Here is a 54,152-nt window from a genome sequence, read left to right as displayed (position 1 = left end):
TACGACGTCAGGTCACGTCTTCTGGCCGGCCAGTTCTTCCGAGAGCTTTCCGACGATCTCTTGGGCTTCCCGGTCGGCGGGGTAGATGTCGAGATAGCGTTCCCAGGCCTGCATCGCCGCCTGCTTGCTGCCACGTTCGGTGAGGATGCCGGCAAGGCCTGCGAGCGCGCCGAAATGGCGGGGCTCCAGCTTCAGCACGCGCTCGATGTCGGACACCGACTTCTTGTAATTGCCCATGGTGAAATGCAGCGTGGCGCGCTGGTTCCAGGCGCCGACAAAATCGGGCTTGAGGGTGATGGCCTGGTCGATGAAGTCGAGGGCGGCGGCGTTGCGTTTCTCGGCTGCCGCCTTGGCGGACCACTGCATCAGGAGATCGACGGTCGGGCTGTTGGATTCGCTCCAGGCGGCCATGGCAGAGTTGGCGATGACACGGGCCGCCTGCGGGTCACGCTCGCGCTTCAGGCGGTGCAGCATCTCATCAATGCTTTGCGCCTCGGGCGCTGCGAGCGGGACGCGTTCGATCGCAGCCGATTCGGGTGGAGCGGGCGGGGGTGCCGGTGTCGGCTCCGTCTGTGCCTCGCCCGGAAGGGGCGGCATCGGTTGGACGGGCGTCTGCGCCACTGCGCTGCCAGTGATCAGCAGGGCGGAGAGGACAAGGCTGTGGGCGAGTCGCAAAGAAAAACGGCGCATGGAGGGTAAGGTAATCCCTCAGCGCCGTCTTTCATATTCAATTCTTAGATATCAACACGCCAAATAACGGCGAGGTTACCTGCCTGCCGACCGGATCCCTGAAGATCCGGAAAGCCTCAGCCCTGACGGGCCTTGAAGCGCGGGTTGGCCTTGTTGATGATGTAGACGCGACCCTTGCGGCGAACCAGACGGTTGTCGCGATGACGGGCCTTAAGCGCTTTCAGCGAGTTCTTGATCTTCATTTTTCTGGTCCACAACGATTGTCGGGGAATGTGTCATTCACCCACTGTCTGAAACAATCAAAAGCGCGCCGCCGGGCGCGCCCTTGAAGAGTTGGGGGCAATTAGCCCGAGGGAGGCCCGCCTGTCAACCGGTCCGGCGGCATTTGCCCAGCCGAAAAGGCTAAAAAACCCGGGTTCTCAGTCCCGGAACGGCAGGATTTCGGTCACATGTCCCATCTTTCGACCGGGACGCGCTTCCGTCTTGCCATAGAGATGGACGAGCACATTCGGCTTGGCGAGCCAGGCCGGAAGAGAATCGATGTCGTCGCCGATCAGATTCGTCATCACGCAATCGGAGTGGCGCACCGGGTCACCCAGCGGCAGGCCGGCGATCGCGCGAATATGCTGTTCGAACTGCGAAATGATGCAGGCGGCTTCCGTCCAGTGGCCGGAATTGTGCACCCGGGGGGCGATCTCGTTGGCGATCAGTTGGCCGTCTTCGAGGACGAAGAACTCCATGCCGACGACGCCGACGTAAGCCAAACCGTCGAGCAGCTTGGTCGCGGCTGCCCGGGCGGCTGTGGCCGTTTCCGGTGTGATCGCGGCAGGCTGGGTCGAGGTGTGCAGGATCCCGTTCCGATGGACGTTTTCGGTCGGGTCGTAGCAACGCACCTGGCCATCAAGGCCACGGGCCGCGATGATCGAAACTTCGCGGACGAAAGGCACGAAGCTTTCGAGAATGAGCGGCACCGAGCCGAGTGCCGCGTAGGCGCCGGCAGCCGGATCGCCCTTGCGGAAGACCTTCTGGCCCTTGCCGTCGTAACCAAGCCTGCATGTCTTCAACACGCCTTCGCCGCCGAAATCGGCAAGGGCGCGCTCGAGGTCGGCCTGGCTGTCGACGGCATGGAAGCGGGCGGTCTCGATGCCGGAGGCATTGAGGAAGCGCTTTTCCGTCAGGCGGTCCTGGGCGACTTCCAACGCTTTCGGCGGCGGGTAGACCGGGACGCTTTTCGCCAGATGTTCGGCGGCCGTGACGGGTACGTTTTCGAATTCATAGGTGACGACGTCGCAGAGGCCTGCCAGTTCGGCAAGCGCTGCCGGATCGTCGTAAGCGGCGGTGATCTGCCGGTTGGCGACCTGCGCTGCCGGGCTGTCGGCCTGCGGTTCGAGGATCACGGTGCGAAAGTTCAGCCGGGCGGCCGCCATGGCCAGCATGCGGCCTAGCTGGCCGCCGCCGATGATGCCGATCGTGCGCACCGTCATGGGGTTTCGTCCATCGGGTATTCGGCAACCGATGCTGCCTGGCGGGCGATCCAGTCGTCGAGCCGGTCGGCCAGTTCTTCGTCATGCAAAGCGAGAACGCGGGCAGCCATCAGCGCGGCGTTGACGGCACCGGCGCGGCCGATTGCGAGCGTGCCGACGGGAATGCCGGCCGGCATCTGGACAATCGAATAGAGGCTGTCGAGCCCGGACATGGATTTCGACTGGACCGGCACACCGAAGACGGGCAGGGGCGAGAGCGAGGCCACCATGCCGGGCAGATGGGCCGCGCCGCCGGCACCGGCAATGATCACCTGGAAGCCTTCGTCACGGGCGCCCTTGGCAAAGGCGTACATGCGGTCTGGGGTGCGATGTGCCGAAACGATGCGTGCTTCATAGGAGACGCCGAGCGCATCGAGCGTGTCGGCGGCGTTCTTCATGGTCTCCCAGTCGGACTGGCTTCCCATGATGATGGCGACGGGCGGGCAGTCAGCGGTCATGCTCACGTCCTTCAAGGTTCAGGCGATGATGTCGGGAATGATCTGGTCCTCAAGCGCGGTGATGCGGTCCTTGATGGCCAGCTTCTTCTTCTTCATCCGCTGGATTCTCAGGGCTTCACAGCCGGTCGAGATCATCGCATTGATTGCCGCGTCGTAGTCCTCGTGCTCCTGGCGAAGACGCGCCAGCGAGAGCCGGATGTCAGCCTGTTCCTGATCGGCCATCTTGTTCCCCATCTTAGCCCTGTGGCCAATCCTTAAAGGATGCCCGGTGGATTCGCGCAAGCTCCTATCATCAAATACCGGTAACGGGAAGTTATCCTTGTCCCTGATTTTCCGGGGTCGAATTCACGAAATCGCCTTCGACAAACCGCATTTCTCATGTCACATTACTTTCGTAAAGCCTGAAACTCCAGCGGATGAGGGCTGGAGGTAGGCGACAAGGAAGGACGTATCAAATGACCATACAGGCTCATCTTGACTCGCTGCAGAAGAAGCATGGGGCGCTCGAAGAGCAGCTTCATGACGCGCTGGCATCCCCCTCCGTCGACGACCGTCAGATCGCCGAACTGAAGCGACTGAAACTGCGCCTCAAGGATGAAATGGAACGCCTGAAGGCTTCCACACGCCACTAACCTTCCCATGCCGGCTGCGCCGGGATCCAATTGCCGCAACGGCCCCCGAGATCCCGATGTATTCATGAAGCAGCCCGATACATTCCCCCGCCCCGGAGTTCCCAAGGACTTCGGGGCTTTTCTTTGTCTGGATTATTCCGGAGAATTAAAGGGTCAGGACCAGAACTGGTCGAGCCAGATATTCATGCGGTCGAAGCCTGGCTTTCTTACGCTGTAGAAGCGGCGCGTGCCTTCGGCTGTGACCTCGACGAGGCCGGCATCGAGAAGCGCTTTCAGGTGCTGGGAGACGGCGGGGCGGCTGATCGGCAGGCGGCTTGCCAGATCGTTGACGGTCTTTGTTCCCCGGCGCAGATCCTCGAGGATGTGCCGCCGGTTCGGGTCTGCGATCGCCATGAAAGGGTCCGCGTTCGTCATGGTCGAAAGGTTATGTCAAAGGTCGGCGTCCGGCAAGCGTTGATGTGCGGTGCAGCAAGGATCTGCGGATCAAAGGCCGAGCAGGCCCGTGCTGCCATCATAGAAGAGCTTCGTACCGGCGATCAGAACCATGCCATACATCAGCGGATAGAAGATCGCTGGCTTCATGTAGTGGACCACCTTCGCGCCGATGAGCGTCGAGACGAGGGCCACGGGCAGGAGCATGGCGGACAGGGTAAGATTGGTGCTGTCGAGTTCGCCCAGTGCAAAATAGGGAATGACCTTGATCGCGTTGAGGATGGCGAAGAAGCGGGTCGACATGCCGGTATAGGTCTTCGGATCGAGCTTCAGCGGCAGGGTATAGACCTGGAAGGGCGGGCCGCCGGCATGGGCGACGAAGCTGGAATAGCCGGCAAGGGCACCCCAGAAAGAGCCTGCAATGGGACGTTCCGGTGCGGCCGGTTTGACCGCTCCGTCGCGGGCTGCATAACTTTCGGCGAAATAGCGGATGGCGAAGATCAGCGAAATGCTGCCGAGGACCAGCCGCATGGCATTGGGCGAGACCAGTGTCGACGTCGCCCAGCCGAGGATGATGCCGATGATGGCGCCCGGAAGCATGACATACAGCGTTGCCCGGTTGTTGTGCCGGCGCCAAGCCCAGAGCGCCACGGCATCCATCACCAAGAGGATCGGTAGAAAGATCGCGGCTGCCTGCATCGGCGGCACGGCGATCGCCAACAGGGGCACGCCGATCAGGGCAAAGGCGCCTCCAAGCCCTCCTTTAGACAGGCCGACCAGGGCGACAGCGGGGATGGCGACGGCGTAGAAGTTCAGGTCTGTCAGCATTGATCGGTTGATCCTTTCGGAAGAGCGGTCTATCGGATTTGACGAGATAAAACGAGGACGAATTCCGCTGTCGTGGAAATGTCCCGCAAACGGATATCACCGCATGACCGAAGACCGCTGCCGCCTCGTCCTCATCGTTCCCGACATTGCCGATCCGGCGGTGCGCGCCGAGACGGTGGCCAATGCATTGCGTGGCGGCGATGTCGCCTCCGTCATCATCCCGCTATACGGGCTGGATGACAGCGAGTTCCAGAAGCATGCCGAACTGCTTGTGCCCGTTATCCAGGAGGCGGGGGCTGCGGCGCTCATCGTCGACAACAGCCGGGTCGCAGGTCGGGTGAAAGCCGACGGACTGCATATCAGCGGCAATGCCGAGGCCTTGGCCGAAGCCGTCGAGAAACATGCACCGAAGCTCATAGTCGGCGGCGGCAATGCCATGGACCGGCACCATGCGCTGGAAATGGGCGAAGCTCAGCCGGACTACATCTTCTTCGGCAAGCTCGAGGGTGACATCAAGCCGGAGGCGCATTCGAAGAATGTCGCACTCGGCGAATGGTGGTCGGCGATGATCGAGATCCCGGCGATTGTCATGGGCGGTACCGATCCGTCGTCCGTAGTGGTCGTGGCCGAAGCCGGCGTTGAATTCGTGGCCCTCGGCAAGGCGGTCTTCGAAGACCCGGCCAATGCTGCGACGATCGTTGCACGGGTGAATGCCGAGCTTGACGAAAAAGCGCCACGGTTTGCGGATTGAACCGCGGGATGCGCCATTCATCTCCATCCCTTCGCCTGATTCTCGCCATGCTGACCGGAGCCTGCCTTGCGGGCATGCCTGTCATGGCCCAGGAAAGCGAAGACGGCGTGGAGATCGGCGATGCACCGGCAATCCTGCCGGCCAATCCTTCCGATGCCGGCGATATCGATCGCGGCAAACGCGACGACAGCGCGAATGGTGATGCGACGACGCTAGACCGTGGCGGCAGCAAGTCGACGCCGCCGCCCATCAAGGGCGGCAAGGTGACCTCCGGCGGCAAGACCGAAGAGCTACAGGGTATCAATATCTATATCCGAATGGGCGCGCCGCTCCCGGCATTGCCGGCGGAAAAGCCCTATAAGGGCGAGCCGGACGAGGCTTATGGCGCCTTCCAGCGCGGGCTATTCCTGACCGCCGTCGACAAGGCACTGCCGCGTGCACAGCTCGGAGATCCCGCCGCGCAGACGCTGTTGGCCGAGATCATGTCACGCGGCCTCGGCGTGAAGCGGGATCCGAAGGGGGCCGCCTTCTGGTATGCGCAGGCTGCCCAGGGTGGTGATACCTCGGCCATGTTCAAATATGCCCTTCTCCTGATGGAGGGGCGTGAGGTCGAACGCGACAAGGCCAAGGCCGACGATTACATGAAGAAAGCTGCCGATGGCGGCAATGGGTCGGCCCAGTTCAACTGGGCGCAGATCCTCGTTTCGGAAAATCCCGGCGTACGCGGTCTGCAATTGGCCATGCCCTATTATGAAAAGGCGGCCGAACAGGGTATTGCGGATGCGCAATATGCGCTCGCGCAAGTCTATTCGGCGCTGAAGGATGTGCCTGAGGACAAGAAGAAGCGCACGCGCGAATGGATGCTGCGCGCCGCCAGGGCCGGTTTTGACACGGCGCAGCTCGATATGGGCCTGTGGCTGGTCAACGGCGTCAATGGCCCGCGTGATTACGAAGGTGGCTTCCGCTGGCTGTCGATCGCTGCCAAGCGCGGCAATGTCGTGGCGCAAAACCGTCTGTCGCATGTCTATATCAATGCGCTCGGAACACCTCCCGATCCGGTCGAGGCGGCCAAATGGTATGTGCTGTCCCGTCGCGCAGGTCTCAAAGACCCGACGTTGGAGGATTTCTACCTCGGCCTGAATGAAGAGCAGCAGAAGCAGGCGATCGATCGCGCCAACCGGTTTCGCCGGGGCTGACACAGCGATTCTACGGCGTCCCGGTGTCTTGAGGCGTGCTGAAGCTCGGTCTCGCTCTTCGTTGCAAGCGGGGCTGGCGTGAGCCGGCGCAGGACGTTCAGCGGCTTTGCCCCTTGAATTCCGGCGTTATTTGTGGTCTTGAACCCGCCAATCGCCGCGCTGTCGCGTGCTGCATCCTCGCCGCTCTCCGGCGACCATCCAATCTTGAGGATTACCATCTATGGCCCGCTCCGCCCTTCTTAACGTCATGGTCCAGGCCGCGCTCAAGGCCGGCAAGTCGCTGGCGCGCGATTTCGGCGAAGTTCAGAACCTGCAGGTTTCGGTGAAGGGCCCCGGCGACTTCGTATCTCAGGCGGATTTTCGCGCCGAAAAGATCGTCCGTGAAGAGCTGTTGAAGGCTCGCCCGACCTATGGCTTCCTCGGCGAGGAAAGCGAAGAGATCAAGGGCACCGATGGCGCGCATCGCTGGATCGTCGATCCGCTCGACGGCACGACCAACTTCCTGCACGGCATTCCGCAGTTCGCGGTCTCGATCGCGCTTGAGCGCAACGGTGAAATCGTCGCCGGCGTCATCTTCAACCCGGCGACCGATGAGCTTTACACCTCCGAGAAGGGTGGCGGCGCCTTCCTCAACGATCGCCGCATCCGCGTCGGCGCCCGCAAGGTGCTGTCGGACTGCGTCATCGGCTGTGGTGTGCCGCATCTCGGCCGCGGCCAGCACGGCAAGTTCCTCGTCGAACTGCGCCATGTGATGAACGAAGTGTCGGGCGTGCGCCGCATGGGCGCTGCGGCTCTTGATCTCGCTTATGTCGCTGCCGGTCGTCTGGACGGCTTCTGGGAAGCGCAGCTGAACGCATGGGATATCGCGGCCGGCGTTCTCCTGATCAAGGAAGCCGGCGGTTTCGTGTCCGACATGAAGGGCGCCCAGGAGATGTTCGAGAATGGCACCGTGCTTGCCGGCAACGAATATATCCGCAAGGCGCTGGAAGAGGTCGTGAACCGTCCGGTTCCGCAGGCCTGACCGGGGCATATCTGCGTCGCTGAGCGTCAAGGTGGTAAAATTCCCCTGACGCTTCGGCTTCAATTCGTCTCAATTTTCCACTAGCCTCCGACCGTAAGATTCTGGAGGGCTGGCATATTATGGCGAAAGTGAAGTTGGAGGACCTGGAAGTTGGGGTGACCCGTCCGGGAGACTACGGTCAGAAACTCTCCAGCCCGATGCCCTTCTTCACAACGATGGTCATCTTCCTGATCATCGTGTGTTTCATCGCAGCGATCCTCTATCGACAGGCGCATGCCGCCTTCGTCACCAATCCCGGCCTAAACAGCCTGATCCTCGGCGTTCTCGGTGTCGGGATCATCCTGGTGTTCAACCATGTCTGGGCGCTTCGGCCGGAAGTCCGGTGGTTCAACAGCTTCCGCGCGGCAGGCGACAATGCGGAGCGGGTGGGGCGTGACCCGCGCCTTCTGGCACCGATGCGAGCTTTGATCGGCGGACGCCGGTCGATGGCGATCTCGACTGCCGCGCTGCGTTCCATCCTCGATTCGATCGGCACCCGCCTCGACGAATCGCGCGATACCACCCGCTACCTCATTGGCCTTCTGGTCTTTCTCGGCCTGCTCGGCACCTTCTGGGGCCTGCTCGGCACCATCGGTTCGATCAATGACGTCATCCAGTCGCTCGACCCGGCATCTGGCGACAGCAATGATGTGCTGCAGGCGCTGAAATCGGGTCTGACGGCGCCGCTTGCGGGCATGGGCACGGCGTTCTCGTCCTCGCTGCTGGGCTTGTCCGGCTCGCTGATCCTCGGCTTCCTCGATCTGCAGGCCGGGCGCGCGCAGAACCGGTTCTATACCGAGCTGGAAAACTGGCTGTCCTCCGTCACCGATCTCGATTCCGAGCGGCCAGTTGCAATTGATGCCGACAGCACGGTTGCTGCGGAAGACATCCGGGCTCTGGTCGCGGAAATCCAGAAGCTCGCTGCCCGCGAAGGCGGCGCAGGCGGCGACCGCTCGGTCGCGGCCATCGCAGGCCTCGCCGAAGGGATTCAGGGGCTGGTCAAGAACATGCGCAACGAACAGCAGATGCTGCGTGACTGGATCGAGGCGCAGCAGGAAGACGCGCGCGCCATGCGCAAGACGCTCGACCGGCTGAACGACAAGATCGGCGGGGCGAAGTAAATGGCGCTCGGGCGCAACCGGCGCAGGGAGCGCAGCATCGATTATTGGCCGGGTTTCGTCGACGCCCTGTCGACCTTGTTGCTGGCCATCATGTTCCTGCTCACTGTCTTCGTGCTGGCGCAGTTCATCCTCAGCCGCGAGATCTCCGGCAAGGACGAGGTGCTGAACCGGCTGAACAGCCAGATTGCCGAACTGACGAACCTGCTGGCGCTGGAAAAGAGCGGCAAGCAGGATCTGGAGGACATGCTCGCTTCGCTGCAAAGCTCGCTTGCCGGTTCGGAAAGCGAGCGCACGCGCCTGCAGCAATTGCTCGACAGCGGTGCCGGCTCCGCGGATGCGGCGAACGAAAAGGTCGGCCGCCTCAACGAGGAACTGGTCGCGGAGAAGCAGGTCAGCGCCCGCGCCATGAGCCAGATCGAATTGCTCAACCAGCAGATCGCGGCCTTGCGCGCGCAGATCGCAGCGGTGGAACAGGCGCTGCAGGCTTCCGAAGCGAAGGACCAGTCGTCCCAGGCAAAGATTGCCGATCTCGGTCGCCGCCTCAACGTGGCGCTTGCGCAGCGGGTGCAGGAGCTCAACCGCTATCGCTCCGACTTCTTCGGCCGACTTCGGGAAATCCTGTCCGATCGCGAAAACATCCGCATCGTCGGTGACCGTTTCGTCTTCCAGTCGGAAGTTCTCTTCCCTGTCGGCGGTGCCGACCTGGATGCCGCCGGTCAGGCCGAAATGGACAAGCTCGCGGCCGCCCTTCTCGAACTGGCGCAAGAGATCCCCTCCGAGATCAGCTGGGTGCTCAGAGTAGACGGCCACACCGATGCCTCGCCGCTGACCGGCACCGGTCGCTACCGGGACAACTGGGAGCTTTCCTCGGCGCGTGCGACTTCGGTGGTCAAATATTTGATCTCGAAGGGTGTCCCGGCCAACCGGCTGGTCGCTGCTGGCTTCGGCGAATACCAGCCGATTGCTGAGGGTGATACGCCCGACGTGCTCTCCCAGAACCGCCGCATCGAGCTCAAGCTCACCGAACGCTGATTCCTTCCGCAATCCGTTGGTTTGTGCCGCCTACAACTTGCACGTCGAATTACGTGCGCGTAAAGGTAAGGCATGGCGCTTCGGGAGGGTGGCATGCTGGAATTCGATGTCGTCGTGATCGGTGGCGGGCTTGCCGGTTTGGTGGCCGCAACGGAGGCCGTGGACCGGGGCATCAAAGTCGGCCTGATCGATCAGGAGGGGGAGCAGAATCTCGGCGGGCAGGCCTTCTGGTCGCTCGGTGGGCTGTTCCTGATCGACAGCCCTGAGCAGCGCCGCATGGGCATTCGCGACAGCCTGGATCTCGCGCGGCAGGACTGGTTCGGTTCGGCCGGCTTCGATCGCACGGAGGATTTCTGGCCGCGTCAATGGGCGGAGGCCTATCTGCAATTTTCCGCAGGTGAAAAGCGCTCGTGGCTCAAGTCGCGGAGCGTCAGCTGGTTCCCCGTGGTCGGCTGGGCCGAACGCGGCGGCGCACTTGCCGATGGCCACGGCAATTCGGTGCCGCGCTTCCATGTCACCTGGGGCACGGGTCCCGGTGTGCTGGCTCCATTCGTGCGTCGGGCCAAGGCTGCCGCGGAGGCGGGCAAGCTTAGTTTCCTTTTCCGACATCAGGTTGACATGCTCACCGTCGTAAACGGCGCCGTGACCGGTTGCTCCGGCGTGGTGCTGGCTGGCGACGCCACGGTGCGCGGCGGGCGCAGTTCGCGCAATGTCGTCGGCGATTTCGAGGTGCGGGCAGGTTCCGTCATCGTCGCCTCCGGCGGGATCGGCGGCAATCATGATCTGGTGCGCAAGAGCTGGCCGGTGGAGCGGCTCGGGCCTCCACCGCAGTCGATGGTCGCGGGGGTTCCGCATCATGTCGACGGCCGCATGCTGGCAATCACGCAAACCGCCGGCGGCGAGGTCATCAATGGCGACCGTATGTGGCACTATACCGAGGGCTTGAAGAACTGGGACCCGATCTGGCCCAATCACGGCATCCGCATCCTGCCCGGTCCGTCCTCCTTCTGGTGCGATGCGGAGGGTAATCGTTTCGCGCCACCTGCCATGCCGGGCTTCGATACGCTTTCGACATTGAAGGCGATCCGGGCGCGGGGGCATGACTATTCCTGGTTCATCCTCAACAAGGCGATCATCAAGAAGGAGTTTGCGCTCTCCGGCTCCGAGCAGAATCCTGACCTGACGGACAAAAACATCCCGCTGCTGCTCAAACGACTGGGCAAGAATCCGCCCGGTCCGGTGCAGGCTTTCATGGACAAGGGCGAGGATTTCGTCGTGCGCGACACGCTCGAAGACTTGGTGGTGGGCATGAACGAGCTATCGGGTGAACACCGGTTGAGCGTGCATCATCTGCGGACCCAGATCGAGGCGCGTGACCGCGAGATCGGCAACCGCTTTTCCAAGGATGCCCAAGTGACGGCGATCCGGGGCGCGCGCGCCTATCTCGGCGACAAGCTGATGCGCACCGCAAAGCCCCACCGGCTGCTCGATCCCGCCGCCGGCCCGCTCATCGGGGTCCGGCTGCATATCCTGACCCGCAAGACGCTGGGGGGCTTGCATACCGATCTTGAGGCCCGTGTGCTCAACCGGGAGAACAAGCCGGTGCCCGGTCTCTATGCGGCCGGCGAAGTCTCCGGCTTCGGCGGCGGCGGCATGCATGGCTATAATGCGCTTGAGGGTACGTTCCTCGGCGGCTGCCTGTTCTCCGGCCGGGTGGCGGGGCGCAATGCGGGGCGGTGAGCCCAGCAATGATTGTCCACTCTTTTCGGCTTATTGCGCCGCTGCGGTGAAATCGCGGCCGCCCGTCTCGAATTGCAGACGGGCGAGCTTCGCGTAGAGACCGCCATGCTGGATCAGGCTCTGGTGGGTGCCTTCCTCGACGATACGGCCGTCATCGAGCACGAGGATGCGGTCGGCCTTCAGCACGGTTGCCAGGCGGTGGGCAATCACGATCGTGGTGCGGTCGCGCATCAGGCCGTCGAGGGCCTTCTGGACCAGCGTCTCGCTTTCGGCGTCGAGTGCGGAGGTTGCCTCGTCGAGCAGCAGCAGCGGGGCGTTGCGCAGCAGCGCGCGGGCAATCGCGATGCGCTGGCGCTGTCCTCCTGACAGCGTGATGCCGCGTTCGCCGACCAGCGTGTCGAAGCCGTTGACCTGGCGGCCGATGAATTCGCTTGCCTGAGCGGCGTCTGCGGCCGCTTCGACCATGGCTCTTGTTGCGCCCGGTGTGCCGAAGGCGATGTTGTCGTGGATCGAAGAGGCAAAGATCGTCGTATCCTGCGGGACGATCGCGATGCGCTCGCGAATGGCCTGCGGGTCTGCCTTGCGGATATCAACGCCATCGAGGCGGATGGTGCCGGTCGCTGGATCGTAAAACCGCAGGATGAGCGAGAAGATCGTGCTCTTGCCCGCGCCCGACGGGCCGACGATTGCGACCGTCTCGCCATGGGCGACGGAGAAGGAGAGACCCTTCAGCGCGGACTTCGTCTTGGCCGAGGGATAGGAGAACTGCACAGCCTCGAAATCCACGCTGCCGCGTGCGGGTATCGGCAGGGCCACCGGATTGGTGGGTGCGGCGATCTCGGGATGTTCGGCCAGCAGTTCATGCAGGCGCTCCGCGGCACCTGCGGCTTGCGACATTTCGCCGAAGACCTCGGACAGCGTGCCGAGCGAGCCGGCAGCGATCAGCGAATAGAGCAGGAACTGGCCGAGCGTACCGGCGGTCATGGTGCCTGCGAGCACGCTCTGGGCGCCATACCACAAGACGCCGACGACGCTGCCGAAAACGAGCGAAATGGCAACACCGGTCAGAAGCGCCCGCGACTTGATGGCCGAACGGGCAGCCTCATAGGCGCTCTCTACGGCGGTCACGTAACGGCCGCGTGCCGCATCTTCGGCGTTGAAGGCCTGCAGTGTGCGGGCGGCCCCGATGACTTCGCCGGCATAAGACGACGCTTCGGCGAGTGTGTCCTGGGCCGCGCGCGAGCGTTTGCGCACCGAGCGGCCGAAGGCGACCAGCGGGAAGACGATGACGGGAATCGCTGCGAGCACCATGATCGACAGCTTCGGGCTGGTGGCGATCATCATCACCATGGCGCCGAGGCAGAGGATCGAATTGCGCAATGCGAGGGACGCGGTGGCGCCGACGGCAGATTTCAGCTGGGTCGTGTCGGCAGTGAGCCGTGAGACGATCTCGCCGGACTGGTTGATATCGAAGAAGGACGGCGACAGGCGGGTCACATGGGTGAAGACATCGCTGCGCAGGTCGGCGACGACACGTTCGCCGATGGTGATGACATAGTAGTAACGCAGGGCGCTCGCGACCGCGAGCACGATCGCCATGACGATCATCATCGCGAAGTATTTGTTGATGAATTCGCTGTCGGAGGCGTTGAAGCCGTGGTCGAGCATGCGCCGGATGGCGATCGGCAGTGCCAGCGTCGTCACGGCGGCGAGACAGAGGAAGGTGAGGGCACCGGCCACCAGACCTTTGTAGCGCGCGAGATAGGGCAGGAGGTCGGCAAGCGGTTTCAGGGAGCGGCGCTTCTTCTCGGTGTTTTCGGCTTCCAAGGTCACTCTGTCATGCTCCCGCTTACAACGCACAAGGGCTGTCAGGCTTTGCTGCCATGGCACTTGTTATCCCTGCGCCCTTCATGTATAGGCACGGCATCGAATTGGGAAGCCGTAGCCCATTGGACTGCGGCTTTGTCTATTGAATAGGTCCCGCTGACGCAATTGCGGCAAATGGACCCCACGGCACAGCAGGAACAAAGCGATGAAGGCTTCCATCCATCCCGACTACCACGTCATCAAGGTCGTCATGACCGATGGCACCGAATACGAGACCCGTTCGACCTGGGGTTCTGAAGGTGCAGTGATGAACCTCGAAATCGATCCGAAGTCGCATCCGGCCTGGACCGGCGGCAACCAGCAGCTGCTGGACCGCGGCGGCCGCGTTTCGAAGTTCAACAAGCGTTTCGGCGGCCTCGGCCTCTAATCGTCTTTTGCGATGTGAATACGAAAAGCCCGGCCTTCGCGCCGGGCTTTTTGCGTCAGCGGTGGTGGTAAAGTTTCAGGGGCTGGTGAGGCGGTCGGCGATCTCCTCAAGCGCCTGGTCGTGCTTCTGGGCCAGCGTCTGCCCGAAGCGTTCGAGCTTGGCGATGTTCTGCGGCGTGGCATCGTCCAGAGCGTCGTTGACGCCCACCAGCGGCGCGTCCAGCCTGAAGTAGTCTGTCGTTGCGCGATTGGCCGCGGTAATCACGGTTGCACCGTCTGCGAAAGCCGGTGGCGTCTGGTTGAGCAGCTTGTTCAGCTGATAGGAGGCGGTGCTCGACTGGCCCTGCATCAGCACCGAGATCAGCGGTGTGTCATTGGCGGGATTGAGCCAGCCCGCCGCGCCCCAGCGCTTCGCTTGCTGGTAGGGGATCTTGCGGCAGGCCGAACCTGTGCCGAGCGACAGGATCACCATCTTCTCTCCGCCATCGCGCCAACCGAGTTTGCTGCCCTCGACGTAAGCGGCCATAGCCGGATCGTTGGCGAAAACGCCTCCGTCGATCATCGGCAGGCTCGGCACTTCTCCGTGTTTGCTCATCGTCAGGTTCTCGACCATAGCCGGTTCGAAATAGGTCGGCGCTGCCGACGAGCCCCGCACCGCCTGCCAAACGTAAAAATTCTCGTGGTCCTTGTCGGCGTTGGTCATGAACACCGCGCGCCGGGACTCGATGTCATAGCCCGTGATCAGCAGTTTTGTCAGGGCGTCACTGATCAAGGTCTTCGGCCCGAGCATTTCTTTCAGGATCTTTTCCAAGGGGGCCGCATCGTAGCGTTCCTCAAGGATGCCGTCCCAACTGCTGATTTTGCGAAAGATGCTGATGTCGAAGATCTCGGGCCCCTTTTTCTTATAGAGATCGACCAGCGTCTTCGGATCCGCTGCCGGCTGCGTGGACTGTTTCGGCTTCGGGCTCGACAGCCCTGCGGCGATGATGGCGCCGGTCGAGGTGCCGGCAATCATGTGGAAGTAGTTATAGAGCGGCAGGGTCTTGCCGCGATTTGCGAGCTTCTCCTGCAGCACGGTGAGAACGGTTGCCGGAATGAGGCCCCGGATACCGCCTCCATCGATCGAGAGTATGAATTTCGTCATGTTCTTGTCCCCCAGTTTTAACCGGGATCAGCATGACATAAAGCTAAAAGTTGTAAACGAGAAAAATACAATCTAATATGATCAGTAAGACAGAAAAAAGCCGGCGCTGCAGAAGCAGGCCGGCTGAAAGGTGGTGCTGTCGCTGATAGAATCAGCCGGCGTTGAAGGCGGTGCGCAGGAGGTTGAGCTGGGCCTGGACGCTGTTTTCGTTGTCCGGCAGGAACTCTTCCTCGTCAGGGCGGTAGATCTCGCGGTCGAGCAGGGCGATGCGGTTCTGCAGACGCAGCGAACGCTCGACGAGATCGCGGAAAGCTTCCGGCAGATCGTTCCAGCCAGGGGCGCTGCGGTCGACGTTGAAGCCGTCGAGGCGCACCTTGCTCTTTTCCGAGAGAACCTGATCGCGGCTCATCTCGCCATTGTTGACGGCGCGCTGCAGCAGCAGCCACGAGGCCATCTGCATCAGGCGAGTGGTGAGGCGCATGGATTCGGCTGCGTAAAGAACGGAGGCCTGGCGCGGCAGAACCTTGGCGGCTGCGCGGCCGGGGCCATCGAGGAAGGCTGCCGTTTCTTCGACCAGGCCCATGCCCTCGGCATAGGTCGCCTTGAACTGGCTGGATGCTGCTGCACGACCGGCGAAGCTAACCGTATTCATACCGAGCTCAGACATGGATGTTTCCCTGTAAAACGCATCACTAAGGCATGTAACGAGAGCGATACGATCTTGTTCCTGCCGCATTTGGTGAAGGCACGATGCAATCATTACCCCAAATGCGCAAGGCGAAACTTAAGGAAGGGTTAATTCCCACAATTTTGCGATCAGACGTAAACCTTAGACAAAAAAAGAGCCGCAAATGCGGCTCTTAAGGTAAAACAGGGAGAAAATCAGACCATCGCCATGAGGTGAAACTGCCTGAGTCCAGAAGCTCTGGATGAAGATAGTTTCCCTGAAAAGGCTTAACGCCAAGTAAACGGAACGAGGAAAAATGGTCCTTTCCGGGGCGTTTGCCGGCTCACGCAAGAAAAGGTGATCTATACTTTGGGACCGAAGAGGCTGTCTGCTGCCTTGCGACTCGCTTCCTTGCGCTCGATTTCTGCCTCAATCCGCACGATCTCCCCCTGCAGCAGGCTGATTCGGTGCCTCAGTTCATCGGCGGAGATCGCCGAGAGATCGCAGCCGAGCTGGTGCTCCGTCTTCGGCTTCTTGTTGTCCTCGTCCTGGATCATCCGCTCGTTCCTGTCCTGAGTTCGGGCTCTTCATCCTGTTCCGGCAGCGGGGCTGCGCGGGGGTCGAGGCTGAGGCTTTCCGGTGTACTGAGCGGCGAGGCGCTGATCGGCAGGTTCGGCATGTTCTCGCGGTCCTCGGCCGGGATCGCTGCGCGCAGGCGGCTGCGGTAGATCGCATAGGCCGAGATCGAGAGGTGCGCGATGGCGGTCACGGTGAACAGAGAGTAGGGGCCCGCCGCCGTCATGACGGGACCGCCGATGGTCGGGCCGATGATGGTGCCGATGCCGAAGAGGAGCAGCAGGCCCCCGGAGACCTTCACGAACTCGTCCGGCTTGGCGAAGTCGTTGGCATGCGCAACCGCGATCGGGTAGAGGGCGTTCGCCGCAGCACCATAGATGCCGACAAGGATGAAGATCCAGGTTGCACTCGTCGGCTCGGTGAAGACGAGGGCAACAGCGGCGAAGGCTGCAAGGGCCGAGAGGGCAGCCAGCACATAACGGCGGTCGATGCGGTCGGACAGCTTGCCGGCCGGAAACTGCATGACGGCGCCGAGGAAGATGGTGACGGAGAGCAGAGAGGCGATCGTTGCCGCATCCAGTCCGACGCGGGTGCCGAAGACGGCGCCGAGCGTACCATAGGCGCCGTTGGCGATGCCAATCAGCAGGATGCCGACAAAGGAGACGGGCGAGTTGCGATAGAGGAGCGGCAGGTCGAGCTTCAGCGACTTCAACGGCTGGGGAGAGGCGGCCGTCGACATGGTGGTCGGCATGACGGCGACGCCATAGACGATGCCGCAGATCATGAAGAGGATGGTGGTCGTCGGGTCGAAGACACCGACCAGCATCTGGCCGCCGACAACGCCGATCAGGGTGATCGAGATGTAGAAGGAGAAGATCGCGCCGCGGCTCTCATTGGTGGCGCGCTCGTTCAGCCAGCTTTCGATGATCATCGAGGTGCCGGCCGTGCAGAAGCCGGTGATGGCGCGCAGCACGACCCACCATTCGGCATCGATGATGATGCCGCTTAAGAGCGCGATCACCGAGATCAGCGACACGAAGGTGGAGAAGGCCCGCACATGGCCGACGCGCATGACCAGTTTGGGCGCGACGAAGCAGCCGAGGACGAAGCCGGTGGCCCAGGACGTGCCGAGCAGGCCGAGCACTTCGTTCGAGTAGCCCTCGGCGGCACCGCGTACCGGCAGCAGGAGGCCGTAGAGGCCGTTGCCGAGAAACAGGAAGAGCGTGCCCAGAAGCAGGGCCATCACGGGCAGGAGATTGCGTCTCATGGTATTCTTCATCGATCGGGGTTTGGGCGAGCCTGTTATCGGCATGGAACTGCTATATTAGCCGCATCTTCCTACCGTTGTCTGAACACCCCGCCGGGCTTGCGGGAACAGTCTGTGGAGGGCAAAAGTGACAGCGTTGTGGCCCAGCGCGTATGTCCACAGCGATTATCAGGGCCGATGGCAAGATCGTCAGCCGCTTTTTGACGAGATCGGTCACTGCCGACAAGGAATGAGAATGAACAAGGCTATATCCGCCTTTCTGCTGCTTGCCATGCTGATCCAGATCATCAAGCCGCTCGGCCTGCCGGGCCTGAGACGACGCTCGGACTTCTGGAAGCTCGCCGTGGTGGCCTTTGTCGCCTGGTCGGTGACGCTGCTGCTCCGGCCGTGATGGCTAGACCGGAGCTCCAGCACTCGGGGACCGTCAGCGGGACGTTTCCGTCTGCCATTCCGGGAGCGGAAACAGCCGGTCGTAGCTCCAGTTGAAGACGAAGGCATAGACCAGGTAGAACAGCGACAGCGACAGGTCCATGACAAAGGCCTGCCACATCGAGATCTCCAGATACCATGCGATGAAGGGCAGGAGCACCGTCAGAAGACCGGCTTCAAAAAGAATGGCATGGATAATTCGCACTGGCACCGTCTTCAGTGTCGTGCCGGTCCAGCGTTGCAGCAGATGGTCGAAGCCGAGATTGTAGAGGTAGTTCCAGCCGGTGGCCAAAGTGGCCGCACCAATGCCGATAACACCGATGTCTGTCATCGGCATACCGAAGGCCCAGGCGCCGATGGGTGTGATGATGGCAAGGCCGATGAGTTCGAAACTCACGGCGTGACGAATGCGGTCTGCGACGTTGCGCATGTCTCTCCCTCCTGGGAAAACAGGCGGGTCGTCCCGCAGTGATACCCGTGAAGGGGAGGTCGTCCTCTGAGCCGATATAGGTTCGGTTCGCGCGCCGGGCAAGACCCGAAGCGGGGATGAGGGATGGACCCGCCGGCGCGCGCTATCCGACCAACAAGTTCCTTACGCTCAGACAGTCAATGTGCCGCGCATCACCTCGACTGAGGCGCCGGTGATGGTGACGTGGTCGAAGAGACCATTCACCGAGATGATGTCGAGATCGATCAGGCTGCGGCGACCCATTTCCACGCCCTGCTCAATGCGAAGCCGGCGATGGTCGGCGGGTGCCGACAGCGTCGTCAGAAAAGCACCCAGCGCTGCCGAGGCGCTGCCGGTCGCCGGATCTTCGACGACATTGTCGAAGGGGGCAAACATGCGGGCCCGCACATGGTCGGCGCCAACCCAGGTATAGAGGAAGGTGGCGCAGTCGCAGTTTTCAGCCAGATGGGCGGCGCGAACTGCAGCCAGCGGTTCCAGCCGTGAGGCCGCCCTCGCGAGTGCTTCCAGCCCGGTCACCTCAACCAGAATGAACTTCAGGCCGACCGAAGCGAAGACCGGCGCGTGGCGTGCCGTTTCGATCTCATCCGGGCGAAGACCAAGAGTGGCTGCGATCGCCTCTGACGTGATGGTCGCCCCGATCGTTAGCGGTCGGGGGGCGCGGATCGTGGTGCCGGCGACCGAGCCATCGGGTGCGCGGCGGACGGAGATGTCAACGAGGCCTGCCTTTTCCTCGAAGCGTAGATGATCGCCAACCTCCCGGCCAAAGAGCTTGCCGAGTGTCGCGACGACATGGGCCGTGCCGACATTCGGATGACCGGCGAAGGGGACTTCGGTCACGGGCGTGAAGATCCTCACCTCGGCGGTGTTGGCCGGGTCACGGGGCGGGAGGATGAAGGAGGTCTCGGAGTAGCCGAATTCGGCGGCGATCGCCTGCATCTGCGCATCTTCCAGGCCGCGGCCATCGGTGATGACGGCAAGCGGATTTCCGGCAAAGCGGATGTCGGTAAAAACGTCGACAGTGACGAAGGCAAGACTGCGCATGGACTGGCTCCGAGGCTCGTACAGAGCACCTCCATAACGCAAGAAGCCCGGCGGGTGCCGGGCTTTCGTGTCCTGATGACAAGTTTACCGATGCGGCAACTATATAGGGCCAGGGCAGCCTTACTCGGCAGCCATCGCGCCGACCTTATGCACGCTTGCGGCATAGATCTGCTCGATGGTCTTGGCGATGCTGGTGTTGAATTCCGCATCGCTCATCGACACGCGCAGCTGTTCGGCGAGCGCGCGCGAGAAGCTGGCGATCATGCCGTGGTTGCGGCTCAGCTTGTCGCAGGCATCGATCGTGCTGTAGCCGCCGGAGAGCGCGACGACGCGGATGACCGACTTGTGCGCGACCAGCGGCGCATAGAAGTCGTCGACTGTCGGAATGGTCAGCTTCAGCATGACCTTTTCACCGCCCGGCAGCTTGTCGAGCTGTGCTGCGATTTCGTCGCGCAGAATGACCTCGGCTTCCGCCTTGGTCGGGCATTTGATCGAGACTTCCGGCTCGACGATCGGCATGAGGCCCTGGCCGATGATCTGGCGGGCGACCTCGAACTGTTGGTGCACCACGGCGGCGATGCCGGCCTTGTCGGCCTTTGCAATCACGGAGCGCATCTTGGTGCCGAAGATGCCCTTGTTGCGGCCACGGATCAGGAGCGCGTCCAGATCGGGCATGGGCTTCATGAGCTGGACGCCGTTCTGCTCGTCCAGCAGGCCCTTGTCGATTTTGAGGAAGGGCACGACGTCGCGCTTGTTCCACAGATAGGAGGGAACATCTTCGCCATCCACGTCGCCGTCCATGGTGCGTTCGAAGAGGATCGCGCCGATGACCTTGTCACCGGTGAAGGCTGGCGCCTTCATGATCCGCACCCGCATGGCATGGATCAGGCGGTACATCTCCTCATCGCCCTGATAGTCGCTTTCGTTTACGCCATACAGACGCAAGGCGCCTGGTGTGGAGCCGCCACTCTGGTCCAGTGCGGCGATAAAGCCGGGTGCCGAGGTGATCTTGTTCAACATTTTCGCGTCCACCATATCTCACTCCTATCCCTGGACTTGGCGCTGAGCGCACTCATGTCTGTCCGTTGCTCTGTCGATCAAAAGGTCCTGACGACCTGATCTAGCCTCCGATCCATCTCTTCGAGACAGCCTGATATCGGCGATAACAGAAGTTCGGCGACGGGAAAATGGCCGCCTAAGCTATTGAAACGATTGAAATCATTTCAATCGTTTGAATACTTAAACTTTTTAAACGCTTTTCAACCGGAGCCGTCTCATCGCCCATTCACCGTCTCTGATGTGACAGGACAATCCGGTGGCGCGGGGGAAGTTCCCGAGGGCTCATGGCTTCCGTTAGAGCAACAAAAAAGCCGCGCAGCTTGTACTGCGCGGCTCAAATGATGCAGTTGGGGAAGGGGCGATAATCAGCCCTTGGTGAGGACGGCTACGCCCGGCAGTTCCTTGCCTTCCATCCATTCGAGGAAGGCGCCGCCTGCGGTCGAGACATAAGAAAAGTCATCGGCGACGCCGGCATGGTTGAGGGCCGAGACCGTGTCGCCGCCACCGGCGACGGAGACGAGCTTGCCGGCGCGGGTCTGGGCGGCCGCATGTTCGGCAGCCGACACCGTTGCCTTGTCGAACGGAGTGATCTCGAACGCACCGAGCGGGCCGTTCCAGACGAGGGTCGCCGCCTTTTCGATCCAGCCGTTGACCAGTTCCACCGACTTCGGACCGACATCAAGCATCATGGCGTCTGCCGGGATTGCGGATACGTCGACCGTTTCATTGGCCGCGTTTGCCTTGAACTCACGAGCGACAACGCCGTCAACAGGCAGGACGATGGCGCAGCCGGCGGTCTTGGCCGTCTCCAGGATCGAGCGGGCGGTGTCGGCGAGGTCATGCTCGCAGAGCGACTTGCCGACATTGATGCCTTGTGCGGCGAGGAAGGTGTTGGCCATGCCGCCGCCGATCACCAGCGCGTCGACCTTGGTCACCAGGTTGGACAGGAGGTCGATCTTGGTCGAGACCTTGGCGCCGCCGACGATGGCGACGACCGGGCGGGTCGGCTTCCCCAGACCCTTTTCGAGCGCTTCCAGTTCGGCCTGCATGGTGCGGCCGGCATAGGCGGGCAGGTGATGGGCAAGACCTTCGGTCGAGGCATGCGCGCGGTGCGCTGCCGAGAAGGCGTCATTGACGAAGATGTCGCCGTTCTTGGCGAGTTCGGCGGTGAAGCCGGCCTCATTCTTCTCTTCGCCCTTGTGGAAGCGGGTGTTTTCCAGAAGCAGGATGTCGCCATTTTCCATCTTGGCGATGGCGTCCGTTGCCGGTGCCCCGATGCAGTCCGAGGCAAAGGCGACGCTCTGGTCAAGCACTTCTTCGACCGCAGGCGCGATCAGCGACAGCGACTGATCGGCGACCGGTTCACCCTTCGGACGGCCGAAATGGGCGAGCAGGATGACCTTGGCGCCCTTGTCCGACAATTCCTTGATCGTCGGCGCGACGCGTTCGATCCGCGTGGTGTCGGAAACCTTGCCGTCGGTTACCGGCACGTTGAGGTCGACGCGGACAAGCACGCGCTTGCCTGCGATGTCGGTGAGGTCGTCGAGTGTCTTGAAAGCCGGCATGGTCGTACCCGTCTGAAATGCTGGTTGAATGAGCCGGACCTTACACCGCTCGTGTGACGGTGCAAGGCAAGCACGTTCATTTTTCGCCCGTCGAGCCCGCGTCAGGTGTCTTGTGCTTGTGGCGCAGATAGTCGCGAAACGCATGGGCGAGTTCGCGGACGTTGAGGAAGATCGGCAGCGTCGTTGCCGGTGCCACCGGCTCCAGGGACACGCCGACAGAGGCAATATGGCCGTTCTCGTCGATGTCGCGGACGATGAGAACAATGGTGCCGAGACGGACGCGGTCGGCATAGTCGGCGCGTCCGCCAACGCGCTGGGTGATCAGTTCCGCGACTGTCTTTCCGCGCTCGCTGTCGGAGACGGAGAGGGGGCCATAGGCGTCATCGAGGTTCTTTACCTGCGTTGCCGGTGAGATCGCAAACGTCCCGAAGAACTCGGTGTCATCGTCGGCAACGGCCGCTTCGGTCGCAAAGAGCCTGTCGAGCAGCCGCGAATAGCTGGGTGCGATGAACAGATAGACGTGATCGTTTTCACGTAGGCGGCCGGCATATTGATAACGCATCGACTTACCGTCTCGGATGACGAGTGACGGCATGGCCCAGCGCGGAATGCGCTCCCCGCGCAGCACCGGACTGCCCTTGACCACGCGGTAAGCGAGCAGTTCGTGGTTTGCCGTCCCCGGCAGATCCAGTTCCACCTTGTCGATGGCGCCGATGCGCGGCGGGATGATCAGGCCGAGGCGTTTGGCGAGCGGCTTGATGGTCCAGCCCTGGATGACCAGCGATATCATCACCACGATGAAGGCGGTGTTGAAGAAGATGTGGCCATCGGGAAGGTTGCCGACGATCGGCAGAATGCCGAGCAGGATGGAGACCGCACCGCGCAGACCGACCCAGGCGATGAAACCCGTCTCGCGCTGGGTGAAGTCGAAGGGCAGCAGGCAGAGCCAGATGGCAAGCGGCCGGGCGATGAAGATCAGGAACAGGGCGAGAGCCCCCGCCGGCAACAGGATGCCGAGGAATTGCGATGGCGTAGCCAAGAGCCCGAGCACGAGGAACATGATGATCTGGGCAAGCCAGGTCATGCCGTCCTGGAAACGGCCGATGGTGATGCTGGAGGGCAGTTTTCGCGATCCGGCGTAAATGCCGGCGACATAGACTGCTAGAAAACCACTGCCGCCGACCATGCCAGTAAACGAGAAAATCATCAGCGCAAGCGCGAGCATGAAGATGGGGGCAAGGCCCCGCTCTACCTGCATGCGCCGCAGGATGAAGACAATCACCAGTCCGCCGAGCAGGCCGAAGGCAAGGCCAATGCCCATCTGCTCAAGAAAGTGAACAAGGATATCGAGGCCGAATCCATCGGTACTACCACCCTTGGCGATCAGTTCGACCAGAGCCACCGTAAGGAAGATGGCCATGGGATCGTTGGTGCCGGATTCCACTTCCAGCGAGGAGCGCACGCGGTCGCGGATGTTGATGCCGCCGATGCGCAGCAGGAAGAAGACGGCGGCCGCATCGGTCGAGCCGACAATGGCGCCGAGCAGCAGCGCCTGCAGATAATCGAGCCCGAGCAGGAAATGGGCGGCGATGCCGAAGATGCCGGTGGTCAACAGCACGCCGAGGGTCGCCATGGTGAGCGCTGGTGCTGCCGAAAGCCGGAAGGACTGCAGCGAGGTGCCGTAACCGGAATCGAAGAGGATGACGGCCAGTGCAAGCGAGCCTACGACATAGGCGAAGGGGAAGTTGGAGAAATCGATGCCGAGGCCATCGACGCCGGCGGCAAGGCCAATGCCGAGGAAAAGCAGCAGAAGCGGAGCGCCAAAGCGGAAAGCGATCAGACTGGAGAAGGCAGCCAGGAGTACCAGCGCGGTCGCGACCAATGTGACGGCGTAGAACTCAGTCAAAACCAGTACCCTCTCCCAAATCCATCTTGCTGCCGCCCAGTGTCCCGCGCCACCCCGCAGCTGTCAAACCGCGGGAGGCTTGCATTGTCCGATCGGCGGACAGGGAAACATGTTTCTGGAACAAACAGAAATGCCGAACGGCATGTCTTAAACTGGCAGACAAATTTGATCAGAGTGGGGCGCGATTTAAAAAAGACATGCCGAAATTTCAATTTTCTGCCGCCAACTCGCAATTGTTCATGCGGTGGGGAGGAGGTCGAGCTCCCGTAGCAAACGCAAAATGACGGCCTCGGACAACGGCTTGGTCAGAAAACGGGCTCCGTTTGGCAGCAGCTCCGGTTCCGGGTGGTAACGGCCCGAGATGACCGCGATCCGGCAGCCTGGCCAGGTCGTGTGCACCCGAGAGGCAAGGGCGAGCCCGTTCATCGAGCCCGGCATGTCGATATCGGTCAATACTGCGGCCACGTCTGCGCCACCTTCCAAAACGGACAGCGCTTCGTCGGCATTGGCCGCGTCGAGCACATCGAAGCCCTGGTCGGTCAGCATGTCAACCAAATCGAGCCGAATGAGGCCATCGTCCTCAACAACGAGCAGGCGCGTTTTCGTCATCTGTTCCACAATCAATGTTCCAACTGGAAACCGTCCAGATCGGCAGACAGGGAGAACTCGAACCCTTGGGGGGCATAAAGGAAGTCAATCTTGCAATCGGCGGTGCCGGCAAGCCCGGCCCGGATGAGGCGGGTGCCGCTGCTTTCCGAGACCGGTTGGCTGACCGGTGGGCCGCCACTCTCTTTCCAGGAAAGATGGAAACGATCAGCATGGTCGCCAGCGATGCCCCAGGCGAGGTGGACGCGACCGTTGGTCGAGGACAGCGCCCCATGTTTCAGGGCGTTCGTCGCAAGCTCATGAAGGATAAGCGACAGAGACAGGGATGGGCGCGAACCGATCTTCAGGTTGGGCCCGTTCGTTGAGATCCGTGGCTCTATGGGGTCGTCATGCAGGGCCATCATCTGGGCCACCAAATAACCGACTTTCGAGGACCCGTTTCCACCCTTGATGACGGCATCATGGGCATAGGCGAGCACGCCGATGCGGTCGGCAAGCGTTCGACGGGCGGTTTGCAGATCCGGGGCACTTCGCAAGGTCTGCGAAGCGATGGCCTGGACCATGGCCAATTGGTTCTTCAGGCGGTGACCCAGTTCATGCGAGAGCATCTCCCGGTGTTTCTCCTCGGCGCGCATCTCCGTCACATCGCGCGCCTGAACGAGAACGCCTGCGATCCGCCCGTCGGGATCGCGCATCGGCTGGTAGGCGAGGTCGATGATGCGGTTCTGCTTTTCGCCTTGAGGTCCGCGGTTCAGTTCGATGGCCACGTCCTTCCCGACATAGGGTTCCCCCGTGCGGTAGACTTTGTCGAGAACGGAAATGAAGCCTTGCCGGACGACTTCGGAGACCGCTTCCGCCACCGGCTTGCCGATGATGTCGCGCTCGCCGATCATGGCGTAGTACTGCTCGTTGGCATAGTCGAAGACATGGTTCTCGCCCGACAGCATGGCGATGCCACCCTGGTTCAGTTCGAAGACCTGCATGAACCGTTCGCGTATCGTTTGCTGTTCGCGGCGCATTAGGACTTCCGCCGTGATCTCGGAGCAGGCGCAGAACATGCCGAGCACGGTGCCCCAAGGGTCACGGACTGGCGTGTAGGAGAAGGAAAAGTGCGTTTCTTCCGGGTAGCCTTTGCGGTGCATGACGAACTCGATGTTATCCATCGAGGTGCCCTGACCGGCATAGGCGGCTGAGATGATCGGATCGACCTTGTCCCAGATGTCGTACCAGAGGTCACGGAAAGGATGGCCAAAGGCTTCCGGATGGCGATTTCCGCACATCTGAGCGTAGCCGTCGTTATAGAGGGTGATCTGCTCCGGACCCCAGACGATCAGCATGGGTTGCAGGGAACCCAACATCACGCTCGTCAACGTTCGCAGCTCCGATGGCCACTGATCCTGAGGGCCAAGTGACGACTTCGCCCATTCGAACGTGCGAAATAGCTGTCCGCATTCTCCCCCGTCAACGACCATACAAACCCTTTGAATGCAACCACAAGGTTGCATATCCCGCGCCACGACCAAAGCCAACACCGGACTCGCCGGAAAGTTCCATACGGGCAACAAATAAGTTTTCCGAACTGGTGCCAGCGAATGAAAAAGGCGGGCCCTTGCGAGCCCGCCTTTGGTACCGTCGATCCGGCTGGATCAGAAGGTCTTCGACAGTGCCACTGCCGTGTCGGACATGCGGTTGGAGAAGCCCCACTCGTTGTCGTACCAGGTCAGGATGCGGACGAAGTTGCCTTCCAGAACCTTCGTTTGGTCAAGGGCGAAGATCGAGGAATGGCTGTCGTGGTTGAAGTCGCGGGAGACCAGCGGCTCGTCGGTGAAGCCGAGGATGCCCTTCAGCGCGCCGTTCGAGGCGGCGATGATGGCGTCGTTGACTTCCTGGACCGAGGTCGTCTTCTTGGCAACGAACTTGAAGTCGACGACAGAGACGTTCGGGGTCGGCACGCGGATCGAGGTGCCGTCCAGCTTGCCCTTCAGTTCCGGCAGAACCAGGCCGACAGCCTTGGCAGCACCGGTCGAGGTCGGGATCATGGAGAGCGCTGCCGCGCGGGCGCGGTAGAGATCCTTGTGCATGGTGTCGAGCGTCGGCTGGTCACCGGTGTAAGAGTGGATCGTGGTCATGAAGCCATGATCGATGCCGATCGAGTCGTTCAGGACCTTGACGACCGGAACCAGGCAGTTCGTCGTGCAGGATGCGTTGGAGATGACCAGGTGGTCCTTGGTCAGCTTGTCGTGGTTGACGCCGAAGACGACGGTCAGATCAGCGCCGTCGGCCGGGGCCGAGACGATGACGCGCTTGGCGCCAGCCGTCAGGTGAGCCGAGGCCTTTTCCTTGGAGGTGAAGATGCCGGTGCATTCCATCGCGATGTCGACGCCGAGATCCTTGTGCGGAAGGGTCGCCGGATCCTTGATGGCGGTGACCTTGATCGGCTTGCCGCCACCAACGATGATCGTGTCGCCGTCGACCTTCACGTCGGCCGGGAACTTGCCGTGGATGGAGTCGTAGCGGAGCAGGTGGGCGTTGGTCTCGACCGGGCCGAGGTCGTTGATCGCCACGACTTCGATGTCGGTGCGGCCGGATTCGACGATGGCGCGCAGAACGTTACGTCCGATACGGCCGAAACCGTTGATGGCAACTTTTACAGTCATTGGTGGACTCCCGATTGAATAGTGAGCTCTTGGGCAATGTCAGGGCGCCACAAGGACGCCCTGGCGGGAAGGTCAGGCAAGCTTGGCTTCGGCAGCCGCGACGACTGCTTCTGCGGTGATGCCGAAATGCTTGTAGAGATCCTTGGCCGGGCCGGAGGCGCCGAAGGACTTCATGCCGATGAAGGCGCCGTTCGAACCGATGATCGCGTCCCAGCCCTGGCGGATACCAGCCTCGACGCCGATCTTCACCGGCGCATTGCCGATGATGGCTTCCTGGTAGTCGGCGTCCTGTTCGAAGAAGAGTTCGAAGCAGGGGACCGAGACGACGCGGGCCGGAATACCCTTGGCCGCCAGCTGCTGCTGCGCCTTGATGGCGATTTCGACTTCCGAGCCGGAGGCAAAGATCGAAACCTTGGCGTCGCTGGCGGAGATCAGCTCATAGGCCCCGTGGGCGCAAAGGTTCTTATCTTCGTATTCGGTGCGCGCCGGGATCAGGTTCTGGCGGGTGAGCGCCATGCCGGACGGACGGTGCTTTTCCTTCAGCGCAATCTGCCAGCATTCCGCCGTTTCGGTCTCGTCGGCCGGACGGAAGAGGAGCAGGTTCGGGATGGCGCGGAGCGCTGCGAAATGCTCGACCGGCTGGTGGGTCGGGCCGTCTTCACCAACGCCGATGGAATCATGCGTCCAGACATGCACGACGCGGATGCCCATGAGGGCGGCGAGGCGCACCGACGGGCGGCAATAATCGGAGAAGATCAGGAAGCCGCCGGAATAGGGGATCAGGCCGCCATGCAGCGCAATCCCGTTCATGGCAGCGGCCGTCGCATGTTCGCGAATGCCCCAGTGCATGTAGCGGCCGGAGAAGTCGGTCGGGGTGATCGACTTCATCTGGCTGGTCTTGGTGTTGTTCGACGGCGTCAGGTCGGCGGAGCCGCCGAGCGTTTCCGACAGCAAGCCGTTGATCACTTCCAGAACGTCTTCCGAAGCCTTCCGGGTGGCAACAGTCGGGTTGTTGGCGGCGATCTTCTGTTTGAAAGCGTCGATGGCGGTGTCGAAGCCACCCGGCAGGTCGCCGGCAAAGCGACGGTTGAACTCCGCACGCTTCTCGGTGTCGGCCTTCGCCAGACGCTCTTCCCATTCCTTGCGCGCCTTGTTGGAGCGCAGGCCGACCAGACGCCAGGCGTCCAGCACGTCCGCCGGAACCGAGAAGGCTTCCGCTTCCCAGTTGAGCGACTTGCGGGCGGCAGCGATTTCTTCTGCGCCGAGCGGCGAGCCGTGGACCTTGTGGGTGCCCTGCTTGTTCGGGGCGCCGAAGCCGATGATGGTCTTGGCGGCAATGAAGGTCGGCTTGTCGGACTTGTGCGCGGCTTCGATGGCGGCTGCGATTTCGTCCGGGTTGTGACCGTCGACTTCGATCGTGTTCCAGTTGGCGGACTTCAGGCGGGCGATCTGGTCGGTCGAGTCCGAGAGGGAGACGGCGCCGTCGATGGTGATCTTGTTGTCGTCCCAGAAGACGATCAGCTTGTTGAGCTTCAGATGGCCGGCGAGCGCGATGGCTTCCTGGCTGATGCCTTCCATGAGGCAGCCGTCACCGACCAGTGCATAGGTGTAGTGGTTCTGCAGGTCCGAGCCGAACTCTTCGGCGAGCCTGCGCTCGGCGATCGCCATGCCGACAGCATTGGCAATGCCCTGGCCGAGCGGACCGGTGGTCGTTTCGATGCCGGAGGCATGACCATATTCCGGGTGGCCCGCGGTCTTGGCGCCCAGCTGGCGGAAGGACTTGATGTCCTCGATCGTCATGTCTTCGTAGCCGGTCAGATACAGCAGCGAATAAAGAAGCATCGAGCCATGGCCGGCGGACAGCACGAAACGATCGCGGTCGGGCCAGAGCGGGTTCTTCGGATCGAACTTCAGATAACGGCCGAACAGGACCGTGGCGACGTCAGCCGCGCCGAGGGGAAGACCGGGATGGCCGGAATTGGCCTTCTCGACGGCGTCCATGGCGAGGAAACGGATCGCGTTCGCCATCCGGTTATGTTTTTCTGGAGAGATCATGGCTAGTCCGCTGGTTCGCAGTGTCAATCACGGCCCTTTCACAGGACCAAATGAGAAGCGAGCGATCCATATCAGGTGCATCGCGCAAGTCAACAAAATGGCCCGGTAGAAGCCTTTTATCGTGCAAGATCACATCGGTTTGCCGCTTTCCTGTGCGATCTCGCCCCCTGGCTTCCGTACAGGCAGATCGCACGTGTATTCCACAGAATTGGACTGTACCGGATGGCCGCGCTTTATTGACGCGTGCCAAGCACGGGGCTTACTGTCGCGGCTCAAATCACCCGGATTGCTTGGACGATTCGTGAAAAGCGAACGCCCAGCAACGAGGCAGGGGTCAAGGATGCCGGTGGAAAATTCGGTCGAAGCCGCGCTCGCGGCGCTTCGTCAGGCCGTGGGCGGCCTCGAAAATGCCGTCGACATGCGCTTTGAGGCGGAGCGGGAAAGCAGTGAAATCGACGCAGAGGTGCGCCGCGTTCATGCCGACCGTGCGCGACTGGCACAGGAACTCGACGAGTCGCAGTTCCGGGCCAACAGCCTGGAAGAGGTCAACCGCGAGGTTTCGCGGCGGCTTGTGACGGCGATGGAGACGATCCGGGCCGTTCTCGATCGGTGAGCGGGACGGGTCCTGCCGCCGCAAGACGTGAGATTTGGTGTTGGGCCGTGTCCCGCCCGTGTAACGAAGAGTTGGATGGCCGATGGCCCAGGTGACAGTCACGATCGACGGCAAGGCCTATCGCATGGCGTGCGAGGAGGGGCAGGAGCCTCACCTGACCACACTTGCCGGCCAGTTCGACCGCTATGTCAGCCATCTGAAGAGCCAGTTCGGCGAGATCGGTGATCTCAGGATCACCGTCATGGCCGGTATCATGGTGATGGACGAGATGGCGGAACTCAACCGCCGGCTTTCCTCGGCCGAACGCGAGCTTGCCGATCTGAAGCAAGGGCGCGACAGTGTGCTCGATGGCGCCAGCAAACGCGACGAGGCGGTGGCGCAGACATTGGCCGAGGTCGCCGAGCGGCTGAACGGCATTACCCGCAAGCTCACCCAGCGGCCGGCACCGGCAAGCCAGGACAGCTGATCTCTGCTTCTGATCTCGCGCATCAGTTTGTCGTTCTTGCCACTGGCGGATCGGTCGCGAAGCGCCTATATCTGACTTGCGGTCTGCGCCTCACGACAGGAACCACAATCCCTGGGGCCATACTCGATCCAAAGGGAGCTGTCCCTGGCCGGGCCCGTGGGCTCGGACATATGGCGCCCACCTACGTTTGTAGGCACCCAGGATCGTAAACATCCACCGGTTGCCGTGGATCGCACTTCATTCAAGCTCAATGCAAAAAGCCGCCGCGATCGCTCGCGACGGCTTTGTTCGTTCGGGCGGATCTTCCGATCAGAACTCTTCCCAGTTGTCCTGCGAAGCGGCCGTTGCGGTCGCGCCGCCGCCGAAGGCCTTGGTCAGCTTGCCGACCATGGAACGGGCCGGCGAGGGCGCCGGGCGGGACTGGCTTTCGGCTGGACGCGGTGCGGCCGACCGCGGGGCAGGGGCTGCCGGCTGATAAGACGGGGCGGGAGCCTTGACGGCGCGATGGCCGTCTGCCGTCTGGAACTGGCCGATGAGGCCCGCCAGCACTCGGGCGCTGTCGGCGAGGCGGTGCGTGACCGCAGTTGCCTCTTCCACCATGGCGGCGTTCTTCTGGGTGAACTGGTCCATATGGTTGACCGAGCCGTTGATCTCGTTCAGTGCCGTCGACTGCTCGCGGGCGGCTGAGGCAATGGCCGAGATATGCTCGTTGATGGAGGCAACCTGGCCGGAGATTTCTCCGAGCGCATTGCCGGTCTGCTGGACGAGCGAGACGCCGCCGGCAACGGCTTCACCGGACTTGTTGATCAGCGCCTTGATGTCCTTGGCGGCATTGGCCGAACGCTGGGCAAGCTCGCGAACTTCTTGGGCGACGACCGCAAAGCCCTTGCCGGCTTCACCGGCACGGGCAGCCTCGACGCCAGCGTTGAGCGCCAGCAGGTTGGTCTGGAAGGCGATTTCGTCAATGACGTTGATGATCTTAGAGATTTCGCTCGAGGCCTGTTCGATGCGGCTCATGGCTTCGATTGCGTCGGAGACCACCTTGCTGGAGCTTTCGGTGCTCTGGCGGGCTTTCTCAGCCATGCTGGCGGCCTGGTCGGCCTTGGCAGACGAACCGCGGACGGTGGAGGTGATTTCTTCCAGCGCGGCCGAGGTCTGCTCCAGCGAAGCAGCCTGCTGTTCGGTGCGTTTCGACAGATCATCGGTCGCCTGGCGCATTTCGGCGGAGCTCGCCTCGATGCCGGAGGTTTCCTCGCGGATGTCGCCAAGCGTGCTGCTCAGCTTCTCGACGGAGGCGTTGAAGTCGAGGCGGAGCTTGTCGAGATTGCCGGTAAAGGCCTCGCCGATGCGCACCGTCAGGTCGCCGTCGCTCAGCTTATGCAGACACTGGGCGAGCACATCGACAGCCCGTTCGACGGCCTTGGCGTCCTCGGCCTTGGCAGCTTCCCGCTCCTGGCGTTCCTGTTCGCCCTGGGCGACCGCATCGGCAGCCTTGCGCTCGATCTCGATCTTCTGGATCGCGCTCTCGCGGAAGACGTTGATCGAGCGGGCAAGCGCCCCGATCTCGTTCTTCAAGTCCTGGTCGGGGACTTCTGTTTCGAGGCGACCGCTGGCGAGCTGGTCGGCTACGCCGGTCAGTCGCGGCAAGGCGCCGACGATCTGGCGGACGAACAGCGCGATGAGGGCTGCGGCGATGACAAGCACGATCAGCGCCGTTGCGCCGATGGCGTAAGCCATTTCGGTAGCGATGCTGTTGATGTCGGCCGAGCGGACGCCGGCATAGAGGATGCCGATCACGTCACCGGTCGGAGAGAAGATCGGCTGGTAGATGGTGTAATAGGGGACTTCGAGGATAACCGCCTCGCCGCGATAGACCTGGCCCTTGGTGGCATAGGGATAGACGGCGCCCGTCTGGCCGAGGGCGGTTCCGACGGCGCGCTTGCCATCGGGCTTGATGATGTTGGTCGTGCGGCGCCAGAAGTCCTTGCTTTCAGCATCCCAGCCGAAGATGGTCGCGGTCTGGCCCGTCATGCGGCCGATCGTGTCGATCATCGTATGATCTGCAAATTCCTTCGGGATGGATTCCATAACGATGCGATCGACATTGCCGTTCGCAGCCCATGTGATCTTGGTGCCCGGCAGGTCACGTTCAATGATGGTCGCCGCCGTTCGCAGGCTCGCATCCTGGCCGCTGATCGCCTGTTCCTGGATCCGCGTCGCAATGCTACCAGAGATGACCCAGGAGACGGCGCCGAGCGACGCGACCAGGATCAAGACTGTCGTGGCGGTGATTGTTTTCGTGATGCCGAAGCGCGAAAAGATCTTCATGCCGTGGTGCCCCTTAGATATTCGCTCATGCTTGAATATAGAGCTCTTCAGTTAATCCCCCCTTTTGATGCTTAACTGCCAAGACCTTGACGAATGATAAAATTGACGAAAACCAACGATGATTCCCCTCAAATATGGGGGGCTTCGGTCTGTGAGGTGAGAATGTTGGACAAACGGGCTTTGAAGGCGGCGTTGCGCAAGGAGCGGTTGGCGCTGCGGGATCAGATCGATCCGGCGGTCCGGCTGGAGTTCAGTCTTGCCATGGCGGACCTTGCGGGCGAGGCGATTGCGGTTGAGCCGGGCATGGTGGTGTCGGGCTTTTTCCCGATCCGCTCAGAGGCCGACATCCGGCCGCTGATGGCGCGGCTCAAGGCGCGCGGCGCGCGGCTCTGCCTGCCGGTCGTGATGGACAAGGAAACAATCGTGTTCCGTGAGCTCGTCACGGGTGCCGAACTCGTTGATACGGGCTTTGGCACGCGAGGGCCGGGGCCCGAGGCCGAGGTGCTGGATCCCGACCTCCTGCTCGTTCCGCTCTCGGCCTTTGACGCGAAGGGCAACCGCATCGGCTATGGTGCTGGTCATTATGACCGCGCAATCGCCCGTTTGCGGGAAAAAGGACGCCATCCGCGGCTGATCGGCATTGCATTCGACTGTCAGGAGGTGGCAGAAGTGCCGGATGAAGCGCATGACGTCCGGCTAGAGGCCGTTCTGACGGAAAGTGGCCTCAGAACATTCATGGAGTGATTGGACGAATGCGACTTCTGTTTCTCGGAGATATGGTGGGCAAGACCGGACGGACGGCTGTTTGGGAGCGGTTGCCGGGTCTGATCTCCGATCTGAAGCTGGATTTCGTCATCGTGAACGGCGAGAACGCCGCCGGCGGCTTCGGCATCACCGAGGACATTTATCTCGAGACGATCAATGCCGGCGCGGACGTTGTCACCACCGGCAACCATGTATGGGACCAGAAGGAGGCTGTTTCCTTCTGCACCCGTCACGACCAGTTCCTGCGGCCGGCCAATTATCCGGCTGGCACACCGGGCAAGGGCTCCGGCCTCTTCTATGCCCGCAACGGCGCGCGCGTGCTTGTTGCCAACATCATGGGCCGCGTCTTCATGCATCCGGAGCTGGACGACCCCTTCAAGTCGGCGGAGAGCATTCTTGCGGCTGCCCCGCTGAAGGAGCAGGCCGATGTCATCGTCTTCGACTTCCATGCGGAAGCAACGAGCGAGAAGCAGTGTTTCGGCCATTTCGTCGATGGCCGAGCAAGCTTCGTCGTCGGCACCCATACGCATGTGCCGACCGCCGATCATCAGATCCTAAACGGCGGCACGGCCTATATGTCGGATGCCGGCATGTGTGGCGACTACGACTCCTCGCTCGGCATGGAGAAGGAAGAGCCGCTCAACCGCTTCATCTCGAAGATGCCGAAGGGGCGCTTTGAGGCGGCGAGCGGCCCGGCCACCATCTGCGGCGTCGGGGTCGAAATTTCGGATGCGACGGGATTGGCCGAAAACATCGCGCCGCTTCGGATCGGACCACGGCTTGCCGAGACCATTCCCGCCTTCTGGGCCTGAGACCTTGCAATAACAGCATTGTGACGCATAGGTCAGGCCGCTCCGCTTTACGCGCGACCGGCTCTGCCGCATGCTTGCCCGTGGACGCGAAGGCGATGCGGGAGCGGCGTGATGCTGAGACTGGTGTTTTCGAGCTTGGCCCTGCTGCTGGTTGCGCAGGGTGTTCTTGCGCAGGAGGCGGAGCGACCGCCGGTCAGTCAGTGCCAGTTGATCGCGCAAGCCCTGCCGCAGGTTCAGTTCGCGAGCTACAAGCCAACCTCCAGCCTCGGCGGATCCGTCATCCCGGCGCAGTTGCAGGAAGACGTCGTTATCAGCTTCATCGGCCATTCGACCTTTCAGATCGACACACCCGGCGGCGTCTCAATTGCCACGGATTTCAACGGCTGGCTTCGCACCTCGCGCACGCCCGACGTGGTGACGATGAACAAGGCGCATTCCAGCCATTATACGCTTAACCCCGATCCCGCGATTGCGACCGTGCTGCAGGGATGGAACGCGGCGCGGCCTGGCGAGAAGATCGAGCACAAGGTGGTGGTCGGCGATGCCTATGTCCGCAATGTCTCGACCGATATTCGCAGCTGGGGCGGAGAGTTCGAGCCGAACGGCAATTCGATCTTCATCTTCGAGGTGGCTGGTCTCTGCATCGGCCATCTTGGCCACCTGCACCACGAGTTGACGGATGCGCATTATGCGGAGATCGGCCGGCTTGATATCGTGATGGTTCCCGTCGATGGCGGGCTCACCATGGGGGCCGAGAGCATGAGCCGGACCATTGAGCGGCTGCGATCGGCGGTGGTGTTGCCCATGCATCGGCGGGGCGCCGTGGTCGAAAGTTTCCTTGCGATGTTCGACGGCCGCTTCGACGTCGAACGGTCGGCAAACAGCGGCTTCACGGTGTCCGTGCGGACCTTGCCGAAGAAGCCGCTGATCCTGATTCTGGCGGGTGTCTGACCTTCAGGTCAGGCGAACCGAACCTGACGGTGGACGCCGACATTCGGCATCTTTTCCGGATCGAGATTCGCCTTGGCGATTTCCCAGCCAAACTTGACCGTGCTGCCGGTCGAAGCCCAGATCTCGCCATCGTCGAGCGACAGTGACAGCAGGATGAGGCTCGGATCGGACTTGCCACCTTCGTACCAGGCGGCGACGACCGAATTCCAGTATTCGTCGATCTTGGCGCTATCCTTGACGGCGGTGAGAGCGCCGGATAGGCAGGCGTGATAGTCATGGTTCTTGCCGATCACGCAGAAATGGCCGCGACTGCCGGGGCGCAGAGCCTTGACCAGATCGGTATCGTTCTTGGTGAAGAACCAGATGGTGTTGGTGCGGTGATCGGCGAAAGGCGCCATGGGCCGCATATGCATGTCGGAACCTGCGAGACCGAGCATGCCGGCATGGATGTCCTCCATTTCTTCCCAGAGCTGTTCTACCGGGTTTTCGCGGGCTTCGCTGAAGCTTGCCATCTATCGTATCTCCTTGTCGGTTTGCGAGGAGAGCAACGAGCAGTGTCTCCACTTGTTCCGCACCGGAGACGCGGTCCTTGTCGGTCGCCGCCCTTGAACCAGACCAAAATCGCCCGTATAAGGCGCCCATTCCAAACAAGAGACCTGATCAGGGGTGCCATGGCTGGCCATTCACAGTTCAAAAACATCATGCACCGCAAGGGGAAACAGGACGGTATCCGTTCGAAGATGTTCTCCAAGCTCGCGCGCGAAATCACCGTTGCTGCAAAGACCGGTCTGCCCGATCCGACCATGAATGCGGCACTTCGCCTGGCTGTCCAGAACGCCAAGGCGCAGTCGATGCCGAAGGACAATATCGAGCGCGCCATCAAGAAGGCATCGGGCGCCGATGCCGAGACCTATGATGCGATCCGCTACGAGGGCTACGGTCCGGGCGGCGTTGCTGTCATCGTCGAGACGCTGACCGACAACCGCAACCGTACGGCATCCTCCGTCCGTTCGACCTTCTCCAAGGCCGGCGGCGCGCTGGGTGAAACCGGCTCGGTGTCCTTCTCCTTCGACCATGTCGGCGAAATCACCTACAAGGCCGCTGTCGGCGATGCTGACAAGGTCATGGAAGCGGCGATCGAAGCCGGTGCCGAGGACGTCGTTTCGGACGAAGACGGTCACACCATCTACTGCGCCTTCGAAGACATGAACGAGGTGTCCAAGGCGCTGGAAGCCGTGCTCGGCGAAGCCGAGTCGGTCAAAGCGATCTGGAAGCCCCAGAACACGATCGAAGTCGACGAGGAAAAGGCGACCTCGCTGATGAAGCTGATCGACACGCTGGAAGACGATGACGACGTGCAGAACGTCTATTCGAACTTCGAAGTGTCTGATGAAGTCATGGCCAAGCTGTCGGCCTGAATTTCATATCCTACTGCGCAAACAAGAAGCCCGGCCGCGTGAGCGGCCGGGCTTCTTGCATTTCGCCTTGGATGCGGCGGTGGATTTCTTAAACGTCAGGCGGCGGCGCTGCGGACGCTGGCGATTACATCGACCAGACCATTGACGATACGCTCGACCTGCTCCTTGTCGTCACCTTCGGCCATGACCCGGATCAGCGGCTCGGTGCCCGACGGGCGGATGACGAGGCGGCCGGTCTTGGCCAGTTCGGATTCCGCGTCGGCAATCGCCTGCTTGACGGCTGCATCTTCCAGCGGCTTGCCGCCGGAGAAGCGCACATTGCGCAGGAGCTGCGGCACGGGATCAAAGCGATGGCAGATTTCGCTCACCGTCTTGCCGGTGCGCTTCACGGCGGCCAGGATCTGCAGCGCGGCCACAAGGCCGTCGCCGGTCGTGCCATAGTCGGAGAGCACGATGTGGCCCGACTGTTCGCCGCCGACATTGAAGTTGTGGCTGCGCATGTGTTCAACGACGTAGCGGTCGCCGACCTTGGTGCGGGCGAGTGACAGCCCCTTGTCGCCGAGGAAGCGTTCCAGGCCGAGATTGGACATGACAGTCGCAACGATACCATCACCGCGCAGGGTGCCATCCTGGGCCCAGGTTTCGGCCACAACCGCCATCAGCTGATCGCCATCGATGACGGTGCCGTTTTCGTCGACGATGATGACGCGGTCGGCGTCGCCGTCGAGCGCAATGCCGATATCGGCGCGCACTTCATGGACCTTCTTCTGCAGCGCATCCGGATGGGTCGAGCCGCATTCGAGATTGATATTGGTGCCGTTCGGCTCGTTGCCGATCGTGACGACTTCGGCGCCGAGTTCCCAGAGCACGGCGGGGGCCACCTTGTAGGCGGCGCCATTGGCGCAGTCGATTGCGACGCGCAGGCCATGGAGCGTCACGTCGCGGGGCAGGGTGCGCTTGGCGAACTCGACGTAGCGGTCATGCACGCCGTCGATACGCTTGGCACGTCCGATATCGTGGGCCGAGGCGAGCTGGCCGTAGATGTCCTTTTCCAGCAGATCCTCGATCTGGGATTCCAGCTCGTCGGACAGCTTGTAACCATCGGGGCCAAAGAGCTTGATGCCGTTGTCGGCGAAGGGATTGTGGGATGCCGAGATCATCACGCCGATGTCGCAGCGGAGCGAGCGGGTCAGCATGGCAACAGCCGGCGTCGGGATCGGGCCGAGAACGAAGGCATCGAGGCCGGCTGCGGTGAAGCCGGCGACCATGGCATTTTCCAGCATGTAACCCGAGAGGCGTGTGTCCTTGCCAATCACCACCCGGTGGCGGTGGCCGCCGCGGCGAAAGATGGTGCCGGCAGCAATGCCGACGCGCATGGCGAGATCCGGGGTCATGGGGAAGCGGTTCGACAGACCGCGAATGCCATCGGTGCCAAAATAACGACGTGTCATTTTTATTCCTTCAAGTCGGAGCCGAACCCGTTGCTGCTCAGAAAGAGCGCGCCCTCGGCCTGCCTAGGCTGCTCATGCCACAGATTGGTGCGCAGAACACATAAATTACCGCAAAAATTGATTACATCCCGTTACCGGCAGGATTCGGGCCGCTTCCGGGGCGGCAAAAGAAAAGGCCACCCGGGAGGATGGCCTTTTCTTGAGTTAGAAGGGAGTGCGCCTCAGTGCGGCTGCGGTTCCAGACCGCCTTCGGTCTCTCCGCCCTTCGTCACGTCCTTGCGGCCGGTCGAGGGGACGGCGGAGCTGCGGGTCGTCGGGCCTTCGTCGCCACTGTCGCGGGACGGCTTCTCGCCGCGGATCAGCGCCTTGATCTCTTCGCCCGACAGCGTCTCGTATTCGAGCAGCCCTTCGGCGATCGCGACGAATTCGTCGTGATGGTCGGTCAGGATCCGGCGCGCTTCGGTATAGGCTTCGTCGATCAGGCGACGGACTTCCGTGTCGATCTTCTGAGCGGTTGATTCCGAGACATTTTTCGACTGCGAAACCGAGTGGCCGAGGAAGACTTCCTGCTGGTTTTCACCATAGGCGACCTGGCCGAGCACGTCGGAGAAGCCCCACTGGGTGACCATAGCACGGGCAAGCTTGGTCGCCTGCTCGATGTCCGAAGATGCACCCGAAGTGATGTTTTCCTTGCCGAAAGTCAGCTCTTCCGCCACGCGGCCGCCCATCATGATGACGAGACGCGAGACCATCCACTTGTAGCTCATCGAGTAGCGATCGCCCTCGGGGAGCTGCATCACCATGCCGAGCGCACGGCCGCGCGGAATGATGGTGGCCTTGTGCAGCGGATCGGCGACCGGCACCTGCAGCGCGGTGATCGCGTGGCCGGCTTCGTGATAGGCTGTCAGCTTCTTTTCGGCCTCGGTCATGGCGGACGAGCGACGTTCGGCGCCCATCATGATCTTGTCCTTGGCGTCTTCGAATTCCGACATGGTGACGACGCGCTTGTTGCGGCGGGCGGCCATGAGGGCTGCTTCGTTGACGAGGTTCATCAGATCCGCACCGGAGAAGCCGGGCGTACCACGGGCCAGAACCTTGAGGTCGACATTCGGAGCCAGCGGCACGTTGCGGGCATGGACCTTGAGGATACGTTCGCGACCGATGATGTCGGGGTTCGGAACGACGACCTGACGGTCGAAACGGCCCGGACGCAGGAGTGCGGGGTCGAGAACGTCGGGACGGTTGGTTGCCGCGATCAGGATGATGCCTTCATTGGCTTCAAAGCCGTCCATCTCGACGAGAAGCTGGTTCAGCGTCTGTTCGCGTTCGTCGTTACCGCCGCCGAGACCGGCGCCACGATGGCGGCCGACGGCGTCGATTTCGTCGATGAAGATAATGCAGGGCGCATTCTTCTTGGCCTGCTCGAACATGTCACGGACGCGGCTCGCGCCGACACCGACGAACATTTCGACGAAGTCCGAACCGGAGATGGTGAAGAAGGGCACATTGGCTTCGCCGGCAACCGAGCGGGCGAGCAGCGTCTTACCCGTGCCCGGAGGGCCGACGAGCAGAACGCCGCGCGGGATCTTGCCGCCGAGGCGCTGAAACTTCTGCGGGTCACGCAGAAATTCGACGATTTCTTCCAGGTCCTGCTTGGCTTCGTCGACGCCGGCAACGTCGTCAAAGGTGACGCGGCCATGCGCTTCGGTGAGCAACTTGGCCTTCGACTTGCCGAAGCCCATGGCGCCGCGCGAGCCGCCCTGCATCTGGCGCATGAAGAAGAGCCAGACGCCGAGGATCAGCAGCATGGGGAGAAGCGTGCCGATATAGCTCAGGAAGCCAGACGAGCCGTCGGTCTCAGGACGGGCAACGATCATGACGTTCTTAGCTTCAAGCTTCGTCAGGAGGTTGTCGTCCACGACCGGCGCGTAGGTCTGGAAGGCGGTGCCGTTTTCGGAATAGGTGCCGAGGACGCGGTTGCCGGTGACGGTGACGTCGCGGACGCGGCCCGAATCAACCTCGCGCAGGAACTGCGAATACGGAATCTCGCGCGAGCTCGATTGCGACGGTGACGTCTGGAACATGCTGAACAGGGCGATCAGCAGAAGAGCGATGATCGCCCAGAGCGCGAAATTACGAAAATTTGGGTTCATGGAATTCCCCGAACAGGTGTTGCGGGACGGAACCCCGCTGTCTTACAGGCTAACATAGGAGCGCACTGCGCCATTGCCAAGGCAAACCGGCTCTCTCGCATCGTTTTCCGTCAATAAGTCTTAAACGGGACAGGCAATTGCCGGTTCCCTGCCAAGAAGGCGCGCAATTTCGTCGGCAAGCGGCAGATCGAAGTCCGGCAGGTATGGATCGAAGAGCGAGAGCCTGGGGGTGATGATAATATCCGCCGCATCATTGTCCCCTGTTGCTGCGGGAGCCCGGATTTGCGGGCGATTTTCGCGCAGCGCGGTGCGAATGCGATGCGGAAGATCGGAGGCAATCTCTGAGGCCGGACCGGGAACCAGCAGCGCATCCGTCTCGCGGCTGTTGGTGATCTCGTAGCGTCCATCCCAGATCCGGCTTTCCCCGGCGGGGAGGGGGAGCGGCAAAAGACCGCGCCTCTCGCGGGTGAGGAACATTTCCGATTTTCGCCGAACCAGGATGCAGCCGGAGAGGGTGAGGGCGAAGTCGGCATCCTGCGTCAGCCGGTCGCTCAGCCGTTCCAGAGCTTCTGTCGCGGGGCGGTGGGGCCTCCCGCCAATGATCGCGCAGAGCGCGGACAGCGCGTGCGAGGCCTCAAGGCTCGGCTTTGCCGGCGTTTCGTCCAGTCGAATGCGGATCACCTGGTCGCCGGCCGTGTGTGCCTTTCCGGCAAGCCAGTCCGCTGCGCGTCTCGACAGTGCGCGTCGCTCCTCTCCCGCAAGGGCAATGGCCGTCAGATCCGGTGTCAGCGCGCGTTGGCGGATGCGCACGCGCTCGGAGCGGGTGTCGTCATTGCTGGGATCGTCGATCCACGCATGCCCCCTGATCTTCAGGAAATCCCGGATGGCGGCGCGGGTGGTCATGAGGAACGGGCGCAGGATCCAAAGCCGGCGTTCGTAAAGCGTGGCCTTTGCCATGCCGGAAAGGCCGAGCGCCCCTTCGGCAGATCTCTCGGCGCGCATTGCGATGGTCTCAACCTGATCGTCCAGGGTGTGGCCGGTCACCACGGCGGCGGCGCTGAAGTGGTCTGCGGCTTCTGCGAGCAGACGGTAGCGGGCGCTGCGGGCGGCGGCGGAGAGGCCGGTCTTTGGCTTTTCGCCGGTCCAGCGGAGAATCTGGTGCGGGATGGATCGTTCTTGGCAGAGCGTCTGGACGGCCAGCGCTTCATCGGCGGAGGCGGGACGCAGACCATGGTCAATGGTGACGGCTAAGAGGATATGGGGATGGTCGCCGGCATCAAGCGCCTCGGTGAGCGCGAGCAACAGACCGGTGGAATCACTGCCGCCGGAAATGGCGACGAGCAAACGCGTGGGCTTTTTCAAGGAAGACAGGAAGGCGCGAGCAGCCTCTTGCGGCGTGCGAGGAGCAGGCAGGACCGATGTCCCGGACTCTGTTCTCATCAGCAACGCAGGCGCTTCTGCTCGCTCGCGACCTTGGAGACGACGGCGCGGGAGGCTTTCGGGTAACGCTTGGAGACTTCGCGCAGCGTCGCGCAGGCGGTCTCGGTATTGTCGAGGGCAGCCAGCGACATGCCGAGCTTCAGCAGCATTTCAGGCGCCTTCGGGGAGGTGTTGTAGGTCTGGTGGGCGTTCAAAAAGGTCTTGGCCGCCTCGTTGTAATTGCCCTGGGAGTAGAGCGCTTCGCCGAGCCAGAAGTTTGCGTCAGCAATCTTGGAGCTGCTCGGATAGGCTTCGATGAAATCGCGGAATTCACTTTCGGCGAGGCTGTAGTCGCCGGAGAGCACATGGCCGTAGGCGACCTGGTAGACGTCGGCCTCGGAGTTCAGCGATGCGGTCTGCTTAGGTGGGGCAGGCGGGGTGACTGAGGGGGCGATCGTCGGGGCGTCTACGCCGGGAAGCGCGGAGGCATTGGCACCGGGCGCTTCATTGATCGTGGCGTCTACCGGGACACCCGAGGTGTCGAGGGCGATTTCGCCCAGGGTCTGTTCGCCGGGTGCAGTACCGGAAACGTCGGCGCTGGCGCCGACGTCGGGGGTATCAGTGATGATTTCAGCGACGGAATCAGAGCCACCGCCGCCATCGACGGGCTTCGTCAGCGAGCCGGTCTTCTTCTTTTCGAGATCCTGGAAGCGGAACTCATTGTCTTCCTGCTGCTTGCGGATCGTTTCCTGCATCTGCAGAAGTTGGAAGCTCATTTCTTCGATGCGGCCGTTGAGCGCGCGCAGCTCTTCCTCGAGCTGCTGAACACGGACGGTCGGATCGGTAGCCTGGGCGAGGTGGACCTCGGCCTTCGGCTGCTCCGGCGCCTTTTTGTGGCCGAGCGAGACGGTCGGAAACAGCTGGAACGCGTCTGCGCTGCCATGCAGTCCCGTGAGCGAGGCCGTCGCTAACAGAGCGGCCATCACAAGTTTCTTCATGTCCCTTTTCCTGTTTTCGCGATGAAGTGCACCGAACCGGCGCTTACAGGAGATTTTTCCAATTGCCTGCAAAAAGCAACCAAGTTCGGCCAAACTAAGGAGAAATGTAAAAGGCGGCCCGGGGGCCGCCTTTTGTATTCAGGCGATCCTTTTAGGATCACATGCCGGCTCCACCGAGAACGGTGACGGCGCGGCGGTTCTGCGACCAGCAGGAGATGTCGTCGCAGACGGCGACCGGACGTTCCTTGCCGTAAGAAATGGTCTTCAGACGCTGAGCCGGAATACCGCGCTGGGCGAGGTAGTCGCGGGTTGCGGCTGCACGGCGTGCGCCGAGCGCGAGGTTGTATTCGCGTGTGCCGCGCTCGTCGGCATGGCCTTCGATCGTAATGGCGTAGTTCGGGTAGCGGGCCAGCCACTGAGCCTGACGGTCGAGCGTCTGGGCGGCATCGGCGCGGATCGAGGTCGAGTCGGTGTCGAAGAAGATGCGGTCGCCGACATTGACGGTGAAGTCCTGGGCCGAGCCCGGCGTCGCTGCACCGCCTGCACCGTTTGCGCCGAGGCCGAGATCACCGGCGCTGTTCGGCAGGTTCTTCTTCGCGCAGCCGGCAAGCGCCAGGGCGAGCGTGAGGGCAATCAGGGCCGGGTTGCTGGCGAGGGTCTGTAGACGGCTCTTGGCCGGAGTATGAATGCGGCTCATGCCGGTCTCCTTGAATTTCCTGTTAGGGTTGCTGGACCATAACCAATCGCGGTTAACCGGCTTCCAACAACTATGGTTAACAAATCGACAATTCGCGTGGGAATGGCCCCGATTTGCGTGCGTTTAAGGCAAAAAAGAGGCGCTTTCGCGCCTCTTTTTCGTGAATGCTATTCCATCAGCGGCGACCATGCCGGGTCGGAGGCGAAGGATGGTGTCTTGACCTGCTGCTCGTTGTAACCGGACAGGTCGATCGAATAGAGCTGCGGGCCGCCAGCACCAGCGTTCTGGCGGAAGAACATCAGGACGCGGCCATTCGGTGCCCAGGTCGGGCCTTCGTTGTGGAAGCCGGTGGTCAGGATGCGTTCGCCCGAGCCGTCGGTCTTCATGACGCCGATCGAGAACTTGCCGCCCGACTGCTTGGTGAATGCGATCAAGTCGCCGCGTGGTGACCAGACTGGTGTGGAGTAGGAGCCGTCGCCGAAGGAGATGCGGCGTTGGCCGGAGCCGTCTGCACCCATCACGTAGAGCTGCTGGCGGCCGCCACGGTCGCTTTCGAAGACGATCTGGCTACCGTCAGGCGAATAGGAGGGCGAGGTGTCGATGGCGGCGGTCGAGGTGAGGCGGGTGGTCGTGCGCGAGCGCAGGTCCATCGTGTAGATATTGGCGTTGCCATCCTGCTGCAGGCTCATGATGACGCGCTGGCCATCAGGCGAGAAGCGGGGAGCGAAGGTCATGCCCGGGAAATTGCCGACCACTTCACGGCCACCGGTCTCCAGCTGGAGCAGGTAGACGCGCGGCTGGTCGCCTTCGAAGGACATATACGTGATTTCCTGACGGCTCGGCGAGAAGCGCGGGGTCAGAACGATGTCCTTGCTGTTGGTCAGCATGCGGACGTTCTCGCCGTCCTGGTCCATGATTGCCAGCTGACGCTTGCGGTCGGTCTTCGGACCGCTTTCCGAAACGAAGACGACGCGGGTGTCGAAATAGCCCTTTTCGCCGGTGATGCGCTCATAGATCGCGTCGGCGATGATATGGGCGACGCGGCGCCAGTTCTTCGGATCGGTGAAGAACTGCTGGCCCGTCATCTGCTGGCCACCGAACGTGTCCCACAGGCGGAATTCGGCACGGAGCCGACCATCGGCCTCGCGGGTGATGCGACCGACGACGAGCGCGTCTGCCTTGATGACCTTCCAGTCGTCGAAACGCGGCGGCTGGTCGGGATTGGAGATTTTTTCGATGAAGGCCTGGCGGTTGATCGGGGCAAAGAGACCCGACCGCTTCAAGTCGGCCTCGACCACGGCCGAGATCTGCGCACCGATGCCGTCGCCCGAGACGAAGTCGGTGATGGCAATCGGCAGCGGCTGGACGTTGCCGCGGTTGATATTGATTTCCACGGCTGCGTTCGCGGGGGAAACGAAGGCGCCGGCCAGGCCGGCACAGACCAGCAGAAGTCGGAGGAATGCGTTTTTCATGCTCTCGAAGCCTTTCAGCTCTTACATCAGTTCGCTGGGGTCGAAATTGACGACAACTTCAGACCAAGCGTCGTATTTGTCCCGCGGCAGATTGGTGAACGGGGCGGATTTGCGAACGGCACGCACGGCGCCGCTCATGAGGACTTGTTGGGCGCTGGGCGAGCCACCGGTCGCGGTTGCTTCCGGTTCGCCGACCAGTTCGCCGTTTTCGTCCAGGCGGAAGGTGACACGGATGCGCACGTCGGCGGCATCGGCCATGCCCGGCGTGATCAGCCAGTTGTTCTGAATGGCGCCGCGCAGGGCGTCCATCTCGCTCTGGCTGAGCTTGGAGCCGCCGGTATTGGTCTTGCCGCCAAGGGCCGCCTTGTCGGTCGAGCGCTTCGCGCCTCCACCGGCTGCATCGGTCTTGTTGAGCAGGGCTGCCACTTCGTCAGCGTTGAAGTCGCTTTCCATCTGCTGCTTCGACTTGGCGGTCTCTCTCGCCTTGGTGTCCTGCTTGGCATCCTTTTTCGGGGTCGACTTCGGCTCCGGCTTCTTCTCGGCGGGCTTGGCGACTTCCGGCTGAGGGCGGGCAGCCGGGATCGGCGCCTGTTCGGGAAGCGGAATTTCTTCGGCAGCCGCCTGTTCGGCCGGTGCCGGTTCCGGCGGCTTGGTTTCCTCGGGCGGTGTGGGCTCGGCGGGCTTCGGCTCCGGCGGCGGGGCCGTCTCTTCCTTGATGATTTCCTTGATGTCGTTGACCTCAGGATCGGGCTCCGGCACCGGGGTCTCGACCTTTTCCGGGGCCGCCGCCACTTCCTGTTCAACCGGACGCTTCGATGGCGTCGGCGGGGACTTCAGGTCGACTTCGTTGTCGCCGAAGTTTTCGGCCGGCTCAGGCGTCGGCGGCTTCTTGGTTGGGACAGGCGCGGACTTTTCGGCCATCGGGGCCTTTTTGTCGCCCTGCTGGATCTGGGTGAACTCCTCGATCGGCACGATGTCGACCGGAAGCGATTCCATGTTGACCACTTCCAGCTTTTCAGGCGAGCCGAGGCTCACCAGCGTCGCTACGAGCGCCAGTCCATGCAGAAACGAGGATGTGAAGAGGCTGCCCTTCATGTCGTCCGATCAGTTCTGCTGTTCCTGTAGGGTCACGAGACCGATATTGGTGAAACCGGCGGCCGAGATCCGCGCCATGACCTGCATGACAATGCCATAGGTGGCGGCGGTATCGGCGCGCACGTAGATACGTTCGCTATAACCTGTTGTGGCAATGGCCTGCAGCTTCGGCACGACCTCGTCAATCGGGATCGCCGTTTCCTGCAGATAGATTTCGCCGGCCGGATTGACGGATACGGTGATCGGCTGGGTTTCGCTGTTCATCGCCTTGGCCTGCGTCTGCGGCAGGTCGATGGGAACGCCGACCGTCATCATCGGGGCTGCGACCATGAAGATGATCAAGAGCACCAGCATGACGTCGACCATCGGGGTGACGTTGATTTCGCTGACCAGCGCGCGTTTGCCGCTGCGACGTCCGCGACGGCCTCCGCCACCTCCACCTGATCCGACTGACATACCCATGGTTTAATCTCCTACCGTCGAGGCCTTATTGCGCTGCCTGGCGGGGCTGCAGCTTCTCGTCGATCTGGCGCGACAGGATGGCCGAGAATTCGTCGGCGAAGCCTTCCATGCGGGCCGTCAGCTTGCCGGCTTCACCGGAGAACTTGTTGTAGGCGATGACGGCGGGGATAGCGGCAACCAGGCCGATGGCGGTCGCGAGCAGTGCTTCGGCGATACCGGGGGCGACGACCGCAAGGCTGGTGTTCTTCGAACCGGCGATGGCCTGGAACGAGGTCATGATACCGATGACGGTACCGAACAGGCCGATGAAGGGCGCTGCAGAACCAATTGTGGCAAGCGAGGAGAGGCGGCCTTCGAGCGTCTCCGACTCACGGGCCATGGTCACGTCCATGGCGCGGTCGATACGCATCTGCAGGCCGATTGGCGAGCGGGCGCCGCGCTCGAAGCTCTTCTTCCACTCGCGCATGGCGGCGACGAACATGGCCGCAAGGCCGGTGTTGTTGCGCTCAGCCAGCGTGCGGTAGAGTTCTTCCAGCGACTGGCCGGACCAGAAGACCTGCTCGAACTGGTCGAACTGGCGGCGGGCGCGGGCATAGCTCAGATATTTGTCGATGACGATTGCCCAGGTCCAGACCGAGGCGGCCAGGAGGCCGAGCATGACAAACTTGACGATCAGGCCTGCCTGCATGAACAGTCCCCACAAGCTTACGTCGTGGGTCGCTGCTGCCATTCCAACTTGTTCCATCGCCTAAAATTCCCCGAAATCCAAACGCCCGGCGAAAGGACCGGGCGGCGACATGAGCTGTGCTGCTGGAAGAATGCGGTCGCTGCCGCCGACATCCCTATCCCGCCTAAGCTCCCAGAATGCCTTCTGGGCTGAAAATTTGGTCAAAGGAAGGCGTGCGCTGCACAAACTCCCAGCTCGGAGTAAGACCCTATTAGGGTTAAGAAGGCGTTACTTTTCGGGCCGCTCACGGTGATGTCACGGGCTTGTCAGGCTTAGCCGAGCAACTGGGCGGCGAGCGTTTCGGGCAGGCGGCGGGGGCGGCCGTTGCGGTTGACGACGGCAATCACGACCTTCGCCGCGATCAGCAGGCGATCGTCACGCAGGATCTCCTGCTGCAAAATCATCTTTGCGCCGCCGGCCCTCTCGGTGCGTGTGCGGACCGTGACGACGTCGTCCATGCGGGCCGGCGCCTTGAAGTCGATCTCCATGCGGTGGACCATGAAGGCGAGGCCTTCATCGGAACTCTCGAACAGGGCCGACTGCTCGACGCCGAGACAGCGGAGATAGTCGGTCCGAGCGCGTTCCATGAAATGCAGATAGCGGGCGTGATAGACGGCGCCGGAGAAATCGGTGTCTTCGTAGTAGACGCGCTGGGTGAGGGAGTGAACGCCGTCGGTGATTTCGCCGGAAAGGGAAATGGATAGGGATGTCATGGCGGTTCTCCGAGGCGGGGTCTGAAGGCCCGCGAACTTAAGCGGTCGTCAGAGGCAGAATGCACCGCTCGCTAGCGCATGACAGGCTCACCTGTCCAGTTGCATGACCTCGGCTTCGGTCAGTCCCAGCCGTACCATGGCATCCGCCCGGCTTGCCGCATCATCGGCGACGATGAATTCATCGATCTGCGGTGGCCTGATGCTGGTGCCCGACAGCATGGCATGGGCCTGGCCGCGATGATGGGTCTGGTGCTGGAAGAGGTGCGAGAGCACGTCGTCCATCCGCTCCACCTGAATGCGGCCGGTCCGGTGGATATGGACGGGGCGGGCGGGGTCGTGATCGCGCAGCGCTTGGCAGAGTGCCAGCAGCCGTCGGTCGGATGCCAGTTGCGATGCGCGGAGGTCTGCCGCGTTCGGGAAGGGGATCTGGTTCTCCCAGGCCTTAGGGCCGAGCGTGCCACCTTCCAGCGCGTCGATGTAGAACCAGTCGATGATCAGGATGTGATTGAGGGTTGCGACCAATGAGGGAAAGAAGCCGGTGCGGGGCGCCTCGAATTCGCCGGGCTGTAGGTTGGCGACAGTCTCGTGCAGACGGTCATTCGCCAGCATATTGGCGAAAGCGAGCTTGCGAATGAACCTGAGGGCGTCGGTCATGGCGTGTCCAGATCTCCGTCATGCCAGACGACGTGTTTGGGCGAGGCCGGCAGGTTTTCGATCTCGTCGGCAATGAAATAGGGCGGGATGTCGAGGGCCATCAGAGCATCTCGGGTGGCGGGTACCCATTTGAACTCCAGGCTGTTCTTGCCATCCTCGTTGCGGTGGACGATGTCAAAGGGGTGGAAGGGGAAGTGCTCCGGGATTTCCATTCGGTAGTATAAGCCGAGTTCGTGCCAGGCCTTGCCTTCGTAATCGAAAAAGTTCTCGACGATCCAGAGGAGGGGGCCGACGACCGCCTCAACACCCAGTTCTTCCTGCATTTCGCGCGCGAGCGTCTCGGTCGAGGTCTCACCGATCTCAGCACGACCACCGGGAAAGGTCCAGAAGGTCTCGTGGGTGGCGCGGTGGACGAGCACGTGACCGTCGCGGAAGGCGAGGCCGGCGATCCGGTGGTTGAACCGTCGCTTGCCATCCTTGATGGTGATCAGGGTGCGTTTGGACATCAGGCGGACCCCAGTTCGAGCAGGAGGATTTCCGGTCTGACACCTATCCTGATCGGAAGGAAGGAGCAGCCGAGACCGCGCGAGATAATGAGGTGCCGATCTTGCTCATGAAAGTGGCCGCCAGGGTAGCGCCAGGAACCGCGCGACGCCGCGACGGGATGCCAACCGAAGAGATTGATCTGGCCGCCATGGGTGTGACCGCAGAGGGTCAAGCTTACGTGATCGGTCACTTCGGGAAAGATATCGGGTTCGTGCACCATCAGGATGATAGGCGCTTCGTCGGTCACATGACGCATGGTTGCTGCCAGGTCATCGATACCGGCCATGGTCTTACGGTTGAACTGCTGGCCGGGGCGGAGGGCCATCTGATCGCCGAGGCCCGCGATCCAGAATGGCTGGCCATCCTTTTCCAGTCGCACAGCCTCGTTGATGTAGGTTGCGATGCCCGCCTGCTGCAGAGCCTTCGTGGCAATGTTGCCGGTGGAGGGATCTCGCTGAAAGGCGAGGTCCTCCCAGTAATCGTGATTGCCAAGAATGGCGTGGACGCCGAGCGGTGCGCGAAGGGTCGCAAGTGCGGACGCCCAGTCCACTGCATCAACATAGTCGCTAACGACGTTGGTCCCGGCTGCATAGTCGCCGAGAAGGAGACAGATATCCGGCTCCAACCCGTTCGCCATCGCGCAGATCGACTCGATCCTCGACACGTCCATCCACGGTTCACACGCATGGAAATCGGCCAGGACGGCCACACGCAGCCTTAATCCCGACGGCCAGTTCTTTGGCGTCAAAGCGTATCGACGGATCTCCGGGCGCCGGAAGACTTCTGTGAAGGGATAGGCCGCCGTTGCGATCAGGCTCAGGAACCCCGCTCCGAAGAGCTTCATGAGCCCCCGCCGTGTGATCATTCAGTCATCCTCGAGCGTCAGCCGGAATTGCGCGGCCTCCAAGTCCTTCGGCGGCTGCAGGCCTAAATGCTTCCATGCATTTGCGGTCAAAACACGGCCACGCGGGGTGCGCTGGATGAAACCCTGCTGGATCATGTAGGGCTCGATGATGTCCTCAATCGCGTCGCGGGGTTCGGAGAGGCCGGCGGCGATGGTTTCGATGCCGACCGGGCCGCCGCCGAAGTTGACGGCGATCATCGAGAGATAGCGCATGTCGAGCTGGTCGAGCCCCATATTGTCGACGTTGAGGCGGGTCAGAGCCTCGTCGGCAATCTCGCGGGTGACGGCTTCTGCGCGGGCGACTTCGGCGAAATCACGCACACGGCGGAGTAGACGGCCGGCGATGCGGGGCGTACCACGAGCGCGGCGGGCGACTTCGCGGGCGCCGTCTTCGGTCATCGGCAGGTTCAAGAGGCGGGCGCCACGGCGGACGATCGATTCCAGTTCCTCGACGGTGTAGAAGTTCAGGCGCACCGGAATGCCGAAGCGGTCACGCAGCGGGGTCGTCAAAAGGCCTAGCCGGGTGGTGGCCGCCACCAAGGTGAATTTCGACAGGTCGATCTTCACCGAGCGGGCGGCGGGGCCTTCGCCGATGATCAGGTCGAGCTGGAAATCTTCCATGGCCGGATAGAGGATTTCCTCGACGGCGGGGCTCAGGCGATGGATCTCGTCGATGAAGAGCACGTCACGCTCTTCGAGATTGGTGAGAAGAGCCGCGAGATCACCGGCCTTGGCGATGACGGGGCCCGAGGTCGAGCGGAAGTTGACCCCGAGTTCCTTTGCCATGATCTGGGCAAGCGTCGTCTTGCCGAGCCCCGGCGGGCCCACGAAGAGGACGTGATCCAGCGCCTCGCCGCGGTTCTTGGCGGCCTCGATGAAGATCTTCAGGTTGGCGCGGGCTTCCGCCTGTCCGGTAAAATCGTCGAGCGTCTGCGGGCGGAGTGCCGCATCGAGATCTTCGCCGCGTTTTTCCGGCGTCAGGATCGGATTGTTGGTCATCATGCGAGAAGTTCCATGCCGGGCACGCGAGAGGCGGCGCGTTTGTCGAAGGTCAGGGTGGTGCGGGCTCCCGCACGTTTTGCCGCCCACGCGATCAGGTGGTCCGCCAGATCGGCCAGGGGTTGACCAGTGCTCAGCAGGGCGTCGAGTTCTTCCGTGTATTCGATGACGAGGCCATCTGCCGCTAGGAGGCTTTGAAGAAGCTCAACCACGGTGGACATTTGGTATTTCATCGTGTTGTGCAGGATCCAGACGGTTTCCGCGATGACGATTGCACTGACATAAGCCGGGTCCTCGGCCGTTTTTGCTGAAAGGAAACTGCGCGCCAAAGCGTTCTGGGTGGGGTCATCGTCAACCAGAAATCGAACCAGAATATTGGTATCGATGCCAATCACACCTGCGTCTCCGACCATTCGCGTTTAATCCGCTCATCGTCTTCGGACACCGTCTTGGCAATAGCCTCGTCCATCTCGTCGATGGACAGGCTGATGCCAGACGGGGGCGTGCCGAGGATGCCAGCCAAATCTGCGAGCCTGATGTTTTTCGGGATCGCCACGACCTGACCGTTACGTGCGGAGACATAGAAGCATGTTCCCGGCTCGAGCTTCAGCTCTTCGCGCACTTCACTTGGGATCGTGATCTGACCTTTCGAGGTCATCGTGGTAAAGGCACCCATGTCTTACCTCCTCAAGGAATTCTTACGAGAAGCATATCAGTATCTCGTCTATCGACCAATTCCTACCGCGACAGCTCTTTCAGCCCCAACCGGATCAGCTTGGCGCTATCACCGCCTTCTCCTCCGTTCTTCAAGGCCGCTGCCACGGCATTGGCCGCTTGATCGCGCGAATAACCGAGATTGGTGAGCGCCGAGACGGCATCGGAAACGGGGGCTGAGGCGACGCCTTCGCCAAGTTCCTGCTTCAGACCGATATTGGCAGAGGCTTCGCCGGCAAAGGCCGGGGCCTTGTTTTTCAATTCGGTGACGAGGCGGAGCGCCACCTTCGGTCCGACGCCGGGGGCGCGGGAGATTGCCGCCTTATCCTGTAGAGCGATGGCATTGGCCAGTTCCGACGGCGTGAGGGTGGAGAGGACGGCGAGCGCCACCTTCGCGCCGACGCCCTGGACGCTTTGCAGGAGATTGAACCATTCCCTCTCCAGCGCGCTCATGAAGCCGAAGAGTTTCAGCTGGTCTTCGCGCACATAGGTTTCGATGAACAGCACCACCGCTTCACCCGCCGAGCCGATCCGACCGAGGGTGCGCGAGGAGCAGTGGGCGACGTAGCAGACGCCGTGGACGTCGACGAGGACGTAATCGTCGCCGATCTCATCGATGGTGCCTTTGAGTTTGCCGATCATGGATAAGTCCGTCGCGTTACAGGGGATGGGTTTTGGGGGAGATGATGTCGATATCCGGGAAATAGCTGCGGTAACGTGCGGCATCTCTCGTCAGAAGGCGATGAGAACGCACGGCGGCATGCGCACCGATGAAAAAGTCGGGGAGGGTGCGCTCGCGCTGCCCGCCGTTTCGTCGGTAGAACAGATGGGCCTTGCCCGCGCGGAAGGCCACTTCATAGGACAAGGGTTCTTTCTTCAGGTCGAGCCAATCGAGCGCCTGGCTGAGCTGTTGCTCGCTCAACGGCGAGGCAGCCAACTCCGACCAGATGACCGGGTTGATCACCAGCGGCCCCTCCTCGAAGCAGCGGCGCATTGCGTTCACCGACCACGCCCGCGACGCGCTGTCATGCCCGAGCACATTGATCAGTGCATTGGTGTCAATGATGGTTGAGGTCATCACGCGGTCCTCGCAGCCAGTCGACATATTCGTCTGAGGTCATGCCATTGGTGTCGAAAGTCCCCTCGACACTTCTCGCCCAGGCGTCGAAATCCTTGAATATATCGCTGGCATCGCCGTTCTTGACCAGCATGACGCCGTCCTCGGCAACAACGAAATCGACGTTCGAGCCCGGCTTGATGTCGAGCCGATCGCGGATCTCCTTGGGGATAGTGACCTGACCTTTTTCGGTAACGCGCATGGTAATACCTCTAGGGTATTACCTATCAACGCAAATGGAACAAGTCAAGAACAAATCAGGCGGAGGCGAGGACCTTGCGCATGCGCTCGCCGCCTCTGTTGTGGGCGTGGCAGATAGCGATGGCGAGCGCGTCGGCGGCGTCGTTGCCCTTGAATTCGGCCTTGGGCATCAGGATCTTCAGCATCATGTGGATCTGTGCTTTTTCGCCGTGGCCGACGCCGATGACTGCTTTTTTCACGGCGTTCGGCGCATATTCGGCGACAGGAAGTCCGGCACGGGCGGGGACCAGCATGGCGATGCCGCGGGCCTGGCCGAGCTTCAGGGTTGCGACCGCGTCCTTGTTGACGAAGGTCTGCTCGACGGCCGCCTCATCCGGTGCGTAGGCATGGACGACCTCGGCCAGGCCGTCATGCAACTGGCACAGGCGCGAGGCCAGATCCATGTCGCCGTCGGAGGTCACGGTACCGGAGGCGACGAAGCGCAGGGAGTTGCCCAGCGTCTCGATGACGCCCCAACCGCAGCGACGGAGCCCGGGATCTATGCCGATGATGCGAATCGTGGAAGACATGGGAAACCCTAGTTCAGAATGGCCGATCAGTGCCAGTGAAATGTGAACAAAGCAAAAACATCGAAAGTGATTATAATTTATTATCGTCACCTCTTGGGCTGCGGCGCCCGGCTGACTACATGACAGAGACGAACGCAGCACAGGATTGATGCCATGATCCCCTTCTCCATTCTCGACCTTTCGCCGATCGCCGAGGGTCATTCGGTCCGCGATGCGCTGGATGCGTCGCGACGGCTGGCGCAGGTGGCGGAAGCGAATGGCTATCAGCGCTTCTGGCTCGCCGAGCATCATGGCATGCCCGGCATCGCGAGTGCCGCGACATCCATCGTGATTGCCCATGTCGGGGCAGGGACCTCGACCATCCGCATCGGCTCGGGCGGCATCATGTTGCCCAACCATTCGCCGCTCGTCATTGCCGAGCAGTTCGGCACGCTGGAGGCGCTCTTTCCGGGGCGTGTCGATCTCGGTCTTGGTCGTGCACCGGGTACCGACATGCGGACCGCCCGTGCCTTGAGGCGCAACATGGATGCGGGCGTTGAAAGTTTCCCGCATGATATCATCGAGTTGCAGCGGCTGCTTGGCGAGCCGACGGAGGATCAAGGGCTGCTCGCAGTGCCGGGCATGCGCAGCCATGTGCCGATCTGGTTGCTCGGCTCCAGCCTCTACAGCGCGCATCTCGCCGCAGCACTCGGTCTGCCTTACGCCTTTGCGTCGCATTTCGCGCCCGACCAGCTCGGCGAGGCGGTGGAGA

Annotated in this window: 59 protein-coding genes and 1 other RNA gene (1 of these 60 only partly in view); 17 read left to right on the top strand and 43 right to left on the bottom strand. The window is 61.9% G+C overall.

The window, feature by feature from the left end:
- Positions 1–12: 12 nt before the first annotated feature.
- From ASE36_RS13020 to ASE36_RS13000, 5 genes are all read right to left on the bottom strand, one after another.
- Positions 13–690 carry a tetratricopeptide repeat protein gene (locus ASE36_RS13020; RefSeq protein WP_062279997.1) on the bottom strand — a complete coding sequence of 226 codons (678 nt, stop codon included), beginning with the start codon at positions 688–690 and terminating at the stop codon, positions 13–15.
- A gap of 116 nt (positions 691–806) precedes the next feature.
- Positions 807–932 (bottom strand): type B 50S ribosomal protein L36, encoded by a 126-nt coding sequence (gene ykgO, locus ASE36_RS13015; RefSeq protein WP_062279996.1) that lies wholly within the window; start codon positions 930–932, stop codon positions 807–809.
- A 177-nt stretch (positions 933–1,109) separates the two neighbouring features.
- A complete protein-coding gene (locus tag ASE36_RS13010) occupies positions 1,110–2,174 on the bottom strand; it encodes a 5-(carboxyamino)imidazole ribonucleotide synthase (protein ID WP_062279993.1) in 1,065 nt (354 codons plus the stop codon).
- A complete protein-coding gene (purE, locus tag ASE36_RS13005; protein WP_062279989.1) occupies positions 2,171–2,671 on the bottom strand; it encodes a 5-(carboxyamino)imidazole ribonucleotide mutase in 501 nt (166 codons plus the stop codon). Before purE ends, ASE36_RS13010 begins: the two co-directional genes overlap by 4 nt.
- 18 nt (positions 2,672–2,689) lie before the next feature.
- Entirely contained in the window at positions 2,690–2,893 is a 204-nt protein-coding gene (locus ASE36_RS13000; protein ID WP_062281347.1) for a YdcH family protein, read from the bottom strand.
- A gap of 233 nt (positions 2,894–3,126) precedes the next feature.
- Here ASE36_RS13000 and ASE36_RS22230 point away from each other — a divergent pair, with 233 nt between their 5' ends.
- Entirely contained in the window at positions 3,127–3,303 is a 177-nt protein-coding gene (locus ASE36_RS22230; RefSeq protein WP_082511053.1) for a YdcH family protein, read from the top strand.
- A 153-nt stretch (positions 3,304–3,456) separates the two neighbouring features.
- Here the strand turns inward: ASE36_RS22230 and ASE36_RS12995 are convergent, their stop codons facing one another.
- Both ASE36_RS12995 and ASE36_RS12990 read right to left on the bottom strand, forming a co-directional pair.
- Positions 3,457–3,717, bottom strand: coding sequence for an ArsR/SmtB family transcription factor (locus tag ASE36_RS12995; RefSeq protein WP_062279986.1), 261 nt, complete (start codon positions 3,715–3,717; stop codon positions 3,457–3,459).
- Between the two features lie 69 nt (positions 3,718–3,786).
- Positions 3,787–4,563: a sulfite exporter TauE/SafE family protein gene (locus tag ASE36_RS12990; protein ID WP_062279983.1), complete on the bottom strand. Its 777-nt coding sequence runs from the start codon at positions 4,561–4,563 to the stop codon at positions 3,787–3,789.
- Positions 4,564–4,666: 103 nt separating this feature from the next.
- Between ASE36_RS12990 and ASE36_RS12985 the strand changes: the two genes are divergently transcribed.
- From ASE36_RS12985 to ASE36_RS12960, 6 genes are all read left to right on the top strand, one after another.
- On the top strand, positions 4,667–5,314 hold the full coding sequence (locus ASE36_RS12985) for a thiamine phosphate synthase (RefSeq protein WP_062279980.1): 648 nt from the start codon (positions 4,667–4,669) through the stop codon (positions 5,312–5,314).
- Between the two features lie 47 nt (positions 5,315–5,361).
- Positions 5,362–6,510 (top strand): tetratricopeptide repeat protein, encoded by a 1,149-nt coding sequence (locus ASE36_RS12980; RefSeq protein ID WP_244474733.1) that lies wholly within the window; start codon positions 5,362–5,364, stop codon positions 6,508–6,510.
- A 220-nt stretch (positions 6,511–6,730) separates the two neighbouring features.
- On the top strand, positions 6,731–7,531 hold the full coding sequence (locus tag ASE36_RS12975; RefSeq protein ID WP_062279975.1) for an inositol monophosphatase family protein: 801 nt from the start codon (positions 6,731–6,733) through the stop codon (positions 7,529–7,531).
- Between the two features lie 119 nt (positions 7,532–7,650).
- Positions 7,651–8,691, top strand: a complete 1,041-nt coding sequence (locus ASE36_RS12970) for a hypothetical protein (RefSeq protein ID WP_062279972.1) — start codon at positions 7,651–7,653, stop codon at positions 8,689–8,691.
- Positions 8,692–9,723 carry a peptidoglycan -binding protein gene (locus ASE36_RS12965; RefSeq protein ID WP_062279969.1) on the top strand — a complete coding sequence of 344 codons (1,032 nt, stop codon included), beginning with the start codon at positions 8,692–8,694 and terminating at the stop codon, positions 9,721–9,723.
- Positions 9,724–9,816: 93 nt separating this feature from the next.
- Entirely contained in the window at positions 9,817–11,463 is a 1,647-nt protein-coding gene (locus ASE36_RS12960) for an FAD-binding dehydrogenase (protein ID WP_062279966.1), read from the top strand.
- 30 nt (positions 11,464–11,493) lie between these two features.
- On the opposite strand, the gene ASE36_RS12955 is transcribed toward ASE36_RS12960, so the two are convergent.
- Positions 11,494–13,296 carry an ABC transporter transmembrane domain-containing protein gene (locus ASE36_RS12955; protein ID WP_062279962.1) on the bottom strand — a complete coding sequence of 601 codons (1,803 nt, stop codon included), beginning with the start codon at positions 13,294–13,296 and terminating at the stop codon, positions 11,494–11,496.
- Positions 13,297–13,495: 199 nt separating this feature from the next.
- Here ASE36_RS12955 and rpmE point away from each other — a divergent pair, with 199 nt between their 5' ends.
- Positions 13,496–13,717, top strand: a complete 222-nt coding sequence (gene rpmE, locus ASE36_RS12950; RefSeq protein WP_062279959.1) for a 50S ribosomal protein L31 — start codon at positions 13,496–13,498, stop codon at positions 13,715–13,717.
- Positions 13,718–13,792: 75 nt separating this feature from the next.
- On the opposite strand, the gene ASE36_RS12945 is transcribed toward rpmE, so the two are convergent.
- The 4 genes from ASE36_RS12945 to ASE36_RS12930 all read right to left on the bottom strand — a co-directional run bounded on the left by ASE36_RS12945 (position 13,793) and on the right by ASE36_RS12930 (position 17,370).
- A complete protein-coding gene (locus ASE36_RS12945) occupies positions 13,793–14,860 on the bottom strand; it encodes a patatin-like phospholipase family protein (protein WP_062279956.1) in 1,068 nt (355 codons plus the stop codon).
- 151 nt (positions 14,861–15,011) lie between these two features.
- Positions 15,012–15,527: a DUF1465 family protein gene (locus ASE36_RS12940; protein ID WP_062279952.1), complete on the bottom strand. Its 516-nt coding sequence runs from the start codon at positions 15,525–15,527 to the stop codon at positions 15,012–15,014.
- Between the two features lie 362 nt (positions 15,528–15,889).
- A complete protein-coding gene (locus ASE36_RS12935) occupies positions 15,890–16,084 on the bottom strand; it encodes a DUF1192 domain-containing protein (RefSeq protein WP_062279949.1) in 195 nt (64 codons plus the stop codon).
- Entirely contained in the window at positions 16,081–17,370 is a 1,290-nt protein-coding gene (locus tag ASE36_RS12930; protein ID WP_062279946.1) for an MFS transporter, read from the bottom strand. The genes ASE36_RS12935 and ASE36_RS12930 overlap by 4 nt, the downstream gene beginning before the upstream one ends.
- 235 nt (positions 17,371–17,605) lie before the next feature.
- Here ASE36_RS12930 and ASE36_RS22870 point away from each other — a divergent pair, with 235 nt between their 5' ends.
- Positions 17,606–17,761, top strand: a complete 156-nt coding sequence (locus ASE36_RS22870; protein WP_167507710.1) for a hypothetical protein — start codon at positions 17,606–17,608, stop codon at positions 17,759–17,761.
- 33 nt (positions 17,762–17,794) lie between these two features.
- Here the strand turns inward: ASE36_RS22870 and ASE36_RS12925 are convergent, their stop codons facing one another.
- The 9 genes from ASE36_RS12925 to tkt form a co-directional block, all read right to left on the bottom strand.
- Positions 17,795–18,229 (bottom strand): PACE efflux transporter, encoded by a 435-nt coding sequence (locus tag ASE36_RS12925; protein ID WP_062279943.1) that lies wholly within the window; start codon positions 18,227–18,229, stop codon positions 17,795–17,797.
- Between the two features lie 168 nt (positions 18,230–18,397).
- A complete protein-coding gene (locus ASE36_RS12920; RefSeq protein WP_062279940.1) occupies positions 18,398–19,309 on the bottom strand; it encodes a PhzF family phenazine biosynthesis protein in 912 nt (303 codons plus the stop codon).
- A gap of 120 nt (positions 19,310–19,429) precedes the next feature.
- Entirely contained in the window at positions 19,430–20,344 is a 915-nt protein-coding gene (locus ASE36_RS12915) for a fructose bisphosphate aldolase (RefSeq protein ID WP_062279937.1), read from the bottom strand.
- 389 nt (positions 20,345–20,733) lie between these two features.
- Positions 20,734–21,933 carry a phosphoglycerate kinase gene (locus ASE36_RS12910; RefSeq protein ID WP_062279934.1) on the bottom strand — a complete coding sequence of 400 codons (1,200 nt, stop codon included), beginning with the start codon at positions 21,931–21,933 and terminating at the stop codon, positions 20,734–20,736.
- 76 nt (positions 21,934–22,009) lie between these two features.
- On the bottom strand, positions 22,010–23,839 hold the full coding sequence (locus tag ASE36_RS12905) for a potassium/proton antiporter (protein WP_156378645.1): 1,830 nt from the start codon (positions 23,837–23,839) through the stop codon (positions 22,010–22,012).
- 237 nt (positions 23,840–24,076) lie between these two features.
- The gene (locus tag ASE36_RS12900; RefSeq protein WP_062281344.1) at positions 24,077–24,448 is read right to left on the bottom strand and encodes a response regulator; all 372 of its coding nucleotides are present in this window, start codon (positions 24,446–24,448) and stop codon (positions 24,077–24,079) included.
- Positions 24,449–24,459: 11 nt separating this feature from the next.
- Entirely contained in the window at positions 24,460–25,803 is a 1,344-nt protein-coding gene (locus ASE36_RS12895; protein ID WP_162244216.1) for a sensor histidine kinase, read from the bottom strand.
- Between the two features lie 288 nt (positions 25,804–26,091).
- Positions 26,092–27,102 (bottom strand): type I glyceraldehyde-3-phosphate dehydrogenase, encoded by a 1,011-nt coding sequence (gene gap / locus ASE36_RS12890; RefSeq protein WP_062279924.1) that lies wholly within the window; start codon positions 27,100–27,102, stop codon positions 26,092–26,094.
- A 72-nt stretch (positions 27,103–27,174) separates the two neighbouring features.
- On the bottom strand, positions 27,175–29,157 hold the full coding sequence (gene tkt, locus ASE36_RS12885) for a transketolase (RefSeq protein WP_062279921.1): 1,983 nt from the start codon (positions 29,155–29,157) through the stop codon (positions 27,175–27,177).
- 340 nt (positions 29,158–29,497) lie between these two features.
- Here tkt and ASE36_RS12880 point away from each other — a divergent pair, with 340 nt between their 5' ends.
- The 3 genes from ASE36_RS12880 to ssrS all read left to right on the top strand — a co-directional run bounded on the left by ASE36_RS12880 (position 29,498) and on the right by ssrS (position 30,472).
- Complete coding sequence (locus ASE36_RS12880; protein WP_062279918.1) at positions 29,498–29,770, top strand: DUF4164 domain-containing protein; 273 nt, start codon at positions 29,498–29,500, stop codon at positions 29,768–29,770.
- 82 nt (positions 29,771–29,852) lie between these two features.
- Positions 29,853–30,236, top strand: coding sequence for a cell division protein ZapA (locus ASE36_RS12875; RefSeq protein WP_062279914.1), 384 nt, complete (start codon positions 29,853–29,855; stop codon positions 30,234–30,236).
- A gap of 77 nt (positions 30,237–30,313) precedes the next feature.
- Positions 30,314–30,472: non-coding RNA, 6S RNA (gene ssrS / locus ASE36_RS12870), on the top strand.
- A gap of 73 nt (positions 30,473–30,545) precedes the next feature.
- Here the strand turns inward: ssrS and ASE36_RS12865 are convergent.
- Positions 30,546–32,564 (bottom strand): methyl-accepting chemotaxis protein, encoded by a 2,019-nt coding sequence (locus ASE36_RS12865; protein WP_062279910.1) that lies wholly within the window; start codon positions 32,562–32,564, stop codon positions 30,546–30,548.
- 165 nt (positions 32,565–32,729) lie between these two features.
- Between ASE36_RS12865 and ASE36_RS12860 the strand changes: the two genes are divergently transcribed.
- From ASE36_RS12860 to ASE36_RS12850, 3 genes are all read left to right on the top strand, one after another.
- A complete protein-coding gene (locus ASE36_RS12860; protein ID WP_200945178.1) occupies positions 32,730–33,308 on the top strand; it encodes a 5-formyltetrahydrofolate cyclo-ligase in 579 nt (192 codons plus the stop codon).
- A gap of 8 nt (positions 33,309–33,316) precedes the next feature.
- On the top strand, positions 33,317–34,141 hold the full coding sequence (locus ASE36_RS12855) for a TIGR00282 family metallophosphoesterase (RefSeq protein WP_062279904.1): 825 nt from the start codon (positions 33,317–33,319) through the stop codon (positions 34,139–34,141).
- Positions 34,142–34,252: 111 nt separating this feature from the next.
- A complete protein-coding gene (locus ASE36_RS12850; RefSeq protein WP_082511048.1) occupies positions 34,253–35,092 on the top strand; it encodes an MBL fold metallo-hydrolase in 840 nt (279 codons plus the stop codon).
- Positions 35,093–35,100: 8 nt separating this feature from the next.
- Here ASE36_RS12850 and ASE36_RS12845 read toward each other — a convergent pair whose 3' ends face one another.
- Positions 35,101–35,604: a pyridoxamine 5'-phosphate oxidase family protein gene (locus tag ASE36_RS12845; RefSeq protein WP_062279898.1), complete on the bottom strand. Its 504-nt coding sequence runs from the start codon at positions 35,602–35,604 to the stop codon at positions 35,101–35,103.
- A gap of 159 nt (positions 35,605–35,763) precedes the next feature.
- Here ASE36_RS12845 and ASE36_RS12840 point away from each other — a divergent pair, with 159 nt between their 5' ends.
- A complete protein-coding gene (locus ASE36_RS12840; protein ID WP_062279895.1) occupies positions 35,764–36,510 on the top strand; it encodes a YebC/PmpR family DNA-binding transcriptional regulator in 747 nt (248 codons plus the stop codon).
- 95 nt (positions 36,511–36,605) lie between these two features.
- On the opposite strand, the gene glmM is transcribed toward ASE36_RS12840, so the two are convergent.
- From glmM to ruvC, 20 genes are all read right to left on the bottom strand, one after another.
- Positions 36,606–37,961: a phosphoglucosamine mutase gene (glmM, locus tag ASE36_RS12835; RefSeq protein WP_062279893.1), complete on the bottom strand. Its 1,356-nt coding sequence runs from the start codon at positions 37,959–37,961 to the stop codon at positions 36,606–36,608.
- Positions 37,962–38,182: 221 nt separating this feature from the next.
- Positions 38,183–40,114, bottom strand: a complete 1,932-nt coding sequence (gene ftsH / locus ASE36_RS12830) for an ATP-dependent zinc metalloprotease FtsH (RefSeq protein ID WP_062279891.1) — start codon at positions 40,112–40,114, stop codon at positions 38,183–38,185.
- A 120-nt stretch (positions 40,115–40,234) separates the two neighbouring features.
- Positions 40,235–41,554 carry a tRNA lysidine(34) synthetase TilS gene (gene tilS, locus ASE36_RS12825; RefSeq protein WP_062279889.1) on the bottom strand — a complete coding sequence of 440 codons (1,320 nt, stop codon included), beginning with the start codon at positions 41,552–41,554 and terminating at the stop codon, positions 40,235–40,237.
- Positions 41,554–42,531 carry a tol-pal system protein YbgF gene (gene ybgF, locus ASE36_RS12820; protein WP_062279887.1) on the bottom strand — a complete coding sequence of 326 codons (978 nt, stop codon included), beginning with the start codon at positions 42,529–42,531 and terminating at the stop codon, positions 41,554–41,556. Before ybgF ends, tilS begins: the two co-directional genes overlap by 1 nt.
- A gap of 157 nt (positions 42,532–42,688) precedes the next feature.
- The gene (gene pal, locus ASE36_RS12815; RefSeq protein ID WP_062279885.1) at positions 42,689–43,228 is read right to left on the bottom strand and encodes a peptidoglycan-associated lipoprotein Pal; all 540 of its coding nucleotides are present in this window, start codon (positions 43,226–43,228) and stop codon (positions 42,689–42,691) included.
- A gap of 167 nt (positions 43,229–43,395) precedes the next feature.
- On the bottom strand, positions 43,396–44,700 hold the full coding sequence (tolB, locus tag ASE36_RS12810) for a Tol-Pal system beta propeller repeat protein TolB (protein ID WP_062279883.1): 1,305 nt from the start codon (positions 44,698–44,700) through the stop codon (positions 43,396–43,398).
- Between the two features lie 21 nt (positions 44,701–44,721).
- On the bottom strand, positions 44,722–45,795 hold the full coding sequence (locus ASE36_RS12805) for a hypothetical protein (RefSeq protein ID WP_062279881.1): 1,074 nt from the start codon (positions 45,793–45,795) through the stop codon (positions 44,722–44,724).
- A gap of 9 nt (positions 45,796–45,804) precedes the next feature.
- Complete coding sequence (gene tolR / locus ASE36_RS12800; RefSeq protein ID WP_062279879.1) at positions 45,805–46,257, bottom strand: protein TolR; 453 nt, start codon at positions 46,255–46,257, stop codon at positions 45,805–45,807.
- Positions 46,258–46,282: 25 nt separating this feature from the next.
- The gene (gene tolQ, locus ASE36_RS12795) at positions 46,283–47,002 is read right to left on the bottom strand and encodes a protein TolQ (RefSeq protein WP_062279877.1); all 720 of its coding nucleotides are present in this window, start codon (positions 47,000–47,002) and stop codon (positions 46,283–46,285) included.
- Positions 47,003–47,256: 254 nt separating this feature from the next.
- Complete coding sequence (ybgC, locus tag ASE36_RS12790; protein WP_062279875.1) at positions 47,257–47,697, bottom strand: tol-pal system-associated acyl-CoA thioesterase; 441 nt, start codon at positions 47,695–47,697, stop codon at positions 47,257–47,259.
- A gap of 87 nt (positions 47,698–47,784) precedes the next feature.
- Positions 47,785–48,351: a DinB family protein gene (locus ASE36_RS12785; RefSeq protein WP_062279873.1), complete on the bottom strand. Its 567-nt coding sequence runs from the start codon at positions 48,349–48,351 to the stop codon at positions 47,785–47,787.
- Positions 48,348–48,857, bottom strand: a complete 510-nt coding sequence (locus ASE36_RS12780) for an NUDIX hydrolase (protein ID WP_062279871.1) — start codon at positions 48,855–48,857, stop codon at positions 48,348–48,350. The genes ASE36_RS12785 and ASE36_RS12780 overlap by 4 nt, the downstream gene beginning before the upstream one ends.
- Positions 48,857–49,762, bottom strand: a complete 906-nt coding sequence (locus ASE36_RS12775) for a metallophosphoesterase (RefSeq protein ID WP_062279869.1) — start codon at positions 49,760–49,762, stop codon at positions 48,857–48,859. Before ASE36_RS12775 ends, ASE36_RS12780 begins: the two co-directional genes overlap by 1 nt.
- On the bottom strand, positions 49,763–50,803 hold the full coding sequence (gene ruvB / locus ASE36_RS12770) for a Holliday junction branch migration DNA helicase RuvB (protein WP_062279867.1): 1,041 nt from the start codon (positions 50,801–50,803) through the stop codon (positions 49,763–49,765).
- Positions 50,800–51,195: a PIN domain-containing protein gene (locus ASE36_RS12765; RefSeq protein ID WP_062279865.1), complete on the bottom strand. Its 396-nt coding sequence runs from the start codon at positions 51,193–51,195 to the stop codon at positions 50,800–50,802. The genes ruvB and ASE36_RS12765 overlap by 4 nt, the downstream gene beginning before the upstream one ends.
- Positions 51,192–51,476, bottom strand: coding sequence for an AbrB/MazE/SpoVT family DNA-binding domain-containing protein (locus tag ASE36_RS12760; RefSeq protein ID WP_062279863.1), 285 nt, complete (start codon positions 51,474–51,476; stop codon positions 51,192–51,194). The genes ASE36_RS12765 and ASE36_RS12760 overlap by 4 nt, the downstream gene beginning before the upstream one ends.
- A 62-nt stretch (positions 51,477–51,538) precedes the next feature.
- Positions 51,539–52,156: a Holliday junction branch migration protein RuvA gene (ruvA, locus tag ASE36_RS12755; RefSeq protein ID WP_062279861.1), complete on the bottom strand. Its 618-nt coding sequence runs from the start codon at positions 52,154–52,156 to the stop codon at positions 51,539–51,541.
- 16 nt (positions 52,157–52,172) lie between these two features.
- Entirely contained in the window at positions 52,173–52,592 is a 420-nt protein-coding gene (locus tag ASE36_RS12750) for a type II toxin-antitoxin system VapC family toxin (RefSeq protein WP_062279859.1), read from the bottom strand.
- Complete coding sequence (locus tag ASE36_RS12745) at positions 52,573–52,833, bottom strand: AbrB/MazE/SpoVT family DNA-binding domain-containing protein (RefSeq protein WP_062279857.1); 261 nt, start codon at positions 52,831–52,833, stop codon at positions 52,573–52,575. The genes ASE36_RS12750 and ASE36_RS12745 overlap by 20 nt, the downstream gene beginning before the upstream one ends.
- Positions 52,834–52,888: 55 nt before the next feature.
- Positions 52,889–53,401, bottom strand: a complete 513-nt coding sequence (gene ruvC / locus ASE36_RS12740; RefSeq protein WP_062279855.1) for a crossover junction endodeoxyribonuclease RuvC — start codon at positions 53,399–53,401, stop codon at positions 52,889–52,891.
- A 153-nt stretch (positions 53,402–53,554) separates the two neighbouring features.
- Here ruvC and ASE36_RS12735 point away from each other — a divergent pair, with 153 nt between their 5' ends.
- A protein-coding gene (locus ASE36_RS12735; protein ID WP_062279853.1) for an LLM class flavin-dependent oxidoreductase crosses the window boundary here: on the top strand, positions 53,555–54,152 show its 5' portion. Its footprint extends 413 nt past the window's final position; 598 of the gene's 1,011 nt are visible here — the first part of the coding sequence; the start codon lies at positions 53,555–53,557; the stop codon falls past the right edge of the window.

Origin of the sequence: Rhizobium sp. Root274, assembly GCF_001429245.1 — a bacterium.
Lineage (GTDB): Bacteria > Pseudomonadota > Alphaproteobacteria > Rhizobiales > Rhizobiaceae > Allorhizobium.
Note: the sequence above shows the minus strand (reverse complement) of the source record. Positions and strands in the feature narration are given on the sequence as shown.

Bases quoted from the DNA above. Each gene is read 5' to 3' on its own strand.
- tolB (WP_062279883.1), bottom strand. From the start codon at position 44,700: ATGAAAAACGCATTCCTCCGACTTCTGCTGGTCTGTGCCGGCCTGGCC.
- ruvC (WP_062279855.1), bottom strand. From the start codon at position 53,401: ATGTCTTCCACGATTCGCATCATCGGCATAGATCCCGGGCTCCGTCGC.
- ASE36_RS12845 (WP_062279898.1), bottom strand. From the start codon at position 35,604: ATGGCAAGCTTCAGCGAAGCCCGCGAAAACCCGGTAGAACAGCTCTGG.
- tolR (WP_062279879.1), bottom strand. From the start codon at position 46,257: ATGGGTATGTCAGTCGGATCAGGTGGAGGTGGCGGAGGCCGTCGCGGA.
- ASE36_RS12745 (WP_062279857.1), bottom strand. From the start codon at position 52,833: ATGCGCGTTACCGAAAAAGGTCAGGTCACTATCCCCAAGGAGATCCGC.
- tolQ (WP_062279877.1), bottom strand. From the start codon at position 47,002: ATGGAACAAGTTGGAATGGCAGCAGCGACCCACGACGTAAGCTTGTGG.
- ykgO (WP_062279996.1), bottom strand. From the start codon at position 932: ATGAAGATCAAGAACTCGCTGAAAGCGCTTAAGGCCCGTCATCGCGAC.
- ASE36_RS12855 (WP_062279904.1), top strand. From the start codon at position 33,317: ATGCGACTTCTGTTTCTCGGAGATATGGTGGGCAAGACCGGACGGACG.
- ASE36_RS12850 (WP_082511048.1), top strand. From the start codon at position 34,253: ATGCTGAGACTGGTGTTTTCGAGCTTGGCCCTGCTGCTGGTTGCGCAG.
- glmM (WP_062279893.1), bottom strand. From the start codon at position 37,961: ATGACACGTCGTTATTTTGGCACCGATGGCATTCGCGGTCTGTCGAAC.
- ASE36_RS12875 (WP_062279914.1), top strand. From the start codon at position 29,853: ATGGCCCAGGTGACAGTCACGATCGACGGCAAGGCCTATCGCATGGCG.
- tkt (WP_062279921.1), bottom strand. From the start codon at position 29,157: ATGATCTCTCCAGAAAAACATAACCGGATGGCGAACGCGATCCGTTTC.
- gap (WP_062279924.1), bottom strand. From the start codon at position 27,102: ATGACTGTAAAAGTTGCCATCAACGGTTTCGGCCGTATCGGACGTAAC.
- ASE36_RS12880 (WP_062279918.1), top strand. From the start codon at position 29,498: ATGCCGGTGGAAAATTCGGTCGAAGCCGCGCTCGCGGCGCTTCGTCAG.
- ruvB (WP_062279867.1), bottom strand. From the start codon at position 50,803: ATGATGACCAACAATCCGATCCTGACGCCGGAAAAACGCGGCGAAGAT.
- ASE36_RS22230 (WP_082511053.1), top strand. From the start codon at position 3,127: ATGACCATACAGGCTCATCTTGACTCGCTGCAGAAGAAGCATGGGGCG.
- ASE36_RS12995 (WP_062279986.1), bottom strand. From the start codon at position 3,717: ATGACGAACGCGGACCCTTTCATGGCGATCGCAGACCCGAACCGGCGG.
- ASE36_RS12805 (WP_062279881.1), bottom strand. From the start codon at position 45,795: ATGAAGGGCAGCCTCTTCACATCCTCGTTTCTGCATGGACTGGCGCTC.
- ASE36_RS12965 (WP_062279969.1), top strand. From the start codon at position 8,692: ATGGCGCTCGGGCGCAACCGGCGCAGGGAGCGCAGCATCGATTATTGG.
- ASE36_RS12990 (WP_062279983.1), bottom strand. From the start codon at position 4,563: ATGCTGACAGACCTGAACTTCTACGCCGTCGCCATCCCCGCTGTCGCC.
- ASE36_RS12935 (WP_062279949.1), bottom strand. From the start codon at position 16,084: ATGATCCAGGACGAGGACAACAAGAAGCCGAAGACGGAGCACCAGCTC.
- ASE36_RS12915 (WP_062279937.1), bottom strand. From the start codon at position 20,344: ATGGTGGACGCGAAAATGTTGAACAAGATCACCTCGGCACCCGGCTTT.
- ASE36_RS12785 (WP_062279873.1), bottom strand. From the start codon at position 48,351: ATGACCGACGCCCTCAGGTTCATTCGCAAGCTCGCTTTCGCCAATATG.
- ASE36_RS12910 (WP_062279934.1), bottom strand. From the start codon at position 21,933: ATGCCGGCTTTCAAGACACTCGACGACCTCACCGACATCGCAGGCAAG.
- ASE36_RS12960 (WP_062279966.1), top strand. From the start codon at position 9,817: ATGCTGGAATTCGATGTCGTCGTGATCGGTGGCGGGCTTGCCGGTTTG.
- ASE36_RS12775 (WP_062279869.1), bottom strand. From the start codon at position 49,762: ATGATCACACGGCGGGGGCTCATGAAGCTCTTCGGAGCGGGGTTCCTG.
- ASE36_RS12980 (WP_244474733.1), top strand. From the start codon at position 5,362: ATGCTGACCGGAGCCTGCCTTGCGGGCATGCCTGTCATGGCCCAGGAA.
- ASE36_RS13010 (WP_062279993.1), bottom strand. From the start codon at position 2,174: ATGACGGTGCGCACGATCGGCATCATCGGCGGCGGCCAGCTAGGCCGC.
- rpmE (WP_062279959.1), top strand. From the start codon at position 13,496: ATGAAGGCTTCCATCCATCCCGACTACCACGTCATCAAGGTCGTCATG.
- ybgF (WP_062279887.1), bottom strand. From the start codon at position 42,531: ATGAAGAAACTTGTGATGGCCGCTCTGTTAGCGACGGCCTCGCTCACG.
- ruvA (WP_062279861.1), bottom strand. From the start codon at position 52,156: ATGATCGGCAAACTCAAAGGCACCATCGATGAGATCGGCGACGATTAC.
- ASE36_RS12975 (WP_062279975.1), top strand. From the start codon at position 6,731: ATGGCCCGCTCCGCCCTTCTTAACGTCATGGTCCAGGCCGCGCTCAAG.
- ASE36_RS12840 (WP_062279895.1), top strand. From the start codon at position 35,764: ATGGCTGGCCATTCACAGTTCAAAAACATCATGCACCGCAAGGGGAAA.
- ASE36_RS12750 (WP_062279859.1), bottom strand. From the start codon at position 52,592: ATGACCTCAACCATCATTGACACCAATGCACTGATCAATGTGCTCGGG.
- ybgC (WP_062279875.1), bottom strand. From the start codon at position 47,697: ATGACATCCCTATCCATTTCCCTTTCCGGCGAAATCACCGACGGCGTT.
- ASE36_RS12865 (WP_062279910.1), bottom strand. From the start codon at position 32,564: ATGAAGATCTTTTCGCGCTTCGGCATCACGAAAACAATCACCGCCACG.
- ASE36_RS13020 (WP_062279997.1), bottom strand. From the start codon at position 690: ATGCGCCGTTTTTCTTTGCGACTCGCCCACAGCCTTGTCCTCTCCGCC.
- ASE36_RS22870 (WP_167507710.1), top strand. From the start codon at position 17,606: ATGAACAAGGCTATATCCGCCTTTCTGCTGCTTGCCATGCTGATCCAG.
- ASE36_RS13000 (WP_062281347.1), bottom strand. From the start codon at position 2,893: ATGGCCGATCAGGAACAGGCTGACATCCGGCTCTCGCTGGCGCGTCTT.
- pal (WP_062279885.1), bottom strand. From the start codon at position 43,228: ATGAGCCGCATTCATACTCCGGCCAAGAGCCGTCTACAGACCCTCGCC.
- ASE36_RS12985 (WP_062279980.1), top strand. From the start codon at position 4,667: ATGACCGAAGACCGCTGCCGCCTCGTCCTCATCGTTCCCGACATTGCC.
- tilS (WP_062279889.1), bottom strand. From the start codon at position 41,554: ATGAGAACAGAGTCCGGGACATCGGTCCTGCCTGCTCCTCGCACGCCG.
- ASE36_RS12925 (WP_062279943.1), bottom strand. From the start codon at position 18,229: ATGCGCAACGTCGCAGACCGCATTCGTCACGCCGTGAGTTTCGAACTC.
- ASE36_RS12895 (WP_162244216.1), bottom strand. From the start codon at position 25,803: ATGTTGGGTTCCCTGCAACCCATGCTGATCGTCTGGGGTCCGGAGCAG.
- ASE36_RS12945 (WP_062279956.1), bottom strand. From the start codon at position 14,860: ATGACGAAATTCATACTCTCGATCGATGGAGGCGGTATCCGGGGCCTC.
- ASE36_RS12930 (WP_062279946.1), bottom strand. From the start codon at position 17,370: ATGAGACGCAATCTCCTGCCCGTGATGGCCCTGCTTCTGGGCACGCTC.
- ASE36_RS12900 (WP_062281344.1), bottom strand. From the start codon at position 24,448: ATGACGAAAACGCGCCTGCTCGTTGTTGAGGACGATGGCCTCATTCGG.
- ASE36_RS12760 (WP_062279863.1), bottom strand. From the start codon at position 51,476: ATGGGTGCCTTTACCACGATGACCTCGAAAGGTCAGATCACGATCCCA.
- ASE36_RS12780 (WP_062279871.1), bottom strand. From the start codon at position 48,857: ATGTCCAAACGCACCCTGATCACCATCAAGGATGGCAAGCGACGGTTC.
- ftsH (WP_062279891.1), bottom strand. From the start codon at position 40,114: ATGAACCCAAATTTTCGTAATTTCGCGCTCTGGGCGATCATCGCTCTT.
- purE (WP_062279989.1), bottom strand. From the start codon at position 2,671: ATGACCGCTGACTGCCCGCCCGTCGCCATCATCATGGGAAGCCAGTCC.
- ASE36_RS12920 (WP_062279940.1), bottom strand. From the start codon at position 19,309: ATGCGCAGTCTTGCCTTCGTCACTGTCGACGTTTTTACCGACATCCGC.
- ASE36_RS12940 (WP_062279952.1), bottom strand. From the start codon at position 15,527: ATGTCTGAGCTCGGTATGAATACGGTTAGCTTCGCCGGTCGTGCAGCA.
- ASE36_RS12970 (WP_062279972.1), top strand. From the start codon at position 7,651: ATGGCGAAAGTGAAGTTGGAGGACCTGGAAGTTGGGGTGACCCGTCCG.